49 protein-coding genes and 2 pseudogenes (1 of these 51 cut by a window edge) are annotated in these 56,572 nt (G+C 72.2%); 29 read left to right on the top strand and 22 right to left on the bottom strand.

The window, feature by feature from the left end:
* A protein-coding gene (locus AC0ZLC_RS11060) for an MFS transporter (protein ID WP_476751733.1) crosses the window boundary here: on the bottom strand, positions 1-166 show its start. 1,457 nt of this gene lie to the left of the window's left edge; only the first 166 of its 1,623 coding nucleotides appear in the window; its start codon is at positions 164-166; its stop codon lies off the left edge, out of view.
* Between the two features lie 113 nt (positions 167-279).
* Between AC0ZLC_RS11060 and AC0ZLC_RS11055 the strand changes: the two genes are divergently transcribed.
* From AC0ZLC_RS11055 to AC0ZLC_RS11045, 3 genes are all read left to right on the top strand, one after another.
* Positions 280-960 carry a TetR family transcriptional regulator gene (locus tag AC0ZLC_RS11055; protein ID WP_476751732.1) on the top strand — a complete coding sequence of 227 codons (681 nt, stop codon included), beginning with the start codon at positions 280-282 and terminating at the stop codon, positions 958-960.
* A gap of 171 nt (positions 961-1,131) precedes the next feature.
* Complete coding sequence (locus AC0ZLC_RS11050) at positions 1,132-2,349, top strand: alpha/beta hydrolase (RefSeq protein WP_476751731.1); 1,218 nt, start codon at positions 1,132-1,134, stop codon at positions 2,347-2,349.
* A 66-nt stretch (positions 2,350-2,415) separates the two neighbouring features.
* Positions 2,416-3,270, top strand: coding sequence for a DUF4429 domain-containing protein (locus AC0ZLC_RS11045; RefSeq protein ID WP_476751730.1), 855 nt, complete (start codon positions 2,416-2,418; stop codon positions 3,268-3,270).
* A gap of 28 nt (positions 3,271-3,298) precedes the next feature.
* On the opposite strand, the gene AC0ZLC_RS11040 is transcribed toward AC0ZLC_RS11045, so the two are convergent.
* Both AC0ZLC_RS11040 and AC0ZLC_RS11035 read right to left on the bottom strand, forming a co-directional pair.
* Positions 3,299-4,315, bottom strand: a complete 1,017-nt coding sequence (locus tag AC0ZLC_RS11040) for an aldo/keto reductase (RefSeq protein WP_476751729.1) — start codon at positions 4,313-4,315, stop codon at positions 3,299-3,301.
* Positions 4,312-4,791: a MerR family transcriptional regulator gene (locus AC0ZLC_RS11035; RefSeq protein ID WP_476751728.1), complete on the bottom strand. Its 480-nt coding sequence runs from the start codon at positions 4,789-4,791 to the stop codon at positions 4,312-4,314. The genes AC0ZLC_RS11040 and AC0ZLC_RS11035 overlap by 4 nt, the downstream gene beginning before the upstream one ends.
* Before the next feature lie 90 nt (positions 4,792-4,881).
* Here AC0ZLC_RS11035 and AC0ZLC_RS11030 point away from each other — a divergent pair.
* A pseudogene (locus tag AC0ZLC_RS11030) lies at positions 4,882-5,090 on the top strand (GNAT family N-acetyltransferase); the annotation flags it as partial.
* Between the two features lie 10 nt (positions 5,091-5,100).
* The gene (locus AC0ZLC_RS11025) at positions 5,101-5,922 is read left to right on the top strand and encodes a serine hydrolase domain-containing protein (protein WP_476751727.1); all 822 of its coding nucleotides are present in this window, start codon (positions 5,101-5,103) and stop codon (positions 5,920-5,922) included.
* 118 nt (positions 5,923-6,040) lie between these two features.
* Here the strand turns inward: AC0ZLC_RS11025 and AC0ZLC_RS11020 are convergent, their stop codons facing one another.
* Entirely contained in the window at positions 6,041-6,697 is a 657-nt protein-coding gene (locus AC0ZLC_RS11020) for a pirin family protein (protein WP_476751924.1), read from the bottom strand.
* An 84-nt stretch (positions 6,698-6,781) separates the two neighbouring features.
* Here AC0ZLC_RS11020 and AC0ZLC_RS11015 point away from each other — a divergent pair, with 84 nt between their 5' ends.
* The 5 genes from AC0ZLC_RS11015 (at position 6,782) to fabF (ending at position 11,716) form a co-directional block, all read left to right on the top strand.
* The gene (locus tag AC0ZLC_RS11015; protein ID WP_476751726.1) at positions 6,782-7,987 is read left to right on the top strand and encodes a PucR family transcriptional regulator; all 1,206 of its coding nucleotides are present in this window, start codon (positions 6,782-6,784) and stop codon (positions 7,985-7,987) included.
* Between the two features lie 89 nt (positions 7,988-8,076).
* On the top strand, positions 8,077-8,994 hold the full coding sequence (locus AC0ZLC_RS11010) for an ACP S-malonyltransferase (protein ID WP_476751725.1): 918 nt from the start codon (positions 8,077-8,079) through the stop codon (positions 8,992-8,994).
* Positions 8,995-9,009: 15 nt separating this feature from the next.
* Positions 9,010-10,041 (top strand): beta-ketoacyl-ACP synthase 3, encoded by a 1,032-nt coding sequence (locus tag AC0ZLC_RS11005; protein ID WP_476751724.1) that lies wholly within the window; start codon positions 9,010-9,012, stop codon positions 10,039-10,041.
* Positions 10,042-10,113: 72 nt separating this feature from the next.
* Positions 10,114-10,362: an acyl carrier protein gene (locus AC0ZLC_RS11000; protein ID WP_358854313.1), complete on the top strand. Its 249-nt coding sequence runs from the start codon at positions 10,114-10,116 to the stop codon at positions 10,360-10,362.
* 82 nt (positions 10,363-10,444) lie between these two features.
* Positions 10,445-11,716 carry a beta-ketoacyl-ACP synthase II gene (gene fabF, locus AC0ZLC_RS10995; RefSeq protein ID WP_476751723.1) on the top strand — a complete coding sequence of 424 codons (1,272 nt, stop codon included), beginning with the start codon at positions 10,445-10,447 and terminating at the stop codon, positions 11,714-11,716.
* 97 nt (positions 11,717-11,813) lie between these two features.
* Here the strand turns inward: fabF and AC0ZLC_RS10990 are convergent, their stop codons facing one another.
* On the bottom strand, positions 11,814-12,308 hold the full coding sequence (locus tag AC0ZLC_RS10990) for a DUF3145 domain-containing protein (RefSeq protein WP_476751722.1): 495 nt from the start codon (positions 12,306-12,308) through the stop codon (positions 11,814-11,816).
* A 261-nt stretch (positions 12,309-12,569) separates the two neighbouring features.
* Between AC0ZLC_RS10990 and AC0ZLC_RS10985 the strand changes: the two genes are divergently transcribed.
* Positions 12,570-13,472 carry an SGNH/GDSL hydrolase family protein gene (locus tag AC0ZLC_RS10985; protein WP_476751721.1) on the top strand — a complete coding sequence of 301 codons (903 nt, stop codon included), beginning with the start codon at positions 12,570-12,572 and terminating at the stop codon, positions 13,470-13,472.
* Between the two features lie 54 nt (positions 13,473-13,526).
* Positions 13,527-14,510 carry an aldose epimerase family protein gene (locus AC0ZLC_RS10980; protein WP_476751720.1) on the top strand — a complete coding sequence of 328 codons (984 nt, stop codon included), beginning with the start codon at positions 13,527-13,529 and terminating at the stop codon, positions 14,508-14,510.
* A 49-nt stretch (positions 14,511-14,559) separates the two neighbouring features.
* Here the strand turns inward: AC0ZLC_RS10980 and AC0ZLC_RS10975 are convergent, their stop codons facing one another.
* From AC0ZLC_RS10975 to AC0ZLC_RS10965, 3 genes are all read right to left on the bottom strand, one after another.
* Positions 14,560-17,493, bottom strand: a complete 2,934-nt coding sequence (locus AC0ZLC_RS10975; RefSeq protein ID WP_476751719.1) for a hypothetical protein — start codon at positions 17,491-17,493, stop codon at positions 14,560-14,562.
* Between the two features lie 2 nt (positions 17,494-17,495).
* Positions 17,496-19,343, bottom strand: a complete 1,848-nt coding sequence (locus AC0ZLC_RS10970) for an HSP90 family protein (protein WP_476751718.1) — start codon at positions 19,341-19,343, stop codon at positions 17,496-17,498.
* 256 nt (positions 19,344-19,599) lie between these two features.
* Positions 19,600-20,586, bottom strand: a complete 987-nt coding sequence (locus tag AC0ZLC_RS10965) for a hypothetical protein (protein WP_476751717.1) — start codon at positions 20,584-20,586, stop codon at positions 19,600-19,602.
* A gap of 386 nt (positions 20,587-20,972) precedes the next feature.
* On the opposite strand from AC0ZLC_RS10965, the gene AC0ZLC_RS10960 reads away from it, so the two are divergent.
* On the top strand, positions 20,973-22,226 hold the full coding sequence (locus tag AC0ZLC_RS10960; RefSeq protein WP_476751716.1) for a pyroglutamyl-peptidase I: 1,254 nt from the start codon (positions 20,973-20,975) through the stop codon (positions 22,224-22,226).
* A gap of 68 nt (positions 22,227-22,294) precedes the next feature.
* Here the strand turns inward: AC0ZLC_RS10960 and AC0ZLC_RS10955 are convergent, their stop codons facing one another.
* The 3 genes and pseudogenes from AC0ZLC_RS10955 to AC0ZLC_RS10945 form a co-directional block, all read right to left on the bottom strand.
* On the bottom strand, positions 22,295-23,203 hold the full coding sequence (locus tag AC0ZLC_RS10955; RefSeq protein ID WP_476751715.1) for an EI24 domain-containing protein: 909 nt from the start codon (positions 23,201-23,203) through the stop codon (positions 22,295-22,297).
* Between the two features lie 122 nt (positions 23,204-23,325).
* A pseudogene (locus tag AC0ZLC_RS10950) lies at positions 23,326-23,463 on the bottom strand (organic hydroperoxide resistance protein); the annotation flags it as partial.
* Between the two features lie 67 nt (positions 23,464-23,530).
* On the bottom strand, positions 23,531-24,553 hold the full coding sequence (locus AC0ZLC_RS10945; RefSeq protein WP_476751714.1) for an NADP-dependent oxidoreductase: 1,023 nt from the start codon (positions 24,551-24,553) through the stop codon (positions 23,531-23,533).
* A gap of 118 nt (positions 24,554-24,671) precedes the next feature.
* Between AC0ZLC_RS10945 and AC0ZLC_RS10940 the strand changes: the two genes are divergently transcribed.
* A complete protein-coding gene (locus AC0ZLC_RS10940) occupies positions 24,672-25,103 on the top strand; it encodes a MarR family winged helix-turn-helix transcriptional regulator (RefSeq protein ID WP_358855729.1) in 432 nt (143 codons plus the stop codon).
* A gap of 122 nt (positions 25,104-25,225) precedes the next feature.
* Here AC0ZLC_RS10940 and AC0ZLC_RS10935 read toward each other — a convergent pair whose 3' ends face one another.
* Complete coding sequence (locus AC0ZLC_RS10935) at positions 25,226-25,966, bottom strand: SCO2400 family protein (protein WP_476751713.1); 741 nt, start codon at positions 25,964-25,966, stop codon at positions 25,226-25,228.
* A gap of 262 nt (positions 25,967-26,228) precedes the next feature.
* On the opposite strand from AC0ZLC_RS10935, the gene AC0ZLC_RS10930 reads away from it, so the two are divergent.
* The 8 genes from AC0ZLC_RS10930 to AC0ZLC_RS10895 all read left to right on the top strand — a co-directional run bounded on the left by AC0ZLC_RS10930 (position 26,229) and on the right by AC0ZLC_RS10895 (position 36,651).
* Positions 26,229-27,386: a mandelate racemase/muconate lactonizing enzyme family protein gene (locus tag AC0ZLC_RS10930; protein ID WP_476751712.1), complete on the top strand. Its 1,158-nt coding sequence runs from the start codon at positions 26,229-26,231 to the stop codon at positions 27,384-27,386.
* Entirely contained in the window at positions 27,383-28,387 is a 1,005-nt protein-coding gene (locus tag AC0ZLC_RS10925; RefSeq protein ID WP_476751711.1) for a zinc-dependent alcohol dehydrogenase, read from the top strand. The genes AC0ZLC_RS10930 and AC0ZLC_RS10925 overlap by 4 nt, the downstream gene beginning before the upstream one ends.
* A gap of 94 nt (positions 28,388-28,481) precedes the next feature.
* Complete coding sequence (locus AC0ZLC_RS10920; RefSeq protein ID WP_476751710.1) at positions 28,482-29,450, top strand: hypothetical protein; 969 nt, start codon at positions 28,482-28,484, stop codon at positions 29,448-29,450.
* 129 nt (positions 29,451-29,579) lie between these two features.
* Positions 29,580-30,692, top strand: coding sequence for a multiple monosaccharide ABC transporter substrate-binding protein (gene chvE, locus AC0ZLC_RS10915; protein ID WP_476751709.1), 1,113 nt, complete (start codon positions 29,580-29,582; stop codon positions 30,690-30,692).
* Between the two features lie 33 nt (positions 30,693-30,725).
* Positions 30,726-32,267: a multiple monosaccharide ABC transporter ATP-binding protein gene (mmsA, locus tag AC0ZLC_RS10910; protein ID WP_358856008.1), complete on the top strand. Its 1,542-nt coding sequence runs from the start codon at positions 30,726-30,728 to the stop codon at positions 32,265-32,267.
* A gap of 5 nt (positions 32,268-32,272) precedes the next feature.
* Positions 32,273-33,517 (top strand): multiple monosaccharide ABC transporter permease, encoded by a 1,245-nt coding sequence (gene mmsB, locus AC0ZLC_RS10905; RefSeq protein WP_476751708.1) that lies wholly within the window; start codon positions 32,273-32,275, stop codon positions 33,515-33,517.
* Between the two features lie 139 nt (positions 33,518-33,656).
* Positions 33,657-34,802 carry an aldose epimerase family protein gene (locus tag AC0ZLC_RS10900; RefSeq protein WP_476751707.1) on the top strand — a complete coding sequence of 382 codons (1,146 nt, stop codon included), beginning with the start codon at positions 33,657-33,659 and terminating at the stop codon, positions 34,800-34,802.
* A gap of 217 nt (positions 34,803-35,019) precedes the next feature.
* A complete protein-coding gene (locus AC0ZLC_RS10895) occupies positions 35,020-36,651 on the top strand; it encodes a pyridoxal phosphate-dependent aminotransferase (protein ID WP_476751706.1) in 1,632 nt (543 codons plus the stop codon).
* 79 nt (positions 36,652-36,730) lie between these two features.
* On the opposite strand, the gene AC0ZLC_RS10890 is transcribed toward AC0ZLC_RS10895, so the two are convergent.
* A complete protein-coding gene (locus tag AC0ZLC_RS10890) occupies positions 36,731-37,708 on the bottom strand; it encodes an arabinan endo-1,5-alpha-L-arabinosidase (protein WP_476751705.1) in 978 nt (325 codons plus the stop codon).
* A 223-nt stretch (positions 37,709-37,931) separates the two neighbouring features.
* On the opposite strand from AC0ZLC_RS10890, the gene AC0ZLC_RS10885 reads away from it, so the two are divergent.
* Positions 37,932-38,687, top strand: a complete 756-nt coding sequence (locus AC0ZLC_RS10885; protein WP_476751704.1) for an intradiol ring-cleavage dioxygenase — start codon at positions 37,932-37,934, stop codon at positions 38,685-38,687.
* Here the strand turns inward: AC0ZLC_RS10885 and AC0ZLC_RS10880 are convergent.
* Entirely contained in the window at positions 38,662-39,147 is a 486-nt protein-coding gene (locus AC0ZLC_RS10880) for an ATP-binding protein (RefSeq protein ID WP_476751703.1), read from the bottom strand. The genes AC0ZLC_RS10885 and AC0ZLC_RS10880 overlap by 26 nt on opposite strands.
* Positions 39,148-39,277: 130 nt before the next feature.
* Between AC0ZLC_RS10880 and AC0ZLC_RS10875 the strand changes: the two genes are divergently transcribed.
* Positions 39,278-40,117, top strand: coding sequence for a helix-turn-helix domain-containing protein (locus AC0ZLC_RS10875; protein WP_476751923.1), 840 nt, complete (start codon positions 39,278-39,280; stop codon positions 40,115-40,117).
* Complete coding sequence (locus AC0ZLC_RS10870) at positions 40,114-40,362, top strand: DUF397 domain-containing protein (protein ID WP_476751702.1); 249 nt, start codon at positions 40,114-40,116, stop codon at positions 40,360-40,362. Before AC0ZLC_RS10875 ends, AC0ZLC_RS10870 begins: the two co-directional genes overlap by 4 nt.
* A 33-nt stretch (positions 40,363-40,395) precedes the next feature.
* On the opposite strand, the gene arfA is transcribed toward AC0ZLC_RS10870, so the two are convergent.
* The 8 genes from arfA to AC0ZLC_RS10830 form a co-directional block, all read right to left on the bottom strand.
* Positions 40,396-41,904 carry an arabinosylfuranosidase ArfA gene (arfA, locus tag AC0ZLC_RS10865; protein WP_476751701.1) on the bottom strand — a complete coding sequence of 503 codons (1,509 nt, stop codon included), beginning with the start codon at positions 41,902-41,904 and terminating at the stop codon, positions 40,396-40,398.
* An 84-nt stretch (positions 41,905-41,988) separates the two neighbouring features.
* A complete protein-coding gene (locus AC0ZLC_RS10860) occupies positions 41,989-42,858 on the bottom strand; it encodes a carbohydrate ABC transporter permease (RefSeq protein WP_476751700.1) in 870 nt (289 codons plus the stop codon).
* Positions 42,855-43,814, bottom strand: coding sequence for a carbohydrate ABC transporter permease (locus AC0ZLC_RS10855; RefSeq protein ID WP_476751699.1), 960 nt, complete (start codon positions 43,812-43,814; stop codon positions 42,855-42,857). Before AC0ZLC_RS10855 ends, AC0ZLC_RS10860 begins: the two co-directional genes overlap by 4 nt.
* Entirely contained in the window at positions 43,811-45,157 is a 1,347-nt protein-coding gene (locus AC0ZLC_RS10850; protein ID WP_476751698.1) for an extracellular solute-binding protein, read from the bottom strand. The genes AC0ZLC_RS10855 and AC0ZLC_RS10850 overlap by 4 nt, the downstream gene beginning before the upstream one ends.
* A 248-nt stretch (positions 45,158-45,405) precedes the next feature.
* Positions 45,406-46,260, bottom strand: coding sequence for an SMP-30/gluconolactonase/LRE family protein (locus tag AC0ZLC_RS10845; protein WP_476751697.1), 855 nt, complete (start codon positions 46,258-46,260; stop codon positions 45,406-45,408).
* Positions 46,257-47,030 carry an IclR family transcriptional regulator gene (locus AC0ZLC_RS10840; protein WP_476751696.1) on the bottom strand — a complete coding sequence of 258 codons (774 nt, stop codon included), beginning with the start codon at positions 47,028-47,030 and terminating at the stop codon, positions 46,257-46,259. The genes AC0ZLC_RS10845 and AC0ZLC_RS10840 overlap by 4 nt, the downstream gene beginning before the upstream one ends.
* 136 nt (positions 47,031-47,166) lie before the next feature.
* The gene (locus tag AC0ZLC_RS10835) at positions 47,167-48,414 is read right to left on the bottom strand and encodes a PucR-like N-terminal domain-containing protein (protein WP_476751695.1); all 1,248 of its coding nucleotides are present in this window, start codon (positions 48,412-48,414) and stop codon (positions 47,167-47,169) included.
* 2 nt (positions 48,415-48,416) lie between these two features.
* Complete coding sequence (locus tag AC0ZLC_RS10830) at positions 48,417-48,569, bottom strand: hypothetical protein (RefSeq protein ID WP_476751694.1); 153 nt, start codon at positions 48,567-48,569, stop codon at positions 48,417-48,419.
* A gap of 262 nt (positions 48,570-48,831) precedes the next feature.
* Here AC0ZLC_RS10830 and pgfA point away from each other — a divergent pair, with 262 nt between their 5' ends.
* The 4 genes from pgfA to AC0ZLC_RS10810 all read left to right on the top strand — a co-directional run.
* Positions 48,832-49,863 carry a cell envelope lipid trafficking protein PgfA gene (gene pgfA, locus AC0ZLC_RS10825; RefSeq protein ID WP_476751693.1) on the top strand — a complete coding sequence of 344 codons (1,032 nt, stop codon included), beginning with the start codon at positions 48,832-48,834 and terminating at the stop codon, positions 49,861-49,863.
* Positions 49,864-50,108: 245 nt separating this feature from the next.
* Entirely contained in the window at positions 50,109-51,296 is a 1,188-nt protein-coding gene (locus AC0ZLC_RS10820) for a glycosyltransferase family 4 protein (protein ID WP_476751692.1), read from the top strand.
* On the top strand, positions 51,293-52,096 hold the full coding sequence (locus AC0ZLC_RS10815; RefSeq protein WP_476751691.1) for a class I SAM-dependent methyltransferase: 804 nt from the start codon (positions 51,293-51,295) through the stop codon (positions 52,094-52,096). The genes AC0ZLC_RS10820 and AC0ZLC_RS10815 overlap by 4 nt, the downstream gene beginning before the upstream one ends.
* On the top strand, positions 52,093-56,572 hold a 4,480-nt coding region (locus tag AC0ZLC_RS10810), incomplete at its 3' end, for an alpha-(1->3)-arabinofuranosyltransferase (RefSeq protein ID WP_476751922.1). The genes AC0ZLC_RS10815 and AC0ZLC_RS10810, both read left to right, overlap by 4 nt.

Raw genomic sequence — 56,572 nt, 5'->3', positions numbered from 1 at the left:
TGGCGACGATGGTGCCGTCCAGGGCGACCATCATGACGCCGATCGCGACGCTGATCAGCGTCAGCCAGGGATGGCCACGCAACCCCTTCGCGGGGCTCGGTCCGGACGGGGTGGCCGGGGCCTTGTCGGCCGGGCCCGTCGCGTCGACGGTGGTCTGACTAGTCATACGTTCGAGGTTAGTGACAGTCGCTGACAGTTGACAAACCAATTCACTAGTCGGTAACTGTCACGTCGCCCGGCGCACGCCCGGCACGGCGGCAGCACGGAACGGGGAACCCTATGGACACGGCGTCACGGCCGGGACTGCGCGAGCGCAAGAAGCGGCGCACCCGGGACGCGCTGCTGCGAGCCGCTCTCGAACTGTTCACGACCCAGGGGTACGAGCGGACGACGGTCGACGAGATCGCCGAGGCCGTCGACGTCTCCCAGCGCACGTTCTTCCGCTACTTCGCCGGCAAGGAGGAGGCCGCCTTCGCCGTCCAGGAGATGACGGAGGCGCACTTCGTCGAGGCGCTGCGCGGACGGCCGCCCCAGGAGGCCCCGCTGGAGGCGCTGCGCCGGGCCGTGCTGGAGGGCTGGGACACCATCGGTGAGGCGATCGCGCAGGTCGTCCCGCTCGAACTGCACATGCGGACCTTCCAGCTGATCGAGTCGACACCCGCCCTGCTCGCCGCGCATCTGCGCCGGTCCGCCGAGGTGGAGGAGGAGCTGGCCCGGGTGATCGCGGCCCGGGAGGGTCTCGACGTGGACGCGGACCCGCGGCCGCGTGTCGCGGTGGCTGTGTTCGGCGGGGTGATGCGGGTGACCGGGAGGCAGTGGGGCGCCGGCGAGGACATCAGCGTCGAGGCGATCCGCGAGCTGACCGCCTCCTACCTCGACCACCTGGAGCCCGCGCTGGCGCGGACCTGGCGCACGGGAAACGAGCCGGCGGAACCGGGACACACGCTCCGAGACACGTGACGATCGCCTAACGCAACGTCACAATGCATCCCGGTACGGCGGGTGCACGGATACGGAGGGTGAAGGTTTGACGCGAACCGGGCCCCCCATGACCCGATTACCGCACAGGAAACGTGATCTGCGCCACTCGGTTAACGCGAGACACTCCCGTTCTCCTAGTGTGTCCTTCCAGTGACTTCCTTCGGCTCCTCCCCCCAACTCAACGCCTCGCGCGCACTGCTCGCGCTGGCCGTGGTGTTCGTGATGCTGGCGACCACCGGATGGACCGCCGTGCACAGCCACCGGGGGCAGTCGCCGCTCGAAGCGTCGCGCTCGAAGTGGGAGCACGGGCGCCTGGACGGGCACCGGTTGCCGGACCCCGACTTGGCGCCGGGCCGCCTCGCCCGCTTCTTCGCCTCGCTCGACGCCCACCAGCGCACCCGTCTCGCCCACCGCTATCCGCTGGCGGTCGGCAACATGAACGGCGCGCCCGTGCGGCTGCGTTACCGGGCCAACCGGCTCGCGCTCGGGCAGCAGCGCAGGGTCGAACGCACCCGCATGCGCGACAACCGCCTCTCGTCCGCGGGACAGCAGCAGGCGGGCCGCCGCATGCACCGCTACGAGGCCCTGCTGAAGCGCAGGCGGCAGATCCTGGCCTTCGATCCCGGGGGCTCGGGCCGGATCGCGGAGGTCTTCGGCAACCTGACCCGAGCCGAGCGGATCTCGGTCGTGGTGCCCGGCGTCGACACGGACCTCCTCACCTTCCAGCGCACCTTCCGCAAGTACTCGGCGCCGGTCGGCATGGCGCGCGCCCTGTACCGGGCCGAGCGCGCGACGGCTCCGAGGACGCGTACGGCCGTCATCGCCTGGGCCGACTACACGGCACCGAGCGGACTCGGCATGGACGCCGCCACGGCCATGCGCGCCGAGGACGGCGCGGTCCGGCTGAACCGGCTGCTGCGCGCACTGCCCGGCGAGGCGCCCGTCGCGCTGTACTGCCACAGCTACGGCTCGGTGCTCTGCGGGATCGCCGCGCACGAACTGCCCGGGCGGGTCGCCGACCTCGCCGTCGCCGGCAGCCCCGGCATGCGCGCCGAGAACGCCGGCCGGCTGGGCACCACCGCCCGGGTCTGGGCGATGCGCGACGCCGACGACTGGATCCGGGACGTGCCGCACCTGGAGGTCGGCGGGCTCGGACACGGCGCCGACCCGGTCTCCGCCGGCTTCGGGGCGCGGGTCCTCTCCGCGGACGGCGCGCAGGGACACGGCGGCTATTTCGAGCCCGGCACCGGGAGCCTGCGCAACTTCGCCGAGATCGGCGTCGGCGCGTACCGCGCGGTGCGCTGCGCCCGCAAGGACGACGTGTGCGGGAAGGGTTTGTCCGCCGCGACGGCGGCCGGACGCGCGTAGCGAGCGAGGAACTGCGGTCGGTCCGGGGAGGCGACGCGGGGACGCCTGCCGCATACGATGTGCCGCATGGGTGACGTACTGGCCGGATTTCATGCCGCCTGGGAGTTCGAGTCCGACTCCGTGCTCATCCGCTTCGAGCGGGGGATCCGTACGCCGAAGCTGTTCCAGGCGCTCGGCGAACGCCGGGTCCCCCTGGAGGCGCTCGCGGCCGTGACCCTCACTCCCGGGAAGCGGGGAACGGTGGTCCTGCACGCCGTACCGAGACCGGGCGCCGATCCCCTGATGGCGGCGGCCGACGGTCAGCTGAAGGAAGCCTGCGACCCCTACCGGCTGGTGCTGCCCGCCGAGCGCGAGACGCTCGCCGAGTACTACGCGGACGAGCTGCGCGCACGGGTTGGAGCGGACGTCTCTCCCGCCGAGCGCTTCCTCGTGGAGCCGCCCGAGGCGCCCCGGCACTTCAAGGCGTACGACGCGAAGGCGTCCTTCGACGGCCGGCAGGTGTCGTTCCGGTGGTTCTGGACCGGCGCCTCCTCCGCCAAGTGGAAGGCCGGCGACCAGAGTTTCCCGGTCGCCGCCCTCAGCGGGGTCGAGTGGCGCTCCCCCGAGATCTTCGAGGGCCACCTGCGGCTCCTGCACCGCGAGCCGGCCACCCCGCAGCCCGCGCAGGCCGACCAGGATCCGGCGGCCGTCGTCTTCGGCCTCGGCTACGGTCCGGTGCACGAGTCGCTGCCGTTCGCGGCCTCGGTGCTGGCCGCCGTACGCGCCGCCGGGCCGCCGGCCCCGGTCGCGGTGTCCGCGCCCCACCGCGACCCCGCCGACGTCGCCGACCGCATCCGTCACCTCGGCGAGCTGCACCGGGCGGGTCTGGTGACGGACGAGGAGTTCACGGCGAAGAAGGCGCAGCTGCTGGCGGAGCTGTAGGGCCCGCCCGCACGGGGCCCGCGGCGCGCTACTCGCGGCCCGCGGACGTGAACGTCATGTCCGCGTAGCGGTCGCCGGACACCTGGGCGGCGATCGGCTCCAGCAGCGCGAGTTCCTCGTCGGTGAGGACGATGCGGGTGGCCGCGGCGTTCTCCTCGACGCGGGTGCGCTTGCGGGTGCCGGGGATCGGGACGACGGTCAGTCCGTGCACGGCGGCCCGCTGCTGCACCCAGGCCAGCGCGATCTGGGCCGGCGAGGCGCCGTGGGCGTCGGCCACGGCGCGCACCGGCTCCAGCAGCGCGGCGTTGGCTGCCGCGTTCTCGCCGGTGAAGCGGGGCTGGTGGCGCCGGAAGTCGTCCGCGGTCAGGTCCTTCTCCGCGTTCGCGAAGGAGCCGGTGAGGAAGCCGCGGCCGAGCGGCGAGTACGGCACGAGCGCCACGCCGAGTTCCAGCGCCGCGGGGACCACGCCCGCCTCGATGTCCCGGCTGAACAGCGACCACTCCGACTGCACGGCCGCGATCGGGTGCACGCCCTGCGCGGTGCGCAGTTCGCTTCCGGTGACCTCGCTCAGCCCGAGGTGCCTGACCTTGCCCTCGCGCACCAGTTCGGCCATGGTCCCGACGGACTCCTCGATCGGGACGCCGGGGTCCCGCCGGTGCATGTAGTAGAGGTCGATCACGTCGACGTCGAGGCGCCTGAGGCTGGCCTCCACCGCCTGGCGGATGTAGGGCGTGTCGTTGCGGATGACCCGCTTCGTGGGCTCGTCCGGCGGGATCGACAGGGCGAACTTCGTCGCGATGACGACCTCGTCCCGGTGCGCCTTGAAGAACGGCGAGAGGAACTCCTCGTTGTCGCCCGCTCCGTAGGCGTCCGCGGTGTCGTAGAGCGTCACGCCGAGTTCCAGGGCGCGCTCCAGGGTGGCCCGCGCCTCACCGGCGTCCGTCGGGCCGTACGCGAAGCTCATGCCCATGCAGCCGAGGCCCTGCACGCCGACCTCCGGGCCGCCGGTGCCGAGCTCCGCCTTCGCGATCGTGCTGTCCGTCATCGGGACCTCTCCGACGCCGGGGCACGCCCGGCGTCCGCATAGAAACTGATCTTGTGGTCGAGCACGGCGAGGGTGTCCTGCAGCTCGGCGATCCGCGCCCGCACGTCCCTGCGGGTCGCCTCCAGCAGCTCGAACCGCTCGCCGTAGGTGTGGTCGCCCGCGCGCACCAGCTCCGCGTACCGCACCATGTCGGCGACCGGCATGCCGGTCAGCCGCAGCTTCCCGACGAGGTTCAGCCAGTCCAGGTCGCGGTTGCTGTAGCGGCGCTGGCCGGTGTGCGAGCGGTCGATGTGGGACATCAGCCCGATCCGCTCGTACCAGCGCAGGGTGTGCGCGGTCAGGCCGGTGAAGGCGACGACCTCGCTGATCGTGTAGTTGTCCCGGCCGTCCGGGCGGGGGTGGCGCTCCGGCGCCGAGGCGCAGGCGTCCGTGCCGCTGCCGGCACCGGTGTCGGCCGTGGTCTCCATCACCGTCATGCCTCCACGCTAAAACCCTGGAGTGCACTTCAAGCAAGTGCGTCCCGCTGAAATTCCGGCGACGCCACGCCGTCGGGGTGTCCGGCGTGCGGATCACCCGCCGCGCTGGTCGCCGGGACGGTCGGGTACCGGATCGGGCGCGCGGGCAATCCGCACGGCGCGGCCGGCCACTGGTCCGCGGGCGGGGCGTCCCCCAGGTCGGCCTGAACGCGTCCGCCGAGGCCGAGCCGCCGTACGCCTCGCTCGGCTTCGTGCGCAAGCCCGACCCCTCGATGCGGCTGGAGCTGCGCGGCGCCTAGTCTCGTGGGCATGTCCTTGCAGAGCCTGGCGTTGATCGAGAACTGGCCCGTTCCCACGGCCGCGGCGGCCGTCGTCCGCGCGGACGGCACGGTGCTGGGGGCGCACGGTCCCGGAGGGCAGCGTTTCGCGCTGGCCTCGGTCACCAAGCCGCTCGCCGCGTACGCCGTCCTCGTCGCGTACGAGGAGGGGGCGGTCGAGCTCGACGAGCCGGCCGGGCCGCAGGGCTCGACAGTCCGCCATCTCCTCGCGCACACCTCCGGGCTCGCCTTCGACGAGCACCGGGTGATGTCCGCGCCCGGGGAGCGGCGGCTGTACTCCAACGCCGGCTTCGAGGTGCTCGGGGACCACATCGCGAAGGCGACCGGGATCCCCTTCGCGGAGTATCTGCGCCAGGGGGTCCTGGAGCCGCTCGGCATGACGTCGACCACGCTCGACGGGTCGCCCGCGAAGGACGGGGTGTCCACGGTGGACGACCTCGTGCGGTTCGCGGCCGAGGTGCAGGCGCCGCGGCTGCTCGATCCGCGGACCGTCGCGGAGGCCATGTCCGTGCAGTTCCCCGGCACGAAGGGTGTGCTGCCGGGGTACGGGCACCAGAACCCGAACGACTGGGGGCTCGGGTTCGAGATCCGTGACTCCAAGTCGCCGCACTGGACGGGTACTTCGTCCTCGGCGGGGACCTACGGGCACTTCGGGCAGTCGGGTACGTTCCTGTGGGTCGACCCCGTCGCGGGGGTCGCGTGTGTGGCCCTCACGGACCGGGCGTTCGGGCCCTGGGCGGCCGAGGTGTGGCCGCCCTTCACCGACGCGGTGCTCACGGAGCTTGCCGGCTGAGGCCCGTCGGGAGGCTTCCCCGCCCCCTGCGCCCCTGGCCGTCCCGACTCGGGGCCGCCGCCCCGGGCCCCGCTCCTCAAACACCGGAGGGGCTGATTCCCAGCCCGGTGCCCCGTGCTCAGGCCGTCGTCATCTCCCAGATGAGGAGTTCCGCCGGGGAGCCCGCTATGGCTTCCAGGTTCTTCGCGTCGGTGAGGCGGGCCGCGTCGCCGGTCTCCAGCTCCAGGCCGTCCAGCCGGACTTCGCCGCGCACGACGTGGACGTACACGAACGGCGCGTCCGGGATCGCGGTGCGCTCGCTCGCGGTCAGGCGGCGCACGTGGAGCATGGCCCCGGCCTCGGGGACCGCGTACGGCGTGGAGTCAGCGATGCCGTGGACGATCTCGTAGGCGGGGTCGCCGCCCGGTTCCAGCGGGGCCAGCCACATCTGGACGAAGGTCAGCGGCGTCAGGCCGTCGTTGCGTTCCACGTGACGGACACCGCCCGCCGAGCTGAGGCGCTGCACGTCGCCGGCGCGGACCCGCGACTCGTGTCCCGCGGAGTCGCGGTGCGTCAGTTCGCCCTCGATCACCCAGGTGACGATCTCGGTGTGGCTGTGCGGGTGTTCGTCGAAGCCGGCGCCGGGCGCGAGCCGCTCCTCGTTGCAGGCGATGAGCGGGCCGAAGCGGAGGTTGTCGGGGTCGTAGTGGGGGCCGAAGGAGAAGGCGTGCAGGGAGGAGATCCCGGCCGCCGGGTCCCCTCCGCGGTAGCGCTCGTCGGCGCGCCGTACGTCCATCACGGAGCCCACGGTAGCCCCGCGGGGCCGGGGCACCGGGACCCGGCGCGGCGCACTCACGTCCGGATGAGGCAGTCTTGTCCCGTGCCCGAACCCGAAACCAGCAACACCGAACCCGCAGCGCGCGCACCCCACACGCACTCCGCGACCCTGAGGCGGCTGGAGAAGTCGTCCGGGAGTCTCGCGGCGCAGGCCATCGCGCGCATGGACGAGACGCTGCCGTGGTACCGGGCCATGCCGCCGGAGAACCGGTCGTGGATCGGGCTGGTCGCACAGGCGGGAATCGCCGCCTTCACCGAGTGGTTCCGGCGTCCCGACGCCCCCCAGGCCATCTCCACCGACGTCTTCGGCACCGCTCCCCGCGAGCTGACCCGGGCGATCACCCTGCGCCAGACCGTCGAGATGGTGCGGACCACCATCGAGGTCATGGAGAGCGCGATCGACGAGGTCGCGGCGCCCGGAGACGAATCCGTTCTGCGCGAGGCGCTCCTCGTCTACGCCCGCGAGATCGCCTTCGCCACCGCACAGGTGTACGCCCAGGCGGCGGAGGCCCGGGGCGCCTGGGACGCGCGGCTGGAGTCGCTCGTGGTCAACGCCGTGCTGTCCGGCGAGGCCGACGAGGGTGCGGTCTCCCGCGCCGCCGCGCTCGGCTGGAACTCGCCCGAACACGTCTGTGTGGTGCTGGGTACGGCGCCCGACGGCGACAGCGAGCTGACGGTCGAGGCGATCCGGCGGGCGGCCCGGCACGCCAAGCTCCAGGTGCTCACCGGAGTGCTCGGTGACAGGCTCGTCGTGATCGCCGGCGGCAGCGACAACCCGCTCGCCGTCGCCAAGTCGCTGATCGGTCCGTACGCGGCGGGATCCGTCGTCGCGGGCCCGATCGTGCCCGACCTGCTGGCCGCGACCCGGTCCGCGCAGGCCGCTGCGGCCGGTCTGAAGGCCTGTTTCGCCTGGCAGGACGCCCCGCGGCCGGTCCTGGCGGACGATCTGCTGCCGGAGCGCGCGATGGCCGGGGATCCCTCGGCCCGCGAGCAGCTGGTGGAGGAGATCTACAGACCGCTGGAGGAGGCCGGATCCGCGCTCCTGGAAACGCTGAGCGTGTATCTGGAGCAGGCGAGCAGTCTCGAGGGCGCGGCCCGGATGCTCTTCGTGCATCCCAACACCGTGCGCTACCGGCTCCGACGTGTGACTGACGTCACCGGCTGGTCGCCCTCCGATGTACGCTCCGCCTTCACACTGCGCATCGCCCTGATCCTGGGGCGTCTGGCCGATGGAGATCCTCAGGCCTAGGCTTTTGTCGGGGGTCCACAATTCCCCCTCCTGTTCTTCGTCCTTGTCCTCACGGGCGGCCGTGGCCGTCCACAAGAGAGAGTGTGAGAGTGCTCGTACTCGTCGCTCCCGGCCAGGGCGCCCAGACGCCCGGCTTCCTGACTCCCTGGCTCGACCTCCCCGGTGCCGCCGACCGCATCGCCGCGTGGTCGGACGCCATCGGGCTCGACCTCGCCCACTACGGCACGAAGGCCGACGCGGACGAGATCCGCGACACGGCCGTTGCGCAGCCCCTGCTCGTCGCGGCCGGACTGCTGTCCGCGTCCGCTCTCGGCGACGTGGCCCCCGGGGCCGTCGCGGGCCACAGCGTCGGTGAGATCACCGCCGCCGCGGTGGCCGGTGTGTTCGCGGAGACCGAGGCGCTCCGGCTCGTCCGCAAGCGGGGCCTGGCGATGGCCGAGGCCGCCGCCGTCACGCGGACCGGCATGTCCGCCCTGCTCGGCGGCGACCCGGAGACGACCGTGCCGCACCTGGAGAAGCTCGGCCTGACCCCGGCGAACATGAACGGCGCGGGCCAGATCGTCGCCGCCGGTACGCTGGAGCAGCTGGCCGCCCTGGAGGCCGACAAGCCCGAAGGCGTGCGCAAGGTGATCGCGCTGAAGGTCGCCGGCGCGTTCCACACGCACCACATGGCGCCCGCCGTCGACGTGCTCGCGAAGGCCGCCGCGGACCTGACCCCGGCCGACCCGGAGGTCACGTACGTGTCGAACAGGGACGGCCGGTCCGTCGCCACCGGTGACGAGGTCGTCTCGCGTCTCGTCGGCCAGGTCGCCAACCCGGTCCGCTGGGACCTGTGCATGGAGACCTTCAAGGAGCTAGGTGCGACCGCGCTGGTCGAGCTGTGCCCCGGCGGCACGCTCACCGGCCTGGCCAAGCGCGCGCTGCCCGGCGTCAGGACGCTGGCGCTGAAGACACCCGACGACCTCGACGCGGCTCGCGAGCTCATCGCCGAGCACAGCGCGGCCTAAAGGAGCTCGGAGAGCATGTCGAAGATCAAGGCAGGAAAGGGCGCACCGTACGCGCGGATCCTCGGCGTGGGCGGCTACCGTCCGGTACGGGTCGTGCCCAACGAGGTGATCCTCGAGACGATCGACTCGTCCGACGACTGGATCCGCTCGCGCTCCGGCATCGAGACCCGGCACTGGGCCTCCGACGAGGAGACGGTCGCCGCGATGTCGATCGAGGCGTCCGGCAAGGCGATCGCGGACGCGGGGATCTCCGCCGAGCAGATCGGCGCCGTGGTGGTCTCCACCGTCTCGCACTTCAGCCAGACCCCGGCCATCGCGACCGAGATCGCCGACAAGCTGGGCACGGCGAAGGCGGCGGCCTTCGACATCTCGGCGGGCTGCGCGGGCTTCGGCTACGGGCTCACCCTCGCCAAGGGCATGATCGTCGAGGGTTCCGCGGAGTACGTGCTGGTCATCGGCGTGGAGCGACTGTCCGACCTGACCGACCTGGAGGACCGCGCGACGGCGTTCCTGTTCGGTGACGGCGCGGGCGCGGTCGTCGTGGGCCCGTCCGAGGAGCCGCACATCGGCCCCACCGTCTGGGGTTCCGAGGGCGACAAGGCCGGCACGATCAAGCAGACCGTGCCCTGGGACCGCTTCCACACGGGAGACGCGTCCAGCCTGCCGCTCGACTCCAAGGGCCAGATCAAGTTCCCCGCCATCACGCAGGAGGGCCAGGCGGTGTTCCGCTGGGCCGTGTTCGAGATGGCGAAGGTCGCCCAGCAGGCGCTGGACGCGGCCGGGATCGCCCCGGCCGACCTGGACGTCTTCATTCCGCACCAGGCCAACGAGCGGATCATCGACTCGATGGTGAAGACCCTCAAACTGCCGGCGCACGTCACGGTCGCCCGCGACGTACGCACCACCGGCAACACGTCGGCCGCCTCGATTCCGCTCGCTATGGAGCGGCTTCTGGCGACCGGCGAGGCGAAGAGCGGCGACACCGCGCTCGTCATCGGCTTCGGGGCGGGTCTGGTCTACGCCGCCACGGTCGTTACCCTCCCCTAGGCACACCGTCCGGATCGTCTCCGGCCGGAGTACCGCCACACCCTCTGGATACATACCGAAGGAGCGCCTGACATGGCCGCCACTCTGGAAGAGATCGTCGAAGGTCTCGCCGAGATCGTCAACGAGATCGCCGGGATCCCCACCGAGGACGTCCAGCTGGACAAGTCCTTCACCGACGACCTGGACGTCGACTCGCTGTCCATGGTCGAGGTCGTCGTCGCCGCCGAAGAGCGTTTCGACGTCAAGATCCCCGACGACGACGTCAAGAACCTGAAGACCGTCGGTGACGCCGCCGACTACATCCTGAAGCACCAGGCCTGATCACCCGGTCCCCTGGGCTGACTGCCCCGCCACCCGGCGGTGGCGCCGCTGAATCCTCGTATCCGTTGGAGAAAGAATTCCCGTGAGCCCGACCAATCGCACCGTGGTCGTCACCGGTATCGGCGCAACCACACCGCTGGGTGGCGACGCAGCCTCTACCTGGGAGGGCCTCGTCGCCGGACGTTCCGGCGTCGGTCCCCTGGAGCAGGAGTGGGCCGCCGATCAGGCGGTCCGCATCGCTGCGCAGATCGCCGTGGAACCGGGCGAGGTCATCCCCCGCCCGCAGGCCCGCCGTCTCGACCGCTCGGCGCAGTTCGCGCTGATCGCGGCCAAGGAGGCCTGGGCCGACGCGGGCTTCACCGGCAAGGCCGGTGAGGACACCGCCGTCGACCCCGACCGGCTGGGCGCGGTCATCGCCTCCGGCATCGGTGGCGTGACCACCCTGCTCGACCAGTACGACGTGCTCAAGGAGAAGGGCGTACGCCGCGTCTCCCCGCACACCGTCCCCATGCTGATGCCCAACGGACCGTCCGCCAACGTGGGCCTCGCCGTGGGCGCCCGCGCCGGCGTGCACACCCCGGTCTCCGCCTGTGCGTCGGGCGCCGAGGCGATCGGCTACGCGATCGAGATGATCCGTACCGGCCGCGCCGACGTCGTCGTCGCCGGCGGCACCGAGGCGGCCATCCACCCGCTGCCCATCGCCGCCTTCGGCAACATGATGGCGATGTCCAAGAACAACGACGACCCGCAGGGCGCCTCGCGTCCCTACGACGTAGGCCGCGACGGCTTCGTCCTCGGCGAGGGCGCCGGCGTCCTCGTCCTGGAGTCGGCCGAGCACGCCGCCGCGCGCGGCGCCCGGGTGTACGCGGAGGCGGTCGGCCAGGGCATCTCGGCCGACGCCCACGACATCGTGCAGCCGGAGCCCGAGGGCCGCGGCATCTCGCACGCCCTGCAGAACCTGCTCGACAACACCGACCTGGACCCGGCGGAGATCGTGCACGTCAACGCGCACGCCACCTCGACGCCTGCCGGTGACGTGGCCGAACTGAAGGCGCTGCGCAAGGTGTTCGGCGACGACGCCGACCACATGGCGGTCTCCGCGACCAAGTCGATGACCGGGCACCTGCTCGGCGGCGCCGGCGGCGTCGAGTCCGTCGCCTCGGTCCTCGCCCTGTACCACCGGATCGCCCCGCCGACCATCAACGTGGAGAACCTCGACCCGGAGGCCGAGGCCAACGCCGACATCGTCCGTGGCGAGGCACGCAAGCTCCCCGTCGAGGGCCGTATCGCCGCGCTGAACGACTCGTTCGGCTTCGGCGGCCACAACGTGGTGCTGGCGTTCCGGACCGTCTAGAACAGGCCGTACGGCGTCGGGAACCGGCCGTACGGGCGTACACACGGGAGGGGCCCCCGCCTTGGGCGGGGGCCCCTCCCGTGTCCGTGACGGTGTATCAGACGACCTGGTGGAGCCAGCGGACGGGGGCGCCCTCGCCGGCGTACCGGAAGGGCTCCAGCTCGTCGTCCCAGGGCTTGCCGAGGAGCTTGGCGAGTTCGCCCTCCAGCTCGGTCTCGCCGCGCTGGGAGCGGACCAGCGCGGCGCGCAGCCGGTCCTCGGGGATCAGGATGTCGCCGTGGATGCCGGTGACGGCGTGGAAGATGCCCAGGTCGGGGGTGCAGCTGTAGCGCTCGCCCTCGGCGGTGGGGCAGGGCTCGGCGGTGACCTCGAAGCGCAGCAGATGCCAGCCGCGCAGCGCGGAGGCGAGCTGGGAGGCGGTGCCCGCCTCGGCCTTCCAGGAGAACTCGGACCGCCAGGTGCCGGGCGCGGCCGGCTGCCGGATCCAGTCGAGGCCGACGCGCGTACCGAGCACGCCCGCGACTGCCCACTCGACGTGCGGGCACAGCGCGCGCGGCGCGGAGTGCACGTACAGAACTCCACGTGTCGTCACCGGGACCTCCGGGCAGAGCGGGACATCTTGTAACTTGGCGGAACGGCAGTGGCAGGGCGGCCACGGGGCGAGGCTACCGTGCGGCGGCGCAAGGAGTGTGACGTACCGTCGGTCCCAGCGGGGAGAAACACCGAGGTTTCACCCGCCGGGACGTGTGCCGCCGTCCCGGCCGCGGGCTCTCGGGCCGCCCGGGACGGGGCACGGCCGCTCACGGGGACGCGGTGCCGACCGAGGGTGCACGACGAACGAGGGGAAGTGGGGATGCGCGAGCGGAGCCACCGTTCACGGGCCGTCCTCGCCGTCGCGGCGGCGACCGTCCTGGCCGTCGCGGGCTGCGACGCCTCCGGTGGCGACGCGGCCGCCCCCGGGGGTGCCTCCGCGAAGGGCCGCCCGTCCCCGAAGCCGACGCCCGCGTGGGACCGCAGCCCGGCGTCCCTGGTCGCGGTGGGCGACTCCATCACGCGGGGCTTCGACGCGTGTTCGGTGCTGTCCGACTGCCCGGAGGTGTCGTGGGCGACCGGCAGCGACGCCCGGGTGAACAGCCTCGCGGTACGGCTGCTGGGCAGGTCAGGGGCCGCCGACCGGAGCTGGAACTACGCGGTGACCGGAGCGCGGATGGCGGACCTGCCTGCGCAGATGGCCCGGGCGGCGGAGCGGAAGCCGGAGCTGGTGACGGTGATGGCGGGCGCCAACGACGCCTGCCGCGCGAGCGTCTCGGCGATGACGCCGGTGGCGGACTTCCGGGCCGAGTTCCAGGACGCGATCCGGACGCTGCGCGCGTCCCTGCCCAAGGCCCAGGTCTACGTGTCGAGCGTGCCGGACCTGAAGCGGCTGTGGTCCCAGGGCCGCGGCAACGCGCTGGGCAAGCAGGTCTGGAAGCTGGGCATCTGCCCCTCGATGCTGGGGGACGCGGACGCCCTGGACGCGGCGGCGACCCAGCGGCGCGCCAAGGTCCAGAACCGGGTGGAGGCGTACAACACGGTCCTGGAGGAGGTCTGCGCCAAGGACCGGCGGTGCCGCTTCGACGGGGGCGCGGTCTTCGACTACCGCTTCGGAACGGCGCAGTTGAGCCACTGGGACTGGTTCCACCCGAGCCGCGACGGCCAGGCGCGGATCGCGGAGATCGCGTACCGGACGGTGACGGCGAAGAAGCCGGCCGCGTGACGGACGGGGTACGCGGGCGGGTGCCCGGCTCGTTCGCGGCGTAGGGTCTCGATCATGCCTGACGAACTCTTCGGCACCCTCCCCGACGGCACCCCGGTCCACCGCTGGACGCTGGAGCGCTCGGGAGTGCGGGTGCGCGTCCTGACGTACGGCGGAATCGTGCAGTCGGCCGAGGTCCCGGACCGGGACGGGCGGACCGTGGACGTGGTCCTGGGATTCCCGGAACTCGGCGGCTACCTGGCCCACCCGGAGCCCTACTTCGGGGCGCTGGTCGGGCGGTACGCGAACCGGATCGCGGGCGGCAGCTTCCCGCTCGACGGGCGGACCCACCAACTGGCGCGGAACAACGGGCCCAACTCGCTGCACGGCGGTGAGCACGGCTTCGACAAGCGGGTGTGGGACGCGCAGGCGGTTGCCCACGGGGTGCGTCTGTCGCGGGTGAGCCCGGACGGCGAGGAGGGCTTCCCCGGCCGTCTGGAGCTGTCGGCGACCTGCACGCTGGACGAGGACGGCGCGCTGCGGATCGCCTACGAGGCCGTCACGGACGCCCCGACCGTGGTGAACCTGACGAACCACACGTACTTCAACCTGACCGGTTCGGGGAACGCGGGCGGGCACGAACTGCGCCTCGACGCCTCGCGGTTGACGCCGGTGGACGCGGACCTGATTCCGACCGGGGAGTTCGCGCCGGTGGCCGGGACACGCTTCGACTTCCGTGCGGCGCGCAGGGTCGGCGCCGGCTACGACCACAACTTCGTGCTCGACAAGGGCGAGAGCGAGACCCCGGTGGAGGTGGCCGAGCTGTACGACCCGTTGTCCGGACGGCTGTTGTCCGTGGCGACCACGGAGCCCGGGCTCCAGCTCTACACGGCGGACCACCTCGAGGCCTCGCTGCCGTTCGCACCGGGCGACGGCATCGCGCTGGAGACCCAGCACTTCCCGGACTCCCCCAACCGGCCCGAGTTCCCCAGCACGGAACTGCGGCCGGGCGAGGTGTACCGGTCGGAGACGGTGTACCGGTTCTCCGTGCGGGACTAGGAATGCGGGCGGTGCCGGGGCGGGGTGTCGCCCCGGCACCGCGCCCGGATCACTCCTCGTCGCGCAGCCGGGCCGCCAGCGAGCTCAGCGGCTCGCTCTCGGCGGTGTGCCCGAGGGTGGTCAGGCGGGACACCGCCGCGTCGAGACGGGCGAGGGCGGGAGCGGTGCGCTCCAGGTAGATGCCCTCCACGGCACCCGCGAGGCGGACGCACTCGGCCCACTCGCCGGCCCGGTCCTGCTCGGGACCCGGCTCGCCGACCAGGGCGAGAGCGCGCTCCAGGGCGGCCAGGGCGTCCTCGTACTCACCGGCGTAGGCGTTGACCCGCCCGTGTTCGTAGGCCAGGGCGCTGTCCAGGGAGCGGCCGTGGGTTTCGTACCCGATGGCGCGGGCCTCGTCGGCGACGCGGCCGGCGTCGGCGAGCAGGGCGAGGGCGCCTGCCAGGCCGTCGGGGCCCCGCTGCTGCGCCTGGTGGCGGGCGAGTTCGCGCAGGCAGTTGCTGAGCTGCTCGTGACGGGGGTCCCGGGCGTGGGCGGCGAGTGCCTGGTCCATGGCCTCGCGGGCGCGTCCGAACTCCCCGGACTCGCCGAGCAGGACGGCCGTCTCGGCGGCGATCATGGCGTGGCTGCCCGGGTCGTCGTCCCAGGCGGCCGACTCCGCCGCGAGGGCGACGAACTCCGCCGTGGCGGCCTTGAGGTCCTCCCCCACGTGCAGTGCGCGGGCGCGGGTCAGCCGCAGCTGGGCGACGAGCCGGTCGTCCAGCCTGCCGGCGGTGACGTCCGGTTCGGCCAGCAGGGAGTCGAGCAGGGCGATGCAGTCTTCGACCCGGCCGAGGTCGAGGCTGAGCTGGGCCGCGTTGCTGTAGGTGCAGAACGCGTCGGTCCGGCTGCCGCCGCGAAGGTCGAGCTCCGCGGAGCGCGTCAGGTGCCGCAGTGCCTCGTCGGGACGGCCCAGGTGCATGCAGACCTCGGCCAGATCCGCGTGGAGGCGGGCGGTGCCGGCCACGTCGGCGGGCCAGTCGGCGGCCAGTCGCAGGCCCTCGGCCAGGTCGTCGTGCGCCGCGCGCGGGTCCTGGAGGCCGAGCCGGAGCCGGCCTCGCAGGGCGAGCGTGCGGGGCAGGTGCCAGGCGGGGCCGTGGTCCCGCAGCCGGTGCAGGAGGCCGTCGAGTGCGGTGACGGCGGCGGGCAGGTCGCCGCGGATCGCGTGGGTGCTGGCCCGCAGCGTCTGCGCGCCGGAGATCTGCGCGGCGATGTCGTGCCGGGCGGCGAACGCCTCCAGCAGGTCCACCTCGGCGTGCGCCGGCGCGACGTGCTCCTCCTGCCCCGACGCCTGAAGCCGCAGGCCGAGCGCGGTCGCCCGCAGCCGCAGCAGCCGGGCCTCCTGGTGCGGGGCGAGACCGGCCGTCTCCTCGTGCAGGCGGACCAGGGACGCGTGGGCGGCGGTCAGCGCCGCGGCCTTCCCCCCGGCCGCGTCGTCGCTCTCCGCGGGGGATTCGGCGGCGGCGAGCAGGGCGCAGGCGCGGGCGAGCGCCGCGTGGCCCGGCTGCCCGGCGTCTTCGTACAGGCCCGCGGCCTCCTCGTGGAGGGCGACGGAGACGGTGAAGTCGTCCTTGTTGCCCGCCCGGTTCGCCTCGTCGGCGAGCAGGTCCGCGCGCAGCCGTACCAGCGGGCCCACCGCGGGGTCGTCGGGGTGGGTGTAGTCGCGGGCCGCCGCGAGCGTGCGCAGCCGGGCCCAGCAGGCCTGTGCGTCGGGGTGCCCCTGCTCGTCCAGCGCCCGTGCCCGGAAAACGAGTTCGGGCAGCGACTCGGGGAGGCCTGCGGCCGGGCGGGCGGGGGGCGCGGCGACGGGGGCGGCCACCTCGTCGAGGCTGCGGGTGCGCAGGGTCAGTTCCAGTGCGTCCAGCAGCGGTGCACGGTCGAGGCGGGCCCGGCGGCGGTCGGTGTGGGCGGTCGTGCCGTTGCGGGCGTCGAAGCGGGCGGCGAGGTCGTCGGCGCGCCCGCGGACCTCGGCGCGCAGGCCGGTCACGGTCCAGGTGCGGCCCGCGTAGCCGGCGGCGGACAGCTCACCGTGGCCGAGGAGTTCGACACGCTGGAGGAGGACCTCGACGCCGGTGAGGAAGTCGAACAGGTCCAGCGGCGAGTCCACCTCGTCGAACAGGTTCCGGTTCTCGGCGAGGAGTTCCAGGCCGCGGGCCTCGTTGCCGGTCAGCGCGCAGAACTCCAGGTGCCGGCCGATCTCGCCGGACATCGAGGGGTTGCGGCGGCAGCTGCGGTGGCCGGCGACGTGCAGGGCGACGGCCCGGTCGGTGCGGCCGGTGCGCAGCAGGGGCAGCAGGGCGTACGAGACGGAGCGGGCCGGCTCCTCCTGGCAGGATTCCTTTCCGGCGAGGACGGGCTCCCAGGTGCGCAGCGCGCGCTCGTCGTCGCCCGCCTGGAGGTGGTACCGGGCACGGTCGCAGATCTCGCAGGCCTCGCAGTCGCTGAGCCTGGAGCGGGCGCGGGCCGCCCACAGTTCGTAGGCGGGGGTGATGTCCTCGCCGAGGTGCGCGGCGAGCAGGTACGCCTGTCCGTAGTAGGGCTGGAGGTCGAGGCCGGCCTTCTCGTACCGGTCGCGCATCTCCGTCAGCCACCGGCGCAGGCCGGCCAGCGGCATCTCGGGCAGCGCGCGCAGGGCGCCGGCCACCCACTTGAACCGCCAGAACAGCAGGTGGCGCAGGCGTTCGTCGAAGACGTCGGGCTGCTCGTCGAAGAGGGTGAGCAGGCGGGCGAAGACGACGGGCGACTTCCGGGGTTCGGAGCCGTAGGTGTACGCCTCCTGGAGTTCGAGGAGTGCCCGGACGAGCGCGAGGGGGTCCTCGAACTGCTCGGCAGCCTCGACGAGTTCCTCGGCGGTGACGGTGCGAGTGCGGCCGTAGGGGCGCCGGTCGTTGTCCTGGAGCGCCTGGTACAGCTCGTCGGCGTTCTGGGGATGGGGTGCGGTCGGCATCGTCAGCTGTCCTTGCGGAGGGCGTGGGCGAGAAGGTCGAGGAAGGAGCGGTTGATCAGGCTCGATTCGGCGGGTCTGAGGGGGCGCCGGGACAGCAGTGCGGCCTGGCCGTAGAGGGCTTCGGCGCTGGTGCGGGCCAGCTCGGGCTCGTCGATGGTGACGGCGGTGCGGACCAGCGGGTTGAGCTGGTTGAGGATGAGCTGGGCGCGCGGGGCCTCCTGGCGCAGGGCGCCGAGGATGTCGCCCCACAGGCCGCCCTCCTGCTCGCGGGCGAGCTGGGAGCGGGTGCGTTCGTGCCGGGCCTCGCGGCTGTCGACGAGGAGGGCGGGGGCGGAGGCCGGCTGGAAGGTGCGCAGCGCGACGTCGCAGTCGAAGACGGCGAGGGCGTCGCGGGCCTGGGCGAGGTAGGCCGCGGCGGCGAGTTCGGTCTCCCGGTCGACGGGGTCGAGGTGGGCGGTGAGGGTCTCGGGGTCGAGGTCGGCGACGGTGGCACCGGGGTTGATCTCGGGCAGCCGGTGCACGAGTTCGCGGTCGTAGGTGTAGCCGCCGTTGACGACGCCGAGTCCGGCCGCCGAGGCGATCGCGGCGACCTGGCGGAACTCCTCCACGCTCGACGTCACGAGCACGGTGCGGTGGGTGCGGGCGAACTCGTCGAGGGTGGCGTGCCCGTCGGTGGTCTCGAACGGCAGCCAGGGCAGCAGCATCCGCAGGATCTCGTCGTCGTGCACCGCGAGCGACTTCACGGCCAGGTGGTGGACCTGGAGGAAGCGGGCGAGCAGGTCCGGGTCGTTGGCGGCGGCCCGGGCGATCCACGCGCGCAGCCGCTCGGCGAGGGCGTCGCGGACGGCGGCCAGGGTGTCGTCCTCGTACAGGGACTCGCGGGACGCCGTCGGGCGCAGGCTCTCGGCGTCGACGACGCAGCGCACGAAGAACGCCCACTCGGGCAGGATCTCCTCGGCCTGTTCGGACAGCAGCATGCCCTTGACGTGCACGCGGTGGCCGTGGCGGCGTCCGGCGGGCACCGTCTCGGGCAGGACGCAGGCGATGCCCTTCAGACCCACGGCCGGCAGGTCCAGCTCGATGGTGTCCAGCGGGGCGAAGCCGAGGACCTCCTCGCCGTACGCGGCCAGCGCGCGGGCACGGGCGCCCGGTGTGGGATGCCTGCTCACCCAGGGCGCGGGCTCGGGGTTGACCCGGGCGGGCGGGCCGCCGGTGCCGTCGTCGAAGGTCACCGGGTGGCGCAGCAGCGAGCCGAAGTGCCGGGCCAGCGCCTGCACCTGCGTCGGCCGGGTCCACTCGCCCGCGTCGGCGCGGGGTGTCAGCGTGACCGTGGTGCCGGGCCGGGGGCGGGCGGAGGCGGGCAGGGTGCGGACGGTGTAGCTGCCGTCGCCGCGTCCCCGCCACTCCACGGCGACCGCGTCCGGGGTGCGGGCGGAGCGGCTCAGGACGTGGATCTCGTCCGCGACCAGGAAGCAGGAGAGCAGGCCGATGCCGAACTGGCCGATGAAGTCGCCGCGTTGCTCGGCGATCAGGTCGGTGCGCTTGCTGCTGCGGCCGATGGTGGCGAGGAAGGTGTGCACGTCGGCCTCGGTGAGTCCGACGCCGTCGTCCTCGACGCGTACCGCCGAGCCGTCGGCGTACAGGCGGATGCCGAAGGCGTCGGTGCCCGCGTCAGGTTCGAGGCGGTGCCGGGCGGTCAGCGCGTCCACCGCGTTCTGCATGAGTTCGCGCAGGTAGACGCGGGGGCTGGAGTAGAGGTGATGGGAGAGGAGGTCGACGAGGCCGCGCAGATCCACCTGGAAGGTGCGGTCGGCGCCGGCCGGGTTCGCGGCGGTGTCGGGCAGAGTCATCGGGCAGTCCGGTCTGGGAGGGGTGACGGATGGCGAGGCCCGGTCCCGGCGTGCGCTCGGGCACGGCGGTGACGGGCGGGCCGGGACGGGGGCGCCGGGCACGGCGGCGACGGCGGGACCGTGCTCCGCGTTCCGCCGTGCGCTCGGGCGCGTGGCGGGGCGGTACCGGGGCCGGCGTGCGGTCGGGCACGCGGCGACGGGCGGGCCCGGTCGGCGTGCGCTCCGCAAAGCGGCCGGGGCCGGGGCCGGCGGGCGCTCAGGCGCGGCGGTGGCGGCGGGCGAACTGCTTCTCGGGGTCCGCGAAGTAGGTCCACGGCCAGGTGGTGTAGGCGCCGTCGAGTGCCTGGAAGACGCGCCGTACGGTGTGGCGCTCACCGGCCAGCGACAGGGCCATGGCGAACATGTTGAAGTCGTGCTGCCAGCCGGGGCGGCGCGCGTACGACGGGTGCAGGATGCTGTGGTCGGCCGCGCTGCGCAGCTCGGCCTGGATCTCGGCGGTCTCGAGACAGTCCCCGCGGTCGGACTCGACCCAGTCCTCGATGTGCGCCATGGCGATCACGCAGCCGAGCCGGTGTCCCTGCGGGGCGCGGGCGAGCGCGTCGCGGGCGAACGCCAGGGCCCGGCCCGGCTCGCCGCCCCAGCGGGGCTGCAACTGCGACACCCACTCGACGTGGACGTCCAGGTCCAGCGGGTCGCGGCGCAGGGCGGCGTCGAGCCGGGCCTCGTTGACGGCGGATCCCAGCGACATGCCGCGGCCGGAGGTGAGCAGGCGGCGCCACGGCGTGACCCATTCGGGCCGCAGTTCGGCGGCCTCGAACAGGTGCTCCTCCGCGATGCGGAGCCGCTCGCGGAAGACGCGCCACTGCTCCTGCGTGACGTTCACGGCGCGCTCGGCGGTGCGTGCCTCCCAGCCCCAGCTGACGTGGCGCGTCCCGGATATCAGCAGCGCCGTCGCCCGGTGCTCCTTGTCCTCCTCGACGGCCCGCCCGATCCAGTCCTGCACTCCGTCCAGGTCGGCCAGTTCGCCGAGGACCTGGTGGTCGCGGCCGAGGTCGAAGGGGACCAGTGCCGCCTTGACCGCCTCCCAGTCACCGGCGTCCGCCGCCTCCACCAGGGCGAGGACCCGGGTGTCCCCGAGCGCGCGCAGCTTGTACATCCCGTTCTTCTGTCTGCGCGAGGCGGGAATCGCGTACGGATCCGCCGCCGGTCTCTCGGTGTCCCTGCCGAACAGCTTGCCCAACATGCCGTGTCCTCCCCTGGTCCCGCGTGATCGTCCGGTGCAGCATAGGCGGCCCCACCGACACCGCTTCCACAGGGTTTTCACCGGAGGTGCACGCTCCAGGACCCGTCCTCGCGCCGTGGACGGCCGGCACGTGACGAGCCCCGGCCCGGCCGTCAGGTTCCGGGCCGGGGCTGCTGAGGGGCGTCCCGCGGTCACGCCTCGACGATCGTGCGCATCGGACGGCCGGTGAGGGAACGGCCTGCCTGAACCCCGTACGAACCCTTCACAGGACGCCACGGACCTGCGGCCTCGCCCACCGGGGCCACGCACCGTGGCGTGCGCCCCGTGCGGCACGCGATACTGCGGCCGTTCGGAGCACCCCACGGCGACGGAAGGCACGAACTCCCTTGACTCACGCACGTGTTCGCATCGGTGTACTCGGACTGGCCCTGGTGGCGGGGCTCGCGGCCGCGCCGGCCGCGACGGCGGCCGCGCCCGACACGGCGGCGGGGGGCGCCACCGTCGAGGAGCAGCGGCTCGACAGGGCGGCGCCCCGGGAGATCCTGCGGCGGTCCGGATTCGACACGGTGGCCCCGCGGTTCGGACGGTCCCTCGACGCGGCGCGCTCGTACGCGCAGGCCGAGCGCCTCGTCGTGCGGGAGGGTGGGCGGCTGTGGCGGCGGGCCGTGGACCGGGCCCAGGGGCGCGGCCCCGCGGGCGGCGACCTGAGCCGGGACGACGACCGCCCGCTGTACTGGGCGCGGCTCGGGATGACCCGCGAAGTGCGCACCTGGGAGCCCCGGTTCGCGCTCACGGACGGCCAACGGCGGTTTCTGTCGGCCAGGTTGGAGGAAGGCTCGCGCGGGCAGAACGCGGTCCGCTACCCGCACGGCCGGGGCGTGAAGCGGATCCTGCTCACCGGGTTCGACCCGTTCACGCTGGACCGTGACGTGCGGATCTCCAATCCCTCGGGCGCGAGCGCGCTCGCCCTGGACGGGACGACGATCGAGACCGCCGACGGCCCGGCCCGCGTCGAGACGGCGGTCTTCCCCGTCCGCTGGCAGGACTTCACCGACGGGACGGTGGAGCGGACGCTGCGCCCGCAGCTCGGCCGCGTGGACCTGTTCACGACGGTCAGCCAGGGCCGGGTGGGGCGGTTCGACGTGGAGCGGACCAACGGGGCCTGGCGGGGCGGTTTCCCCGACAACGAGAACGTGTCGCGCACCGGGACCGTCCCGGTCGGCGACCCGGCCTCGCAGCCGCAGTGGACGTCGACGACGCTGCCGTACGGGTCGATCGTGGCCGCGGACACCGGACGTTTCCCGGTGTACGACAACACCTCGGTGACGGAGATACCGGCGGGCGGCACGGAGCCGGTCGTGCGCCCCGCCGGTCCGACGCCGGGCTCGGCGGCCCGGGCCGGCGGCGGCGGCGACTACCTCTCCAACGAGATCGCCTACCGCGCGACGCTGCTGCGCGACCGGCTCGGGCTGCACGCCTCACTGCCGGGCGGCCATGTGCACACGCCGGTGCTGGAGTTCGGCACGGGCAACACGGACCCGGCGGCCGGCGCGATCACCGATCCCGGGTTCGTGCGGAACCGGCTGGACATCATCGCCCAGGTCCGGTCGATCCTGCGGGCGGCCGCCGACGCGGGGTAGACCCGGCCCGCTGCGAGCGGCGGACGGCGGGCCGACGCCGGTCACGACGGCCGCGGCGAGGACCTCCGTCAGGCGGTGGCGCCCTTCCCGCCGCCCGGGTACGGCGTGCCGGGGTGTCCGCCGCCCGGGTACGGCGTGCCGGGGTGTCCGTCGCCCGGGTACGGCGTGCCGGGGTGTCCGTCGCCCGGGCGGGCGCGGTCGGCGTCGGTGTCCTCGCCTTCGGGCTCCCCGGACCGCTCGCCGAGCAGGTCGCGGGCCATCAGCGTGGCTCCCGCGACCGCGCCCGGCATCAGGAAGACGGCGACGAACGGGACCACGAAGGCGACGGCCAGCGGGGTGCCGAAGCCCCAGACCAGGGCCTTGCGGGAGCGGAGCAGGGCGAGGCGGTCCCGCAGCTCGACGCGGCGGCGCTGGAGGGCCACCCCCGTGAGCTCCTCCGTGAGGAAGAAGCCGGTGACGAAGAACCCGATCACCGGGACCGCGGTCTGGCCGGCGACCGGGACGAAGCCGAGGGCGAAGAGCAGGACGCCCCACACGAGGGCCCGGACGAGGATGCGGAGGCTGTCCCGGCCCGAGATCCACAGCTCGCGCCAGAGCGGCAGGCCCGACTCGGGGGCGGTGCCGTCCGGGGAGACGTCCCGGTCGACCCGCTCCGAGAGGGACTCGTAGAAGGGCTGGCCGACGAGCAGGGTGACCGCCGTGAAGGTGAGCACGGAGAGGGCCAGGGCCAGGGCGAAGAGGACGACGGTGAGGAAGCCGCGGAAGAGGCCCTGCCAGGGGCTGCTCCAGTCGTCCGCGAACGGGGTCGCCCAGGTCGTGAAGTCCTGGCCCCAGAGGGCGAGGGCGGTCAGGGCCGCCGCGTACAGCACGAGGGTGATCAGGCCCGGGAGCAGTCCGAATCCGTACTGTTTTCCGTGCCTGGCGACCCATCGCTGACCCTGCGCCAAGTAGTTGAAGCCCGCCCCGAGATCACCCATGGGCCGAACCTTACCGGGCGCTACGGACGGGCCCGGCGGAACAGGTGTCCTGAAGCGGGGGGCATGACGCGGGCCGCAGCCCCGGTCGGGGGTGCGGCCCGCGTCGTGCGTGACGGGCGCCGTCAGACGAGCGTCACGGTGATGTCGCCCCGGGTGGCCTTCGAGTACGGGCACACCTGGTGGGCCTGCTCCAGAAGCGCCGTGTCCGTGTCCGCGTCCACGTTCGGCAGCGAGGCGGAGATCTCGATGACTTCGGAAAAAAGTTACCGCATGCCGGAAGACGGGCGACAGGTCCCGCACCGCCCGGAGCGCGCGGGCTCCTCCGGCTCAGAGCTTGACGATCATCTTTCCGGTGTTGTCGCCGCGCAGGACGCCGAGGAACGCCTCCAGGTTGTTCTCGATGCCCTCGACGACCGTCTCGCGGTGCTTCAGCTCGCCGGAGCGGACCCAGGCGCCGACCTCCTCGACGAACTGCGGCTGGAGGTCGTAGTGGTCGCCGACGAGGAAGCCCTCGATGCGGCCCCGGGTCTGGATGAGGCGGGCGAGGTTGCGCGGGCCGGGCGCCGGCTCGGTGTTGTTGTAGACCGAGATCATGCCGCAGACGGCGATGCGGCCGTCACGGTTGAGGCGGCCGATCGCGGCCTCCAGGTGGTCGCCGCCGACGTTGTCGAAGTAGACGTCGATGCCGTCCGGGGCGGCCTGGCGCAGCTGCTCGCCGACCGGGCCGCTCTTGTAGTTGAAGGCGGCGTCGAAGCCGTACTCCTCCACCAGCAGCTTGACCTTCTCGTCCGAGCCGGCCGAGCCGATGACGCGCGAGGCGCCCTTCAGCTTCGCGATCTGGCCGACCTGGCTGCCGACGGCACCGGCGGCGCCGGACACGAACACGGAGTCGCCCTCCTTGAAGGAGGCGGTGCGCAGCAGGCCCGCGTACGCGGTCAGGCCGGTCATGCCGAGCACGCCCAGGTACGTGCTCAGCGGGGCGGCCTCCGGGTCGACCTTGACGGCGTGCGCGGCGTCGACGGCGGCGAACTCGCGCCAGCCGAGGAAGTGCAGCACGTGGTCACCGACGGAGATGCCCTCGGCGTTCGAGGCGACGACCTCGCCGACCGCGCCGCCCTGCATGACCTTGCCCAGCTCGAAGGGCGCGACGTACGACTTGGCGTCGCTCATGCGGCCCCGCATGTACGGGTCCACGGAGAGGTACTTGTTGCGCACGAGGACCTGGCCGTCCCGCGGCTGCGGGACCTCGGACTCGACGAGCGAGAAGTCCCCGGGCTCGGGCCAGCCGACCGGGCGGCTGAGGAGGTGCCATTCACGGCTGACGGCGGGGAGCTGGGGCGTGTCGGTCATGGGGCGCCTTTCCTGTACGGCTTGCGGAGCGGCTCTCGCACCACGGATGTTTCATTACCTGAAACAACCATGCTCCTGAATATTTCAGAATGTCAAGTAACCGGGTAGCCTGGAGCGCATGTCCCCGCAGAAGACCCGTCCCGACTCCCTGACGCTCGAGGTCGTCGACCTCATCGGCAGTGTGGTGGCCCGCTATCACGAGGAGTACGAGGAGGCGGCCGCCGAGCACGCGCTCACGGGCGCGCAGGCGCGGCTGCTCGGCCTGCTGACGCTGGAGCCGCTGCCGATGCGGCGGCTGGCCCAGCGGCTGCGGTGCGAGCCATCGAACGTGACGGGGATCGTGGACCGGCTGGAGGCCCGGGGCCTCGTCGAGCGGCGGCCCGACCCGGCGGACCGGCGCGTCAAGCTGGCGGCGCCCACGGAGGAGGGCCGCCGGGTCGCCCGCGGTCTGCGCGACTCCCTCGACTTCGCGCGCGAGCCCCTGGCCGGCCTCTCCGACGAGGAGCGGCTGTCCCTGCGGGACCTGCTCCAGCGCATGCTCGACGCCTGACATCCGCGCGCCGGGGGCGCTCACGGGACGGAGCCGTGCGCCCGGTCGCGGCGCCCTCACACCACGCGCCTCAGTGACGCGGCACGCACCGCGTCAGGGGCGCCATGGCCGGGAAGACCGCGTCAGGAGCACCACCACAGGAAGCGGTCGCACGTCCTGGTGGGGCTCGGTGCCGGGGTGGGTTCCGCCGACGTGGGCTGCGCGGTCGGGGCCGCGGAGGTCTCGGGGGGCGCGGTCACGGCGGGCGTCGAGGGCGAGGTGCCGGTGAGCGGGCCCGTGGACGCCGACCGCTCCGGCTCGTCCTGCGCCTTCTCCTTCTCCTTCTCCTTGTCCGCGTCCTTCTTCTCGTCCCCGGCGGACTCGGAGGCCGAGGGGGACGCGGAGTCGTCCGGCGAACCGGAGGGACGGGCACCGTCCCCGCCCCCCGTGCCGCCGCCCGGCGCGGAGGTCTCCTCGATGGACTTCGAGCCGCCGTCGGCCGTCTCGTCGCCGGCCGCCGCGGCGCTCGGCGCGGAGCCCGGGACCTCTATGCCGAGTTCGGCGAGGCTCAGCCCGCCGGCCGCGAGCAGCAGTCCGGCGCCCGCCAGCAGGGCCGTGCGCCGCCTGCGCCGGTGCGCCGCGGCCCTGCGGTCGCGCCGGCCCGCCCGCTCCGCGCTTACGCCGCGCTCCCTGGCGCCGCGTCCCTGCCGGCGGGCGGCGGCGCGGCCGGGACGCTCGGCGGCGTCCCCGTAGGGCTCAGCGGTGGCGTCCGTCGCCGCGGGCCCCTCGGGTGCGTGCGCCCGGCACGCTTCGGCGGGGGTGCCGCACCCCGGGCAGGCGAGGGCGCCGTTGAGGTGCCTGCGGCACGGCTGGCAGTAGTCCATGACGCCGGAAGACTAGGTTCCTCTCTGGTCACGTTCATAGTCCCAGTCGTGAAAGTTGTGTGGGGAACCCCGGATTCCGGCCCCCGGACCAGGGCCGTGCGGTGTCGCGGGCGGCACGAGCGCGGCATACCGCCGAAATACGTCGTCGCGGGTTGCGTTCGACCCATTGACACCCCCGGGGCCGCGTCCTTACTGTCACGCCAAGATTTCGAACGTGTGACGAAATTTCGAACAGAGCCGAGAGCACAAGGGAGTAAATGCCGTGCGCATCACGGGAATCAGCACGCACGTGGTCGGGACGCCGTGGCGGAATCTGACCTACGTCCAGGTGCACACCGACGAAGGACTCACGGGAGTCGGCGAGACCCGGATGCTGGGGCACACCGACGCGCTGCTCGGCTACCTGCGGGAGGCCGAGGTCAACCACATCCTCGGTTCCGACCCGTTCGCCATCGAGGACCTCGTGCGCCGCATGAAGTTCGGCGACTACGGGCGGGCCGGCGAGATCGTGATGTCCGGCATCGCGGTGATCGAGATGGCCTGCTGGGACATCAAGGGCAAGGCGCTCGGCGTGCCGGTTTGGCAGCTGCTGGGCGGCAAGGTCACCGACAGGGTGAAGGCGTACGCCAACGGCTGGTACACCACCGAGCGCACCCCGGAGGCGTACCACAAGGCCGCGCAGGAGGTCATGGCGCGCGGCTACCGGGCGCTGAAGATCGACCCGTTCGGGACCGGCCACTTCGAACTCGACCACGAGCAGAGCCTGTACGCGGTCTCGCTCATCGAGGCCGTACGCGACGCGATCGGCCCGGACGCCGAGCTGATGCTGGAGATGCACGGCCGCTTCTCCCCCGCCACCGCCGTCCGCCTGGCCCGCGACCTCGCGCCCTTCAAGCCGGCCTGGCTGGAGGAGCCGGTCCCGCCGGAGAACCTGAAGGCGCTGGAGAAGGTGGCCGCCAAGGTCGACATCCCGGTGGCCACGGGTGAGCGCATCCACGACCGCATCGAGTTCCGCGAGCTCTTCGAGAGCCAGGCCGTCGACATCATCCAGCCCGACGTCGGCCACATCGGCGGCATCTGGGAGACCCGGAAGCTGGCGGCGACCGCCGAGACCCACTACATGCTGGTCGCCCCGCACAACGTGGGCGGTCCGGTGCTGACCGCCGCGAGCCTCCAGGTCGGCTTCACCTCGCCGAACTTCAAGATCCTGGAGCACTTCAACGACTTCGCGGACGCGGAGATCAAGAAGGTCGTGAAGGGGGCACCGCAGGTCGTCGACGGCTACTTCGAGCTGTCCCACGCGCCCGGTCTCGGCGTCGAGCTGGACGTGGACGCGGCGGCGGAGTTCCCGCAGCAGCAGGCCCGGTTCGACCTGTGGGCGGAAGGCTGGGAGCAGCGCAGGCCCAAGGGGACGCAGTGAGCGGCGCGGTCGTCGTCGACGCGCCGGGCGAGCACCGGCTGACCGCGCACGAACCGGTGCGCCCGGCGTCGGGTGAGGCGCTCGTCCGCGTCCACGCGGTCGGCATCTGCGGCAGCGACCGCGAGGTCTACCAGGGCAACCGGCCCGAGGGTTACGTCCGTTACCCCCTCACGCCGGGCCACGAGTGGTCCGGGACCGTGGAGGCGGTCGGGACGGGCGTCCCGCCGGAGCTCGTCGGCCGCAAGGTGGTCGGCGAGGGCTTCCGCAACTGCCAGGTGTGCGACCGCTGTCACGCGGGCGAGACCACCCTGTGCACGGCGGGCTACGAGGAGACCGGCTTCACCCAGCCCGGCGCGATGGCGTCGACGCTGACCCTCCCGGCCCGGCTGCTCCACGTCCTGCCCGAGGACGCCGACCTGACGGCCGCCGCGCTCCTGGAGCCGGCCGCCTGCATCGCGGCGGCGGCGCTGAAGGCGAACGCGCGGCCCGGCGAGCGGGTGGCCGTGGTGGGCACCGGCACCCTCGGGATGTTCGCCGTGCAGTTCCTGCACGCGGGTTCGCCCGCGGAGCTGCTCGTGGTCGGCACCCGGCGGGACCGCGAGGGGCTGTCGCGGGACTTCGGCGCCACCGGCTTCCGCACCCGGGACGAGGAACTGCCCGGCGACTTCGACGTCGTGATCGAGACCGCCGGGTCGGCGTCCGCCGCGCGCACCGCCGCCTCCCTGCTGCGGCGCGGCGGACGCCTGGTCCTCACCGGCATCCCGGCCCCGGGCGCCGAGGGCCTCGACCCCACCGATCTCGTCGTACGGCAGCTGGAGGTGCACACCGTGTTCGGGGCGCCGCCGGACGCCTGGGCGCACACGGTGCGGGTCTTCGGCGCCGGACTGCTCGACCCGCTGCCCCTGGTCACGCACGAGCTGCCGCTCGCCGAGTTCCCCCGGGCCATCGAGCTGGTGGGCTCCGGCGACCCGGCGGTCGGCAAGGTCCTGCTGCGTCCCTGAGCCGTACGCCGGTACGAAAGACCCTGACGCTTCGTACCGGCGTACACCCCATGCCACGAACTTCGTCCGAGATATCGAACATGAAGGACAGCTTGTGACCGACGCTCCCCCTCCGGCGCCCCGTCGACCCGGCGAGCAGGCACTCGCCGCGCTCGGCATGGCCGCGCCCGCGCTCTCCCCCGCCGACGCCTCGCCGCACACCTTTCCGGGCGGCGGCCGCTGGCGCACCGAGGTTCCCTCCGTCGAAGGGCCCGAGGCGCTCGCGGTGGTCCTCAAGGAGTCCTCGCGGCTCGACGTGCCGATCCACCGGATCAGCCAGGGCAGCGGCGTGTGGATGCTGACCGACGCCGAGATCACCGAGATGGTCGAGTCCACCGGTGAACGCGACATCGAACTGTGCCTGTTCACCGGCCCGCGCGGCACCTGGGACATCGGGGGCTCCGTGCGCACGGACTCCCGCGGCGGCGGGCTGCGCGCCCGGGGGCACGACGCGGTGGCCGGCTGCGTCGAGGACGCCGTCCGGGCGACGGAGCTGGGCGTCAAGTGCCTGCTCGTGGCCGACGAGGGTGTGCTGTGGACGCTGCACCGGGCCCGCGAGGCCGGCCTCGTCCCGGCGGACACCACCCTGAAGGTCTCGGCGCTGATCGGCCCGGTCAACCCGGCCGCGTACGCCGTGTACGAGCAGCTCGGCGCGGACTCCGTCAATGTGCCCAGCGACCTGACGCTCGACCACCTCACCGAGATCCGCCGGGTGTCCGCCGCCCCGATGGACATGTACATAGAGGCCCCGGACGATCTCGGCGGCTATGTGCGCATGTACGAGGTCGCCGAGCTGATCCGGCGCGGCGCCCCGCTCTACCTCAAGTTCGGCCTGTCCAAGGCCCCGGCGATCTACCCCTACGGCGCCCACCTGCGGGACGTGACGCTGGACACCGCCCGGGAGCGGGTGCGGCGCGGCCGGCTGGCCCTGGACCTGCTCGCGCGACACGGCGCGGACGGCGACATGGCGCCGCTCGGGTCCCGGCTGCCCGGCTCGCTCAGGCGGTTCGCAACTCCGTCGTAACGTTCTGAACTCAGCCCTTCACAAAAGACCACGCAGCCGCACACAATCCCACACACCTCGTCTCGGTCCCTCCTCACACCGCCCAGTACCGCCCGACCGAGCCCCGCCCGGACATCAAGGAAGATGATCATGCGTAATCGCAGAGCAGTGCTCGCCTCCGTAGCCACCGCCGCCTCCCTCGCCCTCACCCTCTCGGCCTGCGGGCAGGACAGCGAGGGCGGCGGCGAGTCCAAGGACAAGAGCGCCAAGGGCTCCACCGTCGGCATCGCGATGCCGACGAAGTCCTCCGAGCGGTGGATAGCCGACGGCGCGAACGTCGAGAAGAACCTGAAGTCGGCCGGCTACAAGACGAAGCTGGTCTACGGCGAGGACGACCCCGACACCCAGGTCTCGCAGATCGAGAACATGATCACGCAGGGCGTCTCGGCCCTGATCGTCGCGGCGATCGACAACAAGTCGCTGGACAACGTGCTCCAGCAGGCGGCCGACGCGGACATCCCGGTGATCTCCTACGACCGCCTCATCCTCGGCACCAAGAACGTCGACTACTACGCCTCGTTCGACAACGAGAAGGTCGGCGAGCTCCAGGGCGGCTACATCGTCGACAAGCTGGGTCTGAAGGACGGCAGCAAGAAGGGCCCGTTCAACGTCGAGCTGTTCGCGGGCTCGAACGACGACAACAACACCAAGTACTTCTTCCAGGGCGCCATGAACGCCCTCCAGCCGTACATCGACAAGAAGCAGCTGGTCGTCAAGTCCGGCCAGACGAAGCTCAACCAGGTCACCACGCTGCGCTGGGACGGCGGCACCGCGCAGAAGCGCATGGACGACCTGCTGACCTCGGCGTACAAGAACGGCCGCGTGGACGCGGTGCTCTCGCCCTACGACGGCATCTCGATCGGCATCCTGTCCGCGCTCAAGTCGGACGACTACGGCAGCAAGAGCAAGCCGCTGCCGATCGTCACGGGCCAGGACGCCGAGGTCGCCTCGGTGAAGTCGATCATCGCCGGTGAGCAGACGCAGACCGTCTACAAGGACACCCGCAAGCTCGCCGAGGTCGCCGCGCAGATGGTGGACGCGGTGCTCAACGACAAGAAGCCCGAGGTCAACGACACCAAGACGTACGACAACGGCGCGAAGGTCGTGCCTGCCTACCTCCTCGACCCGGTGAACGTCGACAAGTCCAACTACAAGGAGACCGTCGTTGACTCCGGCTACATCAAGGAAAGCGACCTCAACTAACCGCCGCGTACTCAAGGATTGGTAGGCACGACCATGGCGGGACCCGTCCTGGAAATGCGCTCGATCGTCAAGACCTTTCCCGGCGTCAAGGCGCTGTCGGACGTCTCTCTGAGCGTCCGCCCGGGCGAGGTCCACGCCATCTGCGGAGAGAACGGCGCCGGCAAGTCGACCCTGATGAAGGTCCTCTCCGGTGTCCACCCGCACGGGACCTACGACGGGGAGGTCCTCTTCGAAGGGGAGACCTGCCGGTTCAAGGACATCCGGGCGAGCGAGCAGCAGGGCATCGTGATCATCCACCAGGAGCTTGCGCTGGTGCCGTATCTCTCCATCGCGGAGAACATCTTCCTCGGCAACGAACACGCCACGCGCGGGTTCATCAGCTGGAGCGAGACGCTGAAGCACGCGAGTGAACTGCTGCGGCGGGTCGGGCTGGCCGAACACCCCGACACTCGCGTCGCCGACATCGGTGTGGGCAAGCAGCAGCTCGTCGAGATCGCCAAGGCGCTCTCCAAGAAGGTGAAGCTGCTGATCCTCGACGAGCCGACGGCGGCTCTGAACGACGAGGACAGCGGCAAGCTGCTCGACCTCATCCTGGGTCTCAAGGACGAGGGCATCACCTCGATCATCATTTCGCACAAGCTCAACGAGATCGAGCGGGTCGCGGACTCGGTGACGATCCTGCGCGACGGGCGGTCCATCGAGACGCTCGACGTGAAGGCGCCGGAGACCACCGAGGACCGGATCATCAGCGGCATGGTCGGCCGCGACCTCGACCACCGCTTCCCGGAGCGCACCCCGCACCGGCCCGAGGCGGGCGCGGCGCCGGCCCTGGAGATCCGCAACTGGACCGTGCACCACCCGATCGACCAGCAGCGCAAGGTGGTCGACGACGTGTCGATCTCCGTGCGGCGCGGGGAGATCGTCGGGATCGCGGGTCTGATGGGCGCCGGGCGCACCGAGCTTGCGATGAGTGTCTTCGGGCGCACCTACGGCCGGTACGCGGGCGGCACGGTCCTCAAGGACGGCGCGGAGATCCGTACGAAGAGCGTGCCCGAGGCGGTGAAGCACGGGATCGCGTACGTGACCGAGGACCGCAAGCACTACGGCCTCAACCTCATCGACACGATCAACCGCAACATCTCGCTCAGCGCCCTCGGGAAGGTCTCCCGGCGCGGGATCGTGGACGAGCACGAGGAGCGTCAGGTCTCCGAGGGCTTCCGCAAGTCCATGAACATCAAGGCGCCCACCGTCTTCGAACCGGTGGGCAAGCTGTCGGGCGGCAACCAGCAGAAGGTCGTCCTCAGCAAGTGGATCTTCGCGGGCCCGGACGTGCTGATCCTCGACGAGCCGACCCGCGGGATCGACGTGGGCGCCAAGTTCGAGATCTACACGGTCATCGACAAGCTGGCCGCCGAGGGCAAGGCGGTCGTCTTCATCTCATCCGAGCTGCCGGAGCTGCTCGGCATGTGCGACCGCATCTACACGATGGCGGCGGGCCGGCTGACCGGTGAGGTGTCGCGGGCCGAGGCCACGCAGGAAGTGCTGATGCGCCAGATGACGAAGGACAAGAGGTAAGAGGGATGAGCACGAATGTGACCGCCAAGAGCCCCGCGCCGGCTCCCGCCGGCAAGGGCGGACCGGCGGAGGGCGACGGCCTGCTGCAGCTGATCATGGACGGCATGCGCCGCAACATGCGGCAGTACGGGATGCTGATCGCTCTCGGACTGATCGTCGTCCTGTTCGCGGTGTGGACCGACGGAGACCTGCTGCTGCCGCGCAACGTCTCCAACCTGGTCCTGCAGAACAGCTACATCCTGATCCTCGCGATCGGCATGATGCTCGTCATCATCGCCGGCCACATCGACCTGTCGGTCGGCTCGCTCACGGCGTTCGTGGGCGCGGTGGCGGCGGTGCTGATGGTCGAGCACGACGTGGCCTGGCCGATCGCCGTGGTGCTGTGCCTGGCGCTGGGCGCGGTCGCCGGGGCGGTGCAAGGGTTCTTCATCGCGTATCTCGGCATACCGTCGTTCATCGTCACCCTCGCCGGGATGCTGCTGTTCCGCGGTCTGACGGAGATCTTCCTGGAGGGCCAGACGCTCGGCCCGTTCCCCGACGGCCTCCAGAAGGTCGCCAACGGCTTCCTGCCCGAGGTCGGCCCGGACACCAACTACCACAACCTCACGCTGCTGCTCGGCTTCGCCGTGATCGCCTTCGTGGTGATCCAGGAGGTCCGTGACCGCAGGCGGCAGCAGGAGTTCGCGCTCGACGTGCCGCCCGCCAAGCTCTTCCTGCTGAAGCTCGTCGCGCTGGTCGCGGCGGTCCTCACGGTCACGATGATGCTGGCCAGCTACAAGGGCGCCCCCGTGGTGCTGATCATCCTCGGCGTCCTCGTCGTCGGCTTCGGCTACGTGATGCGCAACGCCGTCATCGGACGCCACGTGTACGCCATCGGTGGCAACCTTCCCGCGGCCAAGCTGTCCGGTGTGCGGGACAAGAAGGTGACCTTCCTGGTCTTCCTCAACATGGGCATGCTCGCGGCCCTGGCGGGCCTGGTCTTCGCGGCCCGCTTCAACGCGGCCTCTCCCAAGGCGGGCGTGAACTTCGAACTCGAAGCGATCGCCGCGTCGTTCATCGGCGGTGCGTCGATGAGCGGCGGTGTGGGCACGGTCCTCGGCGCGATCATCGGTGGCGTCGTCCTGGGCGTGCTGAACAACGGCATGAACCTCGTCGGCGTCGGCAGCGACTGGCAGCAGGTCATCAAGGGCCTGGTCCTGCTGGCCGCGGTCGGCTTCGACGTGTGGAACAAGCGCAAGGTCGGTTCGTAAGCAGGCGAGGGAGCCGAAGGGGCGTGTCGGTGCCGGGACGGCGAACGCGCGGAGGCCCGCGGGGCCGAGCACGATCGTCGGCCGGCACCGGCCGGGGCGCCCCGGAGGCGAACCGAGCCGCAACCAGAGGGAGCCGCACATGGAAGCAAGCAGACGCACCGTCATCACGGCGGCCGCCGCCGCGGGACTCACCGCCGCCACGGCCGGCACGGCCCACGGCGCGGCCGGCCGGAAGCCGGTGAAGGAACTCTTCGGCAAGCTCGCCGACGGCACGAAGGTCCACCGCTGGTCGCTGGAGAACGGCGGCACGCGGCTGAAGGTCCTGTCGTACGGCGGCATCGTCCAGTCCCTGGAGATCCCCGACCGGCACGGCCGCTACAAGAACGTGTCCCTCGGCTTCGACAACATCGAGGACTACGTCGCCTCCAGCCCGTACTTCGGCGCGCTCATCGGCCGTTACGGCAACCGCATAGCCAAGGGCAGGTTCACGCTCGACGGCAAGGCGTACCAGCTGTCCGTAAACGACGGTGAGAACAGCCTGCACGGCGGGGCCAAGGGTTTCGACAAGCGGGTCTGGGACGTCGAGGGTTTCACCTCCGGCTCCGACGTGGGACTGGTGCTGCACCACACGAGCGCCGACGGCGAGATGGGCTATCCCGGCACGCTCCGCGTCAAGGTCACCTACACCCTGACCCGGCACGGCGACTGGCGGATCGACTACGCGGCCACCACCGACAAGGCCACCGTCGTCAACCTCACCAACCACGTGTACTGGAACCTGGCGGGCGAGGGCAGCGGCCCGGTCTACGACCACGAGCTGAGCATCGCCGCCTCCCGCTACACCCCCGTCGACTCGGGTCTGATCCCCACCGGCGAGCTGGCGAAGGTCGCCGGCACCCCCTTCGACTTCCGCAGGACCAAGACCGTCGGCGAGGACATCCGGGAGGCCGACCAGCAGCTGCTGTACGGCAAGGGCATCGACCACAACTGGGTGCTGGACAAGGGCAGCACGGCCAGGCCCGTGCAGGTCGCCGCCCTGCGGGACCCGTCCTCCGGCCGCACCCTGAAGATCGCTACGACGGAGCCGGGGCTCCAGTTCTACTCCGGCAACTTCCTGGACGGCACGCTCGTCGGCACCGGTGGCCGCATCTACCGGCAGGGCGACGCGCTGTGCCTGGAGACGCAGCACTTCCCGGACTCGCCGAACCAGCCGTCGTTCCCGTCCACGGTGCTGCGGCCCGGTCAGACGTACCGGACGACGACGGTGCACTCGTTCGGGGCCTGACGGTCCGCGGAACGCACCGCACCACGACGGCTGTCGGGCACCTGATGTCTCCTGGGGCCCTTCGGTTGCCCCGGGTGCCGGACCCTCACCGAACACACACGAGTTGAACAGCGCCACCTCCGTGTCCGTATGAGAGGGCGGCCCGTGCTCCCCCGCACGGGCCGCCCAAGACGGCGGGCCGGACCTCCCCACCGGGCCCGCCCCCTACGGAGGTTCCATGGCCGACAACGTCACCTCGCTGTTCCGCAGCACGGCGGCGCACAGCCCCTCGATGGCAGCGCTGACGCGTGAGGGCGACGGGGCCGGCCCGGTGGACTTCTGCATCCCGTGCAACCCGTACTTCCCCACACCGGCCATGTTCGACGAGCTGGCCGGGCGGCTGCGCGAGATCATCACGTACTACCCGAGCAGCGCGGACACCATCACGGCCGAGCTGTGCAGCCTGCTCCGGCTGCCGCCGCAGTGCGTGGCGATGGGCAACGGCTCGACGGAGCTCATCACCTGGATCGACCATCTGCTGGTACGGGAGTCGCTCGCCATTCCCGTCCCCACCTTCGGCCGGTGGACCGACCAGCCGATGGAGACCGGCAAGCGCGTTGACATGTTCCCGCTCCAGGAGTCCAGCGGCTTCGCCCTCGACCTCGCCCAGTACGCGGAGTTCATCCGCGCCCGCGGCTCGCGCGTCGCCGTCATCTGCAACCCGAACAATCCCGACGGCGGCTTCCTGCCGCGTCATTCGGTCGTGCAGTTCATGGACGCGATGGCCGACCTGGATCTGGTCATCATCGACGAGTCGTTCCTGGAGTTCGCGGACGCCGAGTCCGAGCCCAGCGTGGTCGAGGACGCCGTGATGCGGCCCAACGTCATCGTGCTGCGCAGCCTCGGCAAGAACTTCGGCCTGCACGGCATCCGCTTCGGTTACCTGGTCGCGAACCCGGCGCTCGCCGGCAAAATCCGCACCATGCTGCCCAAGTGGAACCTGAACTCCTTCGCGGAGACGGTGGTGTTCATGCTCAAGGAGCACGGCGCCGAGTACCTGGAGAGCCTGCACATGGTCCGCCGGGACCGGCTCGACATGGCCCGCCACCTCTCCGCCCTGCCCGGCCTGACGGTCTACCCGTCGCAGGGCAACTTCCTCTTCGTGCGGCTGCCGGTGGGCGCGGAGGGCACCGTGGTCCGGGACCGGCTGCTCACCGAGCACCGCATCCTGGTCCGCGAGTGCGGCAACAAGATCGGCTCGTCCAGCCGCTTCCTGCGGCTCGTGGTGCGCCCCCAGGTGGACGTGCGTCGCCTGGTGTCCGGCCTGGAACAGGTGCTCTACGGGACCAGGAGGGGAGCCGCCGTGCCCGAGCAGGGCATCAGCTACAGCTCGGGCACGGCGGCGGTGGACCGGCTGGTCGGCGCCACGAACGGGGCGGGTACGCAGGGGCTGGCGGCGCAGGCCGACGCCTGGCCCGGACAGGTTCCCGGCGCCATGCCGGGCCTCGCACCGGCCCCGGCCCCGGCCGCGGTGATGCCGGCCCCGGCAGCAGCGGCGATGCCCGCGATGGCACCGGCGCCCGCCGGGGGCCTGACGGCCGTCGCCCAGACCGGCATGCCCGGCCTGGCCGCCGCCGCACAGGCCCCGCAGTACAGCGGCGCGGACACCTCGTACGGCGGCGCGGACACCTCCTACGGGGGCGCGGACACCTCCTACGGGGGCAGGGCGACGGGGCTTGGCGCCGCGGGAGGACTCACCGCCGCCCAGGTCAGGGGCTACACCCAGCCGCCGCCTGCGCAGCAGCCGCAGGCCCAGCCCCAGCCCGCCGGCTGGCCGGCGGCCGGCCCCGTGTACAACCAGGTCGGATAGCGACGGGGCGGAGGGCGACCACTGCCGTACGTCGGCGGTGTCGGCCGTGGAGCAGTCGGCGACCTTGCCGCCGGCCTGGTCAGTGGGCGACGGGCCATCCGCTGCTCCAGTTCAGGAGGTTGACGCCGAGCTTGGGCGTCCCGTTGTCGTTGCCGTCGTAGTAGTGGTAGACGATCAGGTCGCCGTCCGAGTCCGCCATGACCGACTGGCCGCCGGGGCCGATGTACCGGCCGTGCGACTCCAGGACGGGGGTGCCGCCGTTGTTCGTCAGGGCGACGCCGTTCTTGTCGTAGTAGGGACCCGTGACACTGGTGGCCCGGCCGACCTTGACCTTGTACGTGGAGCTGGTGCCGTTGCAGCACGTGTCGTACGAGGCGAACAGGTAGTAGTAGCCGTTGCGTTTGACGACGAAGGGCGCCTCGACGGCCTTCGTGCCGGTGGGGCGGGACGCGATCGGGTAGCGGGTCGTGCTCCCGGCGAGCTGCTTGCCGGTCGCCGGGTCGATCCGGATCATCTTGAGGCCGGTCCACCAACTGCCGAACGACAGCCACCACTTGCCGTCGTCGTCGACGAAGAGGTTCGGGTCGATGGCGTTGTAGTCGCTGGAGTTGGTGGAGGTGTAGACGGTCCCGTAGTCGGTCCAGGAACCCGGCAGCCCGGTCGTCGAGGCGGCGAGGCCGATGGCCGACCTGTTCGACCCGAAGGTCGAGACGGCGTAGTACATCAGGTACTTGCCGCCGTGGTAGGAGATGTCGGGCGCCCACGCCTCGGTGGCGTAGGACGACCACCAGCCGGGTCTGGTGGTGAAGGCATCCGATCCCGAGCTGAACGCGACGCGGTCGGTGGAGCTCCGGAAGCCCAGCCCGCCTCCGGTGGCGTAGAGCAGGTAGCGACCGGCGGAGGTGCGGACCATCGTCGGGTCGTGCACGACGACACTGCCGGTGACCGTGCCGGGGTTGGGGTAGGCCGAGGCCGTACTCGGGACGAGGGCGAGCAGGACCGCGGCGGGGAGGGAGAGGAGTGCGGTCCTGCGGGAGGTGCGGGAGGTGCGGCTCACGCTGACGCTCCTTCGGATGGGGGACACGGCTGCCCGTTCGTTATTTCGAACGACGGTCGTGGCTTCGGACGGAACGTAGAATCGAACCCTTTGCGCGTCAATGGTTCACGCAACAACCAGCGCGGACGCCCCCGGTCCACTTGTCCTGCAACGGACTTGACGCCCTGTCACTTTGCCGAACCGACAGCCGATGGACAGCTTCCGCTTCTATGGTGCCGTGTTCATGACAGACACCTCGAACACCAGCCCCATCGGGCGCCGGACCGTACTGATCGCCACCGGCGCCACGGCCGCCGCCCTGACCGTGGGTGCCGCCTCGCCCGAAGCCCCCACGGCCGACGCGGCTCCCGCGGCCGCCGCGGCCGTCTGCACCCTCACGAAGGAGATGACCGAAGGCCCCTACTACCTCGACGGACAGCTCGTCCGCGCCGACGTCACCGAGGGCAAGGCGGGCGCCCCGCTCAAGCTGGCGCTCACCGTCGTCGACGACGACACCTGCGTCCCGCTCGGCAACGCGCTCGTCGAGATCTGGCACAGCGACGCCCTCGGCGAGTATTCCGGTTTCGTCGGCAACAACGGCCACAACGAACCGGACGACGGCACCTTCCTGCGCGGCGGCGTACTGACGAACTCCGCCGGCGTCGCGAACATCACCACGATCTACCCCGGCTGGTACCGGGGCCGCTGCGTGCACATCCACGTCAAGGTGCACACGAACGTCACGCTCACCTCGGACGGCTCGTTCACCGGCGGCCAGGAACTCCACACCGGTCAGCTGTTCTTCAGCGAGACGACCACCGCGAAGGTCGCCAGGGTCTCGCCGTACTCGACCAACACGGTCACCCGCACCACCCTCGCCCAGGACTCCATCTACGACGACGGAGGGGCCTCGTCCGGCCTCCTGACCCTCACCGCCCTGGGCAGCTCCGCCTCCGCCGGCTACACCGGCAAGCTCACGCTGGGCGTCGAGCGGAGCTGACGCGCCGCCCGCCGCCCGGCAGGTCGACCTCGGCCCGTACCGTCTTGCCGGGCGGCGGTTCCCGGTCCACCACCTCCCACCGGTCGGCGAGCGCGCCGACGAGCAGCAGACCGCGCCCCGCCTCGTCGAGCGGCCCCGGTGCCCGTACGTCGCCGGGGGCGGGCGGACGCGGGCCCGTACACGAGTCGGTGACCTCGACGCGGACGCTGCCGGGGACGAGCGAGAGGCGCAGCTCGAAGTCCCGGCCCGGCACGCGTCCGTGCGTCACCGCGTTGGCGGCCAGCTCCGCGACGATCACGGCCACGGCGTCGGAGGTGTCGCCGCCGTACGGGACACCCCAGGCATGGAGTTGGTTCAGGGCGAGACACCTGGCCAGCCGGGCACCCCGGGGCGTGGCGCTGAGCCGCTGGGTGAACGTACGTACGGTGACCGGGCCTGGGCGCGTGGGCGGTGCGTTCATGCGCCCAATCTGGCGCGCCCGGGGCCCACTTCACCAGGTCCGCGCCGCGTACGCCGCGCGAGCGTACGCGGTCACGGGCTGGACAGTACCGGTGACTGCCCGTGACCATGGGCGCGGGAGGTGACCGGTGGTGGTCGATGGAGCGGTGGGTGCGGGCGGGAGCGAGCCGGAGTCGTCCGACAGTCTGCGGACGTTCGGAGCGGTCGTCCAGGCGTTGCGCGAGCATGCGGGACTGAGCCGGGAGGAGTTCGCGGACCTGGTCCGGTTCTCCAAACACACGGTGGCGTCGGTGGAGTTGGGCCGCCGGATGCCGGACCCGGCGCTGGTCGACCGCGCGGAGGCGGTACTGGGCAACACGGGCGCGTTACGGAAGGCGGCGGGGCACCTGGCACGCCAACCGGGACTGGCGGCGTGGTTCCGGCAGTGGGCGCGGATGGAAGCGGCGGCGATCGCGCTGTGCACCTACGAGTGCCGGATGATTCCGGGGTTGCTTCAGACGGAAGCCTACGCGCGGCAACTCTTCGCCGACGAGTTACCGGCGCTGGACGACCAGCAGATCGAGGCGCAGTGGGTGGCGCGGGCCGATCGTCAACTGCTGCTGCGCAACCGCCCGAACACCGGTTTCAGCTTCATTATCGAGGAGCACATGTTCCTTCGGCACACAGGCGGCACAGCAGTGACGCGAGCGCTCATCGATCACGTAGTGGAGATCTCCGAGCTGCGGAACGTCGAGATCCAGCTCATGCCACTGGCGCGGGAGTCGCATGCCGGGCTGCACGGCCCCATGCAGTTGCTGGAAACCCCGGACAACAGGTGGTTCGCCTATACCGAGGCCCCGGAAAGCGGCCAGTTGCTCTCCGACCGGAAGATCGTCAGCGTCCTCCAAAAGCGGTATGCCAGGATGCGTTCGCAAGCTCTCACCTTCGAAGACTCGGTGAGCCTGTTGCAGCGGATGCGAGGAGCCTTATGAGCACCAGCGAACTGACCTGGTTCAAGTCCAGCTACAGCAGCAGTGGTTCGGGGGACTGCGTCGAGATCGCCATCGCATGGCGCAAGTCGACGTACAGCAGCAGCGGCGACGGCGACTGCGTAGAGGTCGCCCTCACCCCCGCCACCATCCACGTCCGTGACTCCAAGGACCCGCAGGGGGCCCGGCTCGCGCTCTCCCCGGCCGCCTGGGCCGCGTTCATGTCGCGGCCGGCGGAGTCCGCCTGACGGTGGCGGGCTCCGCCGGCCGGTGTCCGGGGGTCAGGCCAGCCGGATCACGTTCCAGGACAGCGGCTCCAGCACGGCGTGCAGCGTGCCGTCCCGCAGGGTGGTCCCCCCGACCGGGTGCGGCGTCACCCGGTCGGGCTCGTCGAGGGTGTTCCTGGCCTCCGGGTCGGCGTCCGCCAGCGCGCTGTGCTCGACGACCGAGGTCAGCCGCAGCCCGTGCAGGGCGACTTCGAGGGGCAGCGGTTCGCGCTGGCTGCGGTTCACCGCGAAGACGGTGACGGAGCCGTCCTCGGCGCGCACCGCCGTGGCGTGCAGCAGGTCGGCCTCGCCGTACTTGCTCGTCTCGTACACCGGGGAGTCCACCCGGACGTCGAGGACCCGGCCGCGCCCGTACTTCGAGGCCTGGGCGAAGGGGAAGAACGTGGTCTGCCGCCAGGCCGGGCCGCCGGGCTCCGTCATGATCGGCGCGATGACGTTGACGAGCTGGGCGAGGCAGGCGACGGTCACCCGGTCCGCGTGCCGCAGCAGCGCGATGAGCAGGGAGCCGAAGACCACGGCGTCCGTGACGGTGTACCGGTCCTCCAGGAGGCGCGGCGCCTCGGCCCAGTCGGCCCGGCTGACCTCGGCGTCCGCCCGGGAGAGGTACCAGACGTTCCACTCGTCGAAGGAGAGGTTGATCTTCTTCTTCGACTTCAGGCGGGCGCCGACGTGGTCGCAGGTCGCCACCACGTTGTCGATGAAGGACTCCATGTCGACGGCCGACGCGAGGAACGAGTCGCGGTCGCCGTCGAGTTCCTCGTAGTAGGCGTGCAGGGATATGTAGTCGACCAGGTCGTACGTCTCCTGGAGCACGGTCGCCTCCCACGCGGCGAACGTCTCCATGCTCTGGCCCGAGGAACCGCAGGCGACCAGTTCCACGTCCTTGTCGATCTGCCGCATCGCGCGGGCCGTCTCGGCGGCGAGGCGTCCGTACTCCTCGGCGGTCTTGTGCCCGGTCTGCCAGGGCCCGTCCATCTCGTTGCCGAGGCACCACATCCGGATGCCGAACGGGTCCTTGTCGCCGTGCGCCGCCCGCAGGTCGGACAGCGCGGTGCCGGCCGGGTGGTTGGCGTACTCCTGGAGTTCGAGTGCCTCGGCGACGCCGCGTGTGCCGAGGTTGACGGCCATCATCGGCTCGGCCTGCGGGCCGATCTTCTTCAGGAAGGCGATGTACTCGGACAGGCCGAAGCGGTTGGTCTCGGTGGAGCGCCAGGCGAGGTCGAGCCGGCGGGGCCGGTCCTCGACGGGGCCCACCGAGTCCTCCCACTTGTAGCCGGAGACGAAGTTGCCGCCGGGGTAGCGGATCGCGGTGACGCCGAGTTCCCTCACCAGGTCGAGGACGTCCTGGCGGAGGCCCGCCTCGTCGGCGGTGGGGTGCCCGGGCTCGTGGATGCCGGTGTAGACGCAGCGGCCGAGGTGTTCCACGAACGAGCCGAAGACCCGGGGGTTCACCTCACCGACGGTGAAGGCGGGATCGAGGGTGAAGCGTGCCGTGTCGTGCATGGTCGCCTTTCGGACGGGTGTTCTTGTGTCGTCGGAGGGTGGGAGCCGCCGCCGTCAGCAGGGCCGCCGGCGTGGTGTGGATGCTCACTGGCCCGCCAGTCCCGTGTGGGCGACGCCCGCGACGATCTGGCGCTGGAAGAAGACGAAGACGAGGACGAGCGGGAGTCCGGCCATCAGACCGCCGGCCATGAGCTGGGCCCACTGGATGCCGTAGGAGTTCATGACGGTCGCGATGCCGTTCGGCATGGTCATCAGGTCGGGGTTGTTGGTCACCATGTACGGCCACAGGAAGTTGTTCCAGGACGCGATGAAGGTGAAGATGCCGACCGCGGAGAGGGACGGGCGCGACAGCGGCACGATGATGGTGAAGAAGACCCGCCAGCGGCCCGCCCCGTCGATGAACGCCGCTTCCTCCAGCTCGCGCGGGATGCCCTGGAAGAACTTGTAGAGGATGTAGACCATCGCGGCGGGCGCGCACTGCGGCAGGATCATGCCCCAGTAGGTGTCGACCATCCCCATCTGCTGGACGGTGGTGAACAGCGGCACGCCGAGGACGGCGGGCGACACCATGAGGCCCAGCATGACGAGCCCCAGCAGCGGGCCCTTGAAGCGGAACTCGGTGCGCGCGAAGCCGTAGCCGGCGAGCGCGCTGACCAGCAGCACGACGGCCGTGACGCAGACGGACACGACGAGCGAGTTGATGAACCAGTTGGTGATGTTCCCGGTCTCGAAGATCGCCGACCACGCCTGGGTCGTCCACACCTCCGGCAGCCAGTGCGGCGGCACCTCGACGGCCTCGGTCTCCGACTTGAGCGAGGTGAACAGGGCCCAGGCCAGGGGGGCCGTCCACACCGCGGACAGGGCCACCCCGAGCAGGGTCAGGACGATCTGACTGGCGGTCCAGGGCCTCCGGGGCCGGGAGCCGGCCCTCGCCCGTATCTGCGTGGCGGTCATCGCACGCCCTCCTCACGCTTGCGCAGCAGCCACATCCGGCCGACGGCGACGGACGCGATGATCACGAAGAAGATGATGGAGATCGCGGAGGCGTAGCCCACGCGGTAGCTGGTGAAGCCCTCTTCGAGGGTGTACTGGACGAAGGTGCGGGTGCTTTCCTCGGGCCCGGGGCCGAAGTCGTAGATGACGACGGCCTGGTCGAAGACCTGGAGCGAGGCGAGGATCTGGAGGGCGACGACGAGTCCTGTGATGTTGCGCAGCATCGGCAGGGTGATGTGCACCATGCGGTGCCAGGCGTTCGCGCCGTCCAGCTTGGCCGCTTCGTAGAGGTGCGCGGGGATGCCCTGGAGGGCGGCGAGGTAGAGCAGGAAACTGAAGCCGACGGTCCACCAGAGGGTGGTGATGACGACGGCGAGCATCGCCGTGGACTTCTCGGTGAGCCAGGGGGTGTCGGTGCCGAGGACGTGGTTGACCATGCCGGTGCCGGGGTTGAACAGCCACTGCCACAGGTTCCCCGCGACCGTGGACGGCAGCAGGAACGGGGCGAAGAAGCACAGCCGCCACAGCCACTTGGCCCGCTCGATGTGGTGGGCGAGCATCGCCATCGCGAAGGCGAGGACGGTGATGCAGGGCACCACCAGCAGCGTGAAGTAGGCGCTGTGGCCGAGGGAGTCCCACACCAGCGGGTCGTCGAACGCCTCGCGGTAGTTGTCCCAGCCGACGAAACTCGCCCCGGCGCCCGAGACGTTGGCGTCGGTGAAGCTCAGGTAGACGCCCCGCAGGACCGGCCAGATCACGAACAGGCCGAACAGCGCGAGGAACGGCGCGACGAACCAGCCGCCGTGCTGGAGTCCCCGGCCGAAGCGGGCCCGGACGCTGTCCGTGTCCCCGGCGCCGGTGGAACGTACCGACTGCGGGGCGGGGGCGAGCGCGGCCCCGGCACTGGTCGTCGTCATGCGGCCCCTCCCTGCGCGGCGGTCCGGCCGTCCATCGGGTTCTTCATGGCCAGCAGCTGTTCGAGCACGTTCCTCATGCGGTGCGCGGCCGCGGCCGGTTTCGTGGAGCCGAGGTTGGAGGAGGCGACGACGGGTCCGATGCGGGCGGCGAGCGTGCCGGTGGAGCCCGCGAACCACGCCTTGGGCTCGGTGGCCTGGTGGTCCATGGCCGAGACGTACTCGCTCTGCGGGGTGAGCTTGCGGTAGGCGGCCGATTCGAGGGTCGGCGTGTACGCGGGGATGTGGCCGCCGGCCGCCCAGGCGACGGCGTTCTTGACGATGTAGGCGGCCAGCTCGTGCGCCGCCTCGTTCGCGGCGCCGCCGCGGGCCGACTGGTGCGGCAGGACGAAGGCGTGCGACTCGGCGTGGGTGGCCTGCCTGCCGAAGACGGCGGGCAGCGGGCTCGCGCCGTACTCGATCTTCGCGCCGGAGTAGACGGGCACGGACCAGTTGCCCTCCCAGACGAACGGCGAGCCGTTCATGAACTGCTCGGCGTCGGCCGCTCCGGCGACGGCGTACCCGTCGGTGACGTGCCGGCGCAGGAACTCCAGGACCTCGGTCGCCCTGTCCTCGTCGAAGACGACGTCCGTCATCGCCGGATCGAAGTAGTCCCCGCCGAGCTGGGCGTAGAAGGTGACGAAGAACCACCAGGCGAAGTTCTGGTCGTTGGCGTGGACGCCGATGGTCTGCAGGCCCCGCCTGGTGGCCTTCCTCGCCGTCCTGAGCGCGTCGAACCACTCCTTCGTGGAGGTGATCGGCACGATCCGGCCGTCGTCGCCGAGGAGGCCCGCCTTCTTCAGGACGTCCTTGCGGTAGAAGGTCAGCTGGGCGTGGATGTCGAGCGGGAGCGCGTAGAGCTTTCCGTCGACGACGGCGCGTTTCCACAGCGCCGGGTTGAAGTCCTCCTCGCGGATGCCGTACCTGGCGAGCAGTTCCGTGTCCCAGGGGTCCAGGAGCCGGCCCGGCGCGAAGCCGGCGACGCGCCCCAGGTGCATGACGCTGAGGTCGGGCGCCCGGCTCCCGGAGGCCGCCATGGCGAGTTTTGTGTAGTAGGGATTGCCCCACTGGAGGGTGGAGTCCTTCACGTCGATGGCCGGATTCGCCTTACGGAAGGCGTCCAGCATCGCGATCATGTTGTACCCGTCGCCGCCGCTGAAGAGGTTCCAGTAGCGGACGCGTGTGCTCGCGTCGGAGGCGAGTGCGTCCGCGCCGGTGCCGAGCGCGGCGAAGCCGAGGCTTCCCGCGACCGTCAGCCCGCCCAGTCCCGTCAGGATGTGCCTGCGATTCAGGCCAGGTCGTCCCATGCCCTGCCCTAACTGTTCGAGATTTCGTCAGGTGCTCGTAACTTCGAACGGGACCGTAAATTCGAAGCGCGTGCGCGTCAATGCTTTGCGCAGAACTCCCGAACAACGTGCGGGATACCGGACGTTGGGCACGGCGGGGCGGGCGGGGTGGGCGGGGTGGGGTGGACGCGGAGCGGGCACGGCGGACATGCCGGAGCCCCCGCCCGGGCGGTGCCGGGCGGGGGCTCGGAGCAGACGGACCGGCCGGACTAGCCGGCGAACGCGGGCTGCGGCAGCCCCTTCCCGGCGCCGGGGACCACCAGCACCGAACCGCACAGCGGGTGCGGCGCCCGAAGTCCCGTACGGGCCGTGGTGATGTACAGGTCGGTCAGGCCCTCCCCGCCGAACGCGCAGGCGGTGGGACGCGGAACCGGCAGCTCCACGACCCGGTCCAGCTCGCCGGACGGCGTATAGCGGCGCACCGCACCGCCGTCCCACAGGGCCACCCACACACAGCCGTCGGCGTCGACGGTGAGCCCGTCGGGGAAGCCGGCGCCCTCCTCGATCATCGCGAACGGCCGCCTGCCGCGCGGCAGTTGCCCATCGTCCACGTCGAAGACGTCGATCCTGCGGGTAGGCGAGTCCACGTAGTACATCAGCCGGCCGTCGGGGCTCCACCCGGTGCCGTTGCTGACGGCGACGTCGTCGAGGACGGTCCGCACGGTGCCGTCGGGGGTGATCCGGGACAGCGTGCCGCCGCCCGGTGCCTCGTCGTAGCGCATGGTGCCGGTCCACAGCGAGCCGTCGGGGGCGACGGCCGCGTCGTTGCCGCGGCGGCCGGGGACGGGTTCGCGGTGCAGCCAGCGGAAGTCCTCCCCGGCGTCCGGCGGCCCGTACAGCGCGACGCCGTCGCGGAGGTTGACCACCAGACCGCCGCCCGCCCGCGGCTTGGCGGCGCCCACGTGCTGCTCGGTGACCATGACCGTGGCACGGCCGGTCACCGGGTCGTACGTGTGGACCCGGGAGCCGAGGATGTCGACCCAGACCAGCCGCCGCGCGGCGGTGTCCCACGTCGGCCCCTCGCCGAGGGCCGCGTACGCGCGGACGGCGACCTCGGCGCTCATGCCACGCTCCGGTGGCCGAGCCGCTCTGACAGCTCGGCGGCGCCCTTCGCGGCCAGCTGCTCCAGCTCGCCGAGGCGGTCGTCGCTCCAGCGGATCATCGGGACGGAGATGGAGAGCGCGGCGACGACCTGCCCCGTGCGGTCCCGTACCGGGGCCGCGACGCAGCTGACGTCCGGGTTGGACTCCCGGTTCTCCACGGCGACACCGCGCCGGCGGATCTCGGCGAGGGCCTCGCGCAGGACGGCGGGGTCGGTGATGCTGTTCGGCGTCATCGCGGGCAGCGCCGAGTCGCCCGGGACGCGCGAGCTCAGCTCGGAATCGGGGAGCGAGGCGAGCAGCATCTTGCCGACGGAGGTGCAGTGCGCGGGCAGCCGGCGCCCGGCGGCGGAGACCATGCGCACGGCGTGCGTGGAGTCCACCTTCGCGATGTAGATGACGTCGGTGCCCTCCAGGATCGCCACGTGCACGGTCTCGTCGCAGGTCTCGGCGACGGAGCGGGCGACCTGCTGGCCCTCGGCCGCGAGGTCCAGCTGCTCGGCGTACCGGCTGCCGAGCTGGTACGGCCGCACCCCGAGCCGGTAGCGTCCGGGCTGGCCCGGCACCTGCACGATGTACGAGCGGGCGGCGAGCGTGGTGACCAGCTCGTGCACGGTGGTGCGCGGCAGCTGGAGTCTGCGCACGATGTCGGGCGCGGAGAGCGTGCCGTCTCCGTCCAGGAAGAGCTCGAGTATGTCGAGAGCGCGGGTCACGGCAGGTACGAGGCGTCCCACGAGCGGCCCCTCCCTTGTGTTCGATATTTCAACAGACGATCGGGATGACGAACACAGGCTAGTCATAGTGGGGTGGGCCGGGCAATGGGCGGGGTGAGAGCAGGGCCCGGGCGGAGGTCCGGGCCGGCCGGGACCGTCACCGTCTGTCTCGCGGTGCCCCCACCTCGCCCCGTAACCGCTGGGCCCGCAGGACGAGTTCCAGTTCGAACCGGCGGTCGGGGTCGTCGACCTCGTCGCCCCACAGTTCCCTGATCTGGCGGAGGCGGTAGCGGACGGTCTGCGGATGGACCCCGAGCCGGGCGGCGACCTCGGGGGCGCCGCCGCGGGTCTCCAGCCACGCCAGCATCGTCTCCGCGAGGCGGCGGCCGTGCGTCGGGCCGCAGTGCGCGAGGGGAGCCAGGCAGCGCAGCGCGAGGTCGTCGATGAGCTCCTCGGGCTGGAGGAGAACCAGCGCCTCGGTGTGCTCCGTGCAGTGCAGCACCTCGCCGCCCGGCAGCAGCCCCCGCTCCATCAGCCGTACCGCCGCCTCCGCCCAGCGCAGCGACTTCGCCGCGTCCACCAGCGGCACCGGCGGCCCGATCGCGCCCGCCCAGCCGGTGAGCGCGCGGTGCAGCAGCTCGGGCCGGCCCGCCGCGTCGGGCTCGGGTACGACCATGCGGGGCTGCTCGTACTCCATGTCGAGGAGGACACCCTGGCCCACGGCGGGGGCGACGGCCTCGCGGGCCGGGCGCACCAGCACCCCGACGGCCACCCTGGCGGGCAGCGGCCAGCCGATCCGGGCCGCGCGCTCGGCGAGCGCGTCGGTGGGGTCCCCCCGGCTGTGCTCGGCGAGGAGCAGCTCCGTCAGCCGGCGCTGGAGCCGCAGGCGCTCCCCCGCCTGGCGGGCGGCGGCCTCGGCGTACCCGCGGACGGACTGGTCGACCAGCCCGTCGAGGTACTCGTAGCCCGCGTCGACCAGCTCGTACATCGCCGGCGGCGGGATCTCGACCCGCTGCCCGATCTCGGCGAACCGGCGCCAGGCGAGGCGCACCCCGAGCCGGTAGATCGCCTGGAGCGAGTCGAGGCTGCGGCCGTTCAGGCCCTCCCCGCGGCCGAACTCCTGGAAGACCTCGGGATGGACGCGCGGGCGGCCCTCGGCGGTCTCCAGGTGCTGGACGAAGACCTCGATCGCGCGGCGGATGCCGATCAGCGCCATCGGTTCGCCGGAGTCGTCCAGCACGACGGGCAGCTGCGGGTACTCCCGGCGGATCTCGCGCAGGATCTGCTCGGCGAGCACCGGCGCCTCCGCCATCGCCAGGGCGGCGAACTGCCGTACCTTCGGGCGCGGAACGTCACGCCAGGCCGAGCGCGGGGTGACCGTTCCCGTTCCGGGGCGGGAGGTCACGGTCAGCGCTCCCGGGCGGCATGCTCGTACGTGATCAGCGGGCTGTTCGGCTGGTCCGGGGTCGCGTCGAGCAGCGCCACGATGCCGAGGGCGACGCCCACGGCGAGGGCGGCGGCGGCCACGACGGTCAGCGCGGCGGCGAGCAGTCTGGACATCGCAGGGTCAGCCTCTCTGTAGGAGGTCGTCCCCACCCCGGTCGCCCGCACCGGCCAGGCCGTGCGGTCCTGCCCCACGCCGGCCCCGTCCGGCAAGTGCCCAGTCTCGACAATGCATTGACACTTCGTCAAGGGTGCGCCTACGGTTCCCGGCCCATACCGCACGTGCACTTTCCCTCCTGGTGTCGACGCACGCGTATCAGCGCGTATCACCCCGAACCACGCGTGTGCCGAGCCGAACCCGAGCCACTGGAGTGCCCGGATGCGCCGGACCGCCCGCCCGTCTGCCGACCGCCACCCCTCAAGAAGGCCCCTCGGGCCGCACCCGCCGCTCGCCGTCTCCCTGATCCTGCTGGGCCTCGGCACCTTCCTGCTGGTACTGGCCCCGATGCTCGCGTGGTACGTGCAGCCGCGCGCCGCCGTCAACCCCGTCGACATCGACACCACCGCGATCTACACCGGCACCGGCAGAGTCTTCGACGTCGAGAAGGTCAGGACCGTACCGGGCCGGCGGATCACCGTCACCCAGCGGGTGCGCGGCGACGTCGCCGACAGCGAGCGCAGCGGCAGGGCGGTCTGGGACGTGACGACGACGGTCGACACGGACACGTCGCTGCCCGCGGCCGACCCGCACGACGCGCTGGAGTTCATGCCGCACCGGTGGGTCACCGACCGCAGGACCAACACGCCCGTGCACTGCTGCCGGGAGAAGCCGCACATCGAGGGCGAGGCCTACCTCAAGTTCCCCTTCGACGTGCAAAGACGCGACTACCGCTGGTGGGACAACTCACTCGGCGCGACCGTCACCCTGCACTACCGGGACACCAGGAAGGTCCAGGGGTACGAGGGTTACCGCTTCACCGGCACCGTGCCCGCGACCCGGACCGGGACCCGCCTCGTGCCGGGCGCCCTCGTGGGCCTGCCCGGGCGCAGCCAGGTCCTCGCCGAGGAGTGGTACGCCAACCACCTGGTCGAACTCGTCGTGGACCAGAGCACCGGCCGCGTGCTCTACGCGCAGGTCGGCCCGCGCAGGACGCTGCGCGCCCCCGGTGCCATGAAGGACGCGGCGGTGCTCCTGGACAGCGAGAAGCTCGCGTTCACCCCGGAGACCCAGCGGGAGCAGGTGCGGCAGGCGAAGACCGAGAGCGGCCAACTGCGCATCCTGGGACGGACGTTGCCGGTGGGTTCCGCGGTGCTGGGCTTCCTGCTCGCCGCCGCCGGGGCCGTTTTGGTGCTGCGCGGGCGAGCACGTCCCGATTCGCCCGGCTCCTCCCCTTCGACCCTCACGAAGTGATGTGCCGTCAGCTCCACAAACCCCGGAAATTGTCATGTCGGTGAGTAGCAGCATCGAACCGCTGGGCGAAAACTGTCCACCCCACCCGAACACAGCCCGCTCACACCCCACCACGGACCGCCCCCCGCAATCCCCCACGAACCCGGCTGAACGCCAGAGCCCGATCCGCAGAACCGAGACAGGCACCCGCTCCACGCAGCTTCCCCCACGCCGAGTTCCGCACCCTGAGACGAGTTGGAGCACCCATGCCCCAGCACGTACCTTCCTCGCTGCGCGACGCGTTCCCGCGTTCCGCGCAGTACCCTCCGGCGCTCCCCCCACACCCGCGCCGCATCGTCTTCCTCGCTCATCGCGACCTCGGGAATCCCGCGGCCGGCGGCTCCGAACTCCTCGTCGACCGGCTGGCCGAGGGACTCACCCGGCTCGGCCACCAGGTCACGCTGCTGTGCGGAGGCCCCGCCTCCCCCGCTCCCGGCTCCGCCCGAGCGGGTGGGGCCCCCCTCCGCGGCTACCGGGTCGTCTCGGCGGGCGGCGACCTCGGCCACTATCTGCGCGCCCGGTCCGCCTTCCGGCGTCAGGTCGGTGACTGCGACCTGCTGGTGGAGGTGTGCAACGGGATGCCGTACCTGGCCCCGCTGTGGCACCGCGGCCCCACGCTGTGCCTCGTCAACCACGTCCACACCGATCTGTGGCGGATGCGGTTCGGCGGCGCGCTGGCACCGGCCGCCCGGCTCGGCCGACGACTCGAGCACTGGGCGCTGACCGGCGCACAGCGCCGCAACCTGGTGGTCGCCGTCTCCCCGTCGACGGCACAGTCGCTGCGCGCGATCGGCGTCGAGCGGCACCGGATCCGGGTCGTGCACAACGGGGTCGAGGAGCCCGGACCCCCGGCCCCCCGCTCGCCCGAGCCGCTGTTCCTGGCGATGGGCCGCCTCGTCGAGTACAAGCGCGTCGACCTGCTGCTGCGGCTGTGGGAACGGGTGCGCCCGGTCACCGGCGGCCGGCTGGTGATCGTCGGCGAGGGCCCGGAGCGGCAGCGGCTGGAACGGCTCGCCGGGGCGGGCGTCGAGTTCGCCGGGCGGGTCTCCGAGACCGAGAAGCACCGGCTGCTGTGCGCGGCGTGGCTGCTGCTGCACCCCTCCGCGGTCGAGGGCTGGGGCCTGGTGGTCACCGAGGCGGCGACCCGGCAGACCCCGGCGATCGCCTTCGACGTACCGGGTCTGCGCGACTCCGTGGTGGACGGCGAGACGGGCGTGCTGGCCCGCGGCGAGTCCTCCTTCGCCGCCGCCTGGTGCACGCTCGCGCTCAGCGGCGACCGGCGCGCCCTGATGGGCGGGGCCGCCCGCGACCACGCCGCCCGGTACCGCTGGAACCACACGGTGCGCCGGTTCGGAGCGGTGGCCGCGGAGGCGGTGAGGGGCTGGACGCCATGAGGGCCCCCGGCGGAGCAGCGCGCCGTACCGGCGGACGGGGCACGGGCACCGGCAGCGGCACCGGCAGCGGTACGGGCCTCAAGGACCCCTCCGTACGCCGCTCCCTCGCCCTCTTCCGGGCCTTCCTGCACGAGCAGGACGACCCCGCCGCCTGCTACTCGCTGCTCGCCCGCGACGCCGCCGACCAGGTCGAGGCGTACGGCGCCCTCCAGGGCCGTACCGTCGTGGACGTCGGCGGCGGGGGCGGCTACTTCACCGCCGAGTTCCGGCGGCGCGGCGCCCAGGCGTACCTCTTCGAGCCCGACGCCGCGGAACTGGGCGAGAAGCCGCCAAAGGGCGCCGTCGTCGCCGACGGGTATCTGCTGCCGCTGGCCGACGGGGTCGCCGACGTCTGCTTCTCGTCCAACGTCCTGGAGCACTTGGCCGACCCGCAGACCTTCCTCAGCGAGATGGTGCGGGTCACCCGGCCCGGCGGGCTGATCTACGTGTCCTTCACCAACTGGTACTCCCCGTGGGGCGGTCACGAGTGGGCGCCCTGGCACTACCTCGGCGCCGAACGGGCGCGTGCCCGCTACCTGCGCCGTACCGGGAAGGCGCCCAAGCACACCCTCGGCGAGAACCTCTTCGCCGTGCACATCGGATCCACCCTGCGGCAGGTCCGCGCCCGCGACGACGTCACCGTCGTCTCGGCGCGCTCCCGCTACTGGCCGTTCCTCGCGTCCGCCGTCGCGAAGGCGCCGGGACTGCGTGAGTTCGCCACCTGGAACCTTCTCCTCATCCTCCGGCGGTGTCCACCATGACGAGCACGGTCCAGGCTCCACCCCCGGCGGACACCCGCCCCGCCACCACCGCGGCCGGCCCCCCTCGGGGCCCGCGGTCGCGGCGGTGGCTGCTGGGGTTCTGGGTCGTGGTGTTCGTGCTGTTCCTGGCCGTGCACCCCGGCCGGACGACCTTCGACACCAAGCTCGGAGTCGCGCTCGACCCCTGGCAGTTCCTCTCCGACCTCGGTCAGCTGTGGCACGACCGGGGCGGCTTCGGCGGCCTCCAGGACCAGTACGTCGGCTACGCCTGGCCGATGCTGCCGTTCTACGGCCTGTGCGAACTGGTCCACCTCCCGGTATGGCTGGCCGAGCGGCTGTGGCTGTCCGTCGTGGTGTCCGTCGCGTTCTGGGGCGCACTTCGCCTCGCCGAGCGGCTGCGCGTCGGCACGCCCGCGTCCCGGCTGCTCGCCGCGACGGCGTACGCGCTGTGGCCGGTCTTCACCATCGTCGTCGGCTCCACCTCGGCCGCCGCGCTCCCCGGCGCCTTCCTGCCGTGGGTGCTGCTGCCGCTGGCCGACGAGCGGTACGCGGCCCGGGTCGCCGCTCTGCGCTCGGCGCTGGTCGTCCCGTTCATGGGCGGGGTGAACGCGGCGGCGACGCTCGCGTCCCTGCTGCCCGTCGGCCTGTACCTCCTCTCGCGCCCGCGCGGGCCGCGGCGGCGCGGGCTGATCGCCTGGTGGGTACCGGGGGTGCTCCTGGCGACGGCCTGGTGGGTGGTGCCGCTGCTGCTGCTCGGCCTCTACGGCGAGAACTTCCTCCCCTACGTGGAGACTTCGCAGACCACGACCGCCACCATGTCCGCGACCGAGACCCTGCGCGGCGCCGGGAACTGGGTCGCCTATCTGCACTTCGGCGAGGCCTGGCTGCCGGCCGGGTGGAGTGTCGTCTCCTCGGTGCTCGTGGTGCTCTGCTCGGCCCTCGCGGCGGGTCTCGGCCTCGCCGGACTCGCGCGACGGGACATGCCCGAGCGCCGGTGGCTGGTGCTGACCGTGCTGACGGTCGCCCTCATCACACTGGCCGGGTACGGCGGTTCGTTCGGCGCGCCCTTCCACGGCGTCGTCCAGGACTGGCTGAACGGCGGACTCGTCCCCTTCCGCAACATCTACAAGTTCCAGACGGGGCTCGCGCTCACGCTCGTCCTCGGGCTGGCCCATCTGGCGGGCGTCGCCTCCTCGGAACACGGGGCCCGGCGGGTGCGCGGACGCCGTCTCGCCCCGCTGGCCGCAGCGGTCCTGGTGCTGCCTGGGCTCGCCCTGCCGTATCTCAACGGGTCCATCCTGAACCCGGGTTCGTTCCGGGAACTGCCCCGGTACTGGCAGAGCACCGCCGACTGGCTGGAGAAGTACTCCCCGGACTCCCGCGCCCTCGTCGTCCCGGCCACCGCGCACGGCATCTACACCTGGGGCTCCCCCATCGACCAGCCGCTCGACGTCCTCGCCGGCTCCCGCTGGGCGCAGCGGGACTACGTCCCCTTCGGCACCGCGGGCAACCGGCGCGCCATGGACGCGGTCGAGCAGTCCCTGGCGACGGGCGCCGAAGTCCCGGGCCTCGCGGACTTCCTGAGCCGGGCCGGGCTGCACTACGTCGTCGTCCGCAACGACCTCGACCCCGACCAGCTCGGCTACGTCCCCACCGCGACGGTCAAGCGGACCCTGGAACAGTCCGGGTACCGGAAGGTCGCCGGGCTGGGACCCGTGATGACCGGCGGCCGGATCGCGGAGGACACCCCGTTGCAGGTCGAGGGCCTGTATCCGCGCCAGCGCGCCGTCGAGATCTACGAGCCGGCCGACCGGGACGTGCCGCGGCCCGGGCAGGCCGGACTCAGGGCGGTCGCCGACACCGCCGTCGTCTCCGGCGGCCCCGAGGCGCTGCTGCCGCTGTCCGCCGACCCCGCGATGCGCAACCGGGCCACCGTGCTGACCGGTGACAACCACCCCGGTCTCGGCACCCCGCCGGTGCAGGTCACCGGCGACGGGCTGCGGCGGGCCGACACCCGCTTCGGCCTGGTCGGCTCCAACACCTCGTACACGTACACCCGCGACCAGCGCAACGACAGCGACAGCGCGCAGGACGCGGGTGAGAAGCCGCACCAGATCCTGCCGACGCGTGGCCTGGACCACCAGACGGTGGCCGTGCTGCGCGGCGCCCGCTCGGTGACCGCCTCGTCGAGCGGCAACTGGCTGTTCCACCTCCCCCAGTACGACCCCGTGAACGCCTTCGACGGCAATCCGGACACCGCCTGGGCGGAGGGAGCGGCGGGCTCGGCCGACGGGCAGTGGCTGCGGATCGGCTTCACCGGCTCCGTCGACGTGCCGTCGTCCTTCGGGGTGACCCCGCTGCCGCAGGACGGGGTGCGGTCGGCGGCGACCCGCGTGCGGGTCGAGACGGAGCAGGGGGCACGCACCAGCTTCCTCGAACCCGACGGCACGACCCAGCGCGTCAGGGCCCGCGCCGGGTCCACGCGCTGGCTGAAGATCACGATCGTCGACTCCACCCAGCGGCACTCCGGGCTCACCGGCGCCGGTTTCTCCGAGATCGACCTGCCCGAGGTGCAGGTGACCCGGCTGCTGCGGCTCCCGACGGACGCGGCCGGCTCGGACGCCGCCGCCGGGATCGTCTCGCTGCACCGCACGTCCGACCCGACCGGGCTGTCCCCGACGGGCACCGAGGCGGGCCTGCACCGGCGCTTCACGACCTCGGCCGCGGGCACGTACGAGGTACGGGCGAGCGCGGTCCCGGTGCCCGGCGAGGAACTCGACAGGCTGCTCTACGAGGTGGCACCCGGGCAGCGGAGCCGGATCACCGCCACGGCGGACTCGACGGCCCGGCTCGGAGCGGGCCTGTCGGCGCGCAACCTGACCGACGGCGACCTGACGACGGCGTGGATCGCGGGCGACCGCCCCGTCATCCACCTGAGCTGGCCCGGGAAGCAGGCGGTCGGCTCGATCGTGCTGGCCCCGGCCGGCGGTCTGTCCACCCGGCCCACGAAGATCAGCATCAGTTCACCGGACGGCGCGGCGACGGTCGGCGTCGACGAGAACGGCTGGGCCCGCTTCGACCCGATCACCACCGACCGGCTCGACATCACCGTCACGGAGACCGCGCCGCTCACCGTCCACAACCCGGTCGCGGACGACGACCTGCAACTGCCGGTCGGCCTCACGGAGGCGTACGTCCCGGCGCTCGACCAGTACCGCACCCGGCAGCCCGCGCCGTCCCGGACGTTCTCGCTCCCCTGCGGGAAGGGGCCGGTGCTCGCGGTCGACGGCAAGCTGTACGGGACGAGCGCGAAGGGCACGGTACGGGATCTGACCGAGCGCCGCCCGGTCGAGCTGACGCTCTGCCAGGAGGGTGACGCGGATCCGGCGCTGCGACTGGGCGGCGGCGCCCACCGGGTGGAGGCCGGGGACGCCGGGCCGCTCACCGTGACGGACGTGACGCTGACCCACGGGACGGTCGCGGAGGCGTCCACCGCCGGCCGTCGGCTGCGTGTACGCGACTGGCTCGGCGACCGCCGCGAGGTGCGCGTCGGCTCCGGCGCGGCCTCGTACCTGACGACGTACGAGAACTTCAACGACGGCTGGAAGGCGACGCTCGACGGCCGGGAACTCACGCCGGTACGGCTCGACGGCTGGCAGCAGGGCTGGCGGATCCCGTCCGGCGCGGGCGGCACCGTCAGGCTGTCGTACGGGCCCTCGACGGTCTACGAGGCCGGGCTGATCGGCGGCGGAGTCGCCGTGGCGCTGCTCGCCGGGCTCGTCCTGTGGCGCCGGCGCGCACCCAGCCCGGACGAGCCGCAGCCCGTGCCGCCGAACCCGGGGCTCTGGCTGGGCCTGGTGGCGCTCACGCTGGTGGGCATCGTGATCGCCGGGTTCTTCGCACTCCTGGTCCCGCTGCTGGCGCTGCTCGCGGTGAAGCGGCGCGCCCTGCTCGTGCCGGTCGCCTTCCTCGCCCTCGCGGGGGCCGGGATCGCCGCGGCCACGGGTGCCGGGGCGCCGCCCGGTGCGGACGGGGGCGCGTTCCATCCCGTGGCCCAACTACTGGCGCTGATCGGCCTGTTCGCGGCGCTGGTGAGCGTGCGGGAGTCCACGCCGGGGGCGGTGGGACCGACCCTGCGCGGGGAGGCGCCACCGGCGTCGGAGGCCCCCACGGCGCCGCTCCCCCGACGCCGGAAGGGCGAGAACGCCGGCCCGGGAAGGGACCCCGGGGTCCGGCGCACCGACGGTGACCCGCCGCCTCCGCCCGCGCCGTGGGCGCCGGCCGACGCGCCGGTCGCCGGGCCGACCGTGACCGCGCGTGGGCCCGGGGAGGCCGACTCCGGGCGGGGACCCGGGGAGACCGGGTCCGCACGGGGACCCGGGGAGACCGGGTCCGCACGGGGACCCGGGGAGACCGGGTCCGCACGGGGACCCGGGGAGACCGGGTCCGCACGGGGACCCGGGGAGACCGGGTCCG

Source organism: Streptomyces sp. GLSS-08, from assembly GCF_056387915.1.
The sequence above is the reverse complement of the archived record's forward strand: the minus strand, read 5'-3'. Positions and strand labels throughout refer to the sequence as shown.

Excerpts from the sequence above, each read along its gene's own strand:
- AC0ZLC_RS11055 (WP_476751732.1), top strand. The coding sequence starts at position 280 with ATGGACACGGCGTCACGGCCGGGACTGCGCGAGCGCAAGAAGCGGCGC.
- AC0ZLC_RS11045 (WP_476751730.1), top strand. The coding sequence starts at position 2,416 with ATGGGTGACGTACTGGCCGGATTTCATGCCGCCTGGGAGTTCGAGTCC.
- AC0ZLC_RS11040 (WP_476751729.1), bottom strand. The coding sequence starts at position 4,315 with ATGACGGACAGCACGATCGCGAAGGCGGAGCTCGGCACCGGCGGCCCG.
- AC0ZLC_RS11035 (WP_476751728.1), bottom strand. The coding sequence starts at position 4,791 with ATGACGGTGATGGAGACCACGGCCGACACCGGTGCCGGCAGCGGCACG.
- AC0ZLC_RS11025 (WP_476751727.1), top strand. The coding sequence starts at position 5,101 with ATGTCCTTGCAGAGCCTGGCGTTGATCGAGAACTGGCCCGTTCCCACG.
- AC0ZLC_RS11020 (WP_476751924.1), bottom strand. The coding sequence starts at position 6,697 with ATGGACGTACGGCGCGCCGACGAGCGCTACCGCGGAGGGGACCCGGCG.
- AC0ZLC_RS11005 (WP_476751724.1), top strand. The coding sequence starts at position 9,010 with ATGTCGAAGATCAAGGCAGGAAAGGGCGCACCGTACGCGCGGATCCTC.
- AC0ZLC_RS11000 (WP_358854313.1), top strand. The coding sequence starts at position 10,114 with ATGGCCGCCACTCTGGAAGAGATCGTCGAAGGTCTCGCCGAGATCGTC.
- AC0ZLC_RS10985 (WP_476751721.1), top strand. The coding sequence starts at position 12,570 with ATGCGCGAGCGGAGCCACCGTTCACGGGCCGTCCTCGCCGTCGCGGCG.
- AC0ZLC_RS10980 (WP_476751720.1), top strand. The coding sequence starts at position 13,527 with ATGCCTGACGAACTCTTCGGCACCCTCCCCGACGGCACCCCGGTCCAC.
- AC0ZLC_RS10975 (WP_476751719.1), bottom strand. The coding sequence starts at position 17,493 with ATGCCGACCGCACCCCATCCCCAGAACGCCGACGAGCTGTACCAGGCG.
- AC0ZLC_RS10970 (WP_476751718.1), bottom strand. The coding sequence starts at position 19,343 with ATGACTCTGCCCGACACCGCCGCGAACCCGGCCGGCGCCGACCGCACC.
- AC0ZLC_RS10965 (WP_476751717.1), bottom strand. The coding sequence starts at position 20,586 with ATGTTGGGCAAGCTGTTCGGCAGGGACACCGAGAGACCGGCGGCGGAT.
- AC0ZLC_RS10955 (WP_476751715.1), bottom strand. The coding sequence starts at position 23,203 with ATGGGTGATCTCGGGGCGGGCTTCAACTACTTGGCGCAGGGTCAGCGA.
- AC0ZLC_RS10945 (WP_476751714.1), bottom strand. The coding sequence starts at position 24,553 with ATGACCGACACGCCCCAGCTCCCCGCCGTCAGCCGTGAATGGCACCTC.
- AC0ZLC_RS10940 (WP_358855729.1), top strand. The coding sequence starts at position 24,672 with ATGTCCCCGCAGAAGACCCGTCCCGACTCCCTGACGCTCGAGGTCGTC.
- AC0ZLC_RS10935 (WP_476751713.1), bottom strand. The coding sequence starts at position 25,966 with ATGGACTACTGCCAGCCGTGCCGCAGGCACCTCAACGGCGCCCTCGCC.
- chvE (WP_476751709.1), top strand. The coding sequence starts at position 29,580 with ATGCGTAATCGCAGAGCAGTGCTCGCCTCCGTAGCCACCGCCGCCTCC.
- mmsA (WP_358856008.1), top strand. The coding sequence starts at position 30,726 with ATGGCGGGACCCGTCCTGGAAATGCGCTCGATCGTCAAGACCTTTCCC.
- mmsB (WP_476751708.1), top strand. The coding sequence starts at position 32,273 with ATGAGCACGAATGTGACCGCCAAGAGCCCCGCGCCGGCTCCCGCCGGC.
- AC0ZLC_RS10900 (WP_476751707.1), top strand. The coding sequence starts at position 33,657 with ATGGAAGCAAGCAGACGCACCGTCATCACGGCGGCCGCCGCCGCGGGA.
- AC0ZLC_RS10895 (WP_476751706.1), top strand. The coding sequence starts at position 35,020 with ATGGCCGACAACGTCACCTCGCTGTTCCGCAGCACGGCGGCGCACAGC.
- AC0ZLC_RS10885 (WP_476751704.1), top strand. The coding sequence starts at position 37,932 with ATGACAGACACCTCGAACACCAGCCCCATCGGGCGCCGGACCGTACTG.
- AC0ZLC_RS10880 (WP_476751703.1), bottom strand. The coding sequence starts at position 39,147 with ATGAACGCACCGCCCACGCGCCCAGGCCCGGTCACCGTACGTACGTTC.
- AC0ZLC_RS10870 (WP_476751702.1), top strand. The coding sequence starts at position 40,114 with ATGAGCACCAGCGAACTGACCTGGTTCAAGTCCAGCTACAGCAGCAGT.
- arfA (WP_476751701.1), bottom strand. The coding sequence starts at position 41,904 with ATGCACGACACGGCACGCTTCACCCTCGATCCCGCCTTCACCGTCGGT.
- AC0ZLC_RS10860 (WP_476751700.1), bottom strand. The coding sequence starts at position 42,858 with ATGACCGCCACGCAGATACGGGCGAGGGCCGGCTCCCGGCCCCGGAGG.
- AC0ZLC_RS10855 (WP_476751699.1), bottom strand. The coding sequence starts at position 43,814 with ATGACGACGACCAGTGCCGGGGCCGCGCTCGCCCCCGCCCCGCAGTCG.
- AC0ZLC_RS10850 (WP_476751698.1), bottom strand. The coding sequence starts at position 45,157 with ATGGGACGACCTGGCCTGAATCGCAGGCACATCCTGACGGGACTGGGC.
- AC0ZLC_RS10845 (WP_476751697.1), bottom strand. The coding sequence starts at position 46,260 with ATGAGCGCCGAGGTCGCCGTCCGCGCGTACGCGGCCCTCGGCGAGGGG.
- AC0ZLC_RS10830 (WP_476751694.1), bottom strand. The coding sequence starts at position 48,569 with ATGTCCAGACTGCTCGCCGCCGCGCTGACCGTCGTGGCCGCCGCCGCC.
- pgfA (WP_476751693.1), top strand. The coding sequence starts at position 48,832 with ATGCGCCGGACCGCCCGCCCGTCTGCCGACCGCCACCCCTCAAGAAGG.
- AC0ZLC_RS10820 (WP_476751692.1), top strand. The coding sequence starts at position 50,109 with ATGCCCCAGCACGTACCTTCCTCGCTGCGCGACGCGTTCCCGCGTTCC.
- AC0ZLC_RS10815 (WP_476751691.1), top strand. The coding sequence starts at position 51,293 with ATGAGGGCCCCCGGCGGAGCAGCGCGCCGTACCGGCGGACGGGGCACG.